General features: G+C 65.0%; 47 protein-coding genes and 1 pseudogene. 26 read left to right on the top strand and 22 right to left on the bottom strand.

All coding sequences use genetic code 11. The features are described from left to right. Positions 1-247, bottom strand: a 247-nt coding sequence (locus ACEWQ0_RS00530; protein WP_476484167.1) for a hypothetical protein, incomplete at its 3' end; no start/stop codon positions are given. Between the two features lie 180 nt (positions 248-427). On the opposite strand from ACEWQ0_RS00530, the gene ACEWQ0_RS00525 reads away from it, so the two are divergent. Continuing rightward, a complete protein-coding gene (locus tag ACEWQ0_RS00525; RefSeq protein ID WP_476482716.1) occupies positions 428-886 on the top strand; it encodes an RDD family protein in 459 nt (152 codons plus the stop codon). On the opposite strand, the gene lptG is transcribed toward ACEWQ0_RS00525, so the two are convergent. Genes lptG through ACEWQ0_RS00510 form a run of 3 tightly spaced genes read right to left on the bottom strand, consistent with a single transcriptional unit; the run spans position 873 to position 3,348 of the window. Further along, a complete protein-coding gene (lptG, locus tag ACEWQ0_RS00520) occupies positions 873-1,982 on the bottom strand; it encodes an LPS export ABC transporter permease LptG (RefSeq protein ID WP_476484166.1) in 1,110 nt (369 codons plus the stop codon). The two genes, ACEWQ0_RS00525 and lptG, sit on opposite strands and share 14 nt — an antisense overlap. Next, positions 1,946-3,013 carry an LPS export ABC transporter permease LptF gene (gene lptF, locus ACEWQ0_RS00515; protein ID WP_476484165.1) on the bottom strand — a complete coding sequence of 356 codons (1,068 nt, stop codon included), beginning with the start codon at positions 3,011-3,013 and terminating at the stop codon, positions 1,946-1,948. Before lptF ends, lptG begins: the two co-directional genes overlap by 37 nt. Further along, positions 3,007-3,348: a hypothetical protein gene (locus ACEWQ0_RS00510; protein ID WP_476484164.1), complete on the bottom strand. Its 342-nt coding sequence runs from the start codon at positions 3,346-3,348 to the stop codon at positions 3,007-3,009. The genes lptF and ACEWQ0_RS00510 overlap by 7 nt, the downstream gene beginning before the upstream one ends. A 39-nt stretch (positions 3,349-3,387) precedes the next feature. Between ACEWQ0_RS00510 and ACEWQ0_RS00505 the strand changes: the two genes are divergently transcribed. The 3 genes from ACEWQ0_RS00505 (at position 3,388) to ACEWQ0_RS00495 (ending at position 8,343) form a co-directional block, all read left to right on the top strand. Then, positions 3,388-4,881 carry a leucyl aminopeptidase gene (locus ACEWQ0_RS00505; protein ID WP_476482720.1) on the top strand — a complete coding sequence of 498 codons (1,494 nt, stop codon included), beginning with the start codon at positions 3,388-3,390 and terminating at the stop codon, positions 4,879-4,881. Between the two features lie 199 nt (positions 4,882-5,080). Then, a complete protein-coding gene (locus tag ACEWQ0_RS00500) occupies positions 5,081-5,485 on the top strand; it encodes a DNA polymerase III subunit chi (RefSeq protein ID WP_476482721.1) in 405 nt (134 codons plus the stop codon). A gap of 86 nt (positions 5,486-5,571) precedes the next feature. Further along, positions 5,572-8,343 carry a valine--tRNA ligase gene (locus ACEWQ0_RS00495; protein WP_476484163.1) on the top strand — a complete coding sequence of 924 codons (2,772 nt, stop codon included), beginning with the start codon at positions 5,572-5,574 and terminating at the stop codon, positions 8,341-8,343. A gap of 21 nt (positions 8,344-8,364) precedes the next feature. Here the strand turns inward: ACEWQ0_RS00495 and ACEWQ0_RS00490 are convergent, their stop codons facing one another. The 4 genes from ACEWQ0_RS00490 to pssA form a co-directional block, all read right to left on the bottom strand. Then, positions 8,365-9,666: an APC family permease gene (locus tag ACEWQ0_RS00490; protein WP_476484162.1), complete on the bottom strand. Its 1,302-nt coding sequence runs from the start codon at positions 9,664-9,666 to the stop codon at positions 8,365-8,367. Between the two features lie 217 nt (positions 9,667-9,883). Further along, positions 9,884-10,351 (bottom strand): ribosomal protein S18-alanine N-acetyltransferase, encoded by a 468-nt coding sequence (rimI, locus tag ACEWQ0_RS00485; RefSeq protein ID WP_476484161.1) that lies wholly within the window; start codon positions 10,349-10,351, stop codon positions 9,884-9,886. Between the two features lie 11 nt (positions 10,352-10,362). Further along, positions 10,363-10,845, bottom strand: coding sequence for a hypothetical protein (locus tag ACEWQ0_RS00480; RefSeq protein ID WP_476484160.1), 483 nt, complete (start codon positions 10,843-10,845; stop codon positions 10,363-10,365). Next, the gene (gene pssA, locus ACEWQ0_RS00475) at positions 10,845-11,624 is read right to left on the bottom strand and encodes a CDP-diacylglycerol--serine O-phosphatidyltransferase (RefSeq protein WP_476482736.1); all 780 of its coding nucleotides are present in this window, start codon (positions 11,622-11,624) and stop codon (positions 10,845-10,847) included. Before pssA ends, ACEWQ0_RS00480 begins: the two co-directional genes overlap by 1 nt. Positions 11,625-11,743: 119 nt before the next feature. Between pssA and ACEWQ0_RS00470 the strand changes: the two genes are divergently transcribed. Next, positions 11,744-12,205 carry a DUF4124 domain-containing protein gene (locus ACEWQ0_RS00470; RefSeq protein WP_476484159.1) on the top strand — a complete coding sequence of 154 codons (462 nt, stop codon included), beginning with the start codon at positions 11,744-11,746 and terminating at the stop codon, positions 12,203-12,205. 188 nt (positions 12,206-12,393) lie between these two features. Beyond that, complete coding sequence (locus ACEWQ0_RS00465) at positions 12,394-14,097, top strand: proline--tRNA ligase (RefSeq protein WP_476484158.1); 1,704 nt, start codon at positions 12,394-12,396, stop codon at positions 14,095-14,097. Positions 14,098-14,130: 33 nt separating this feature from the next. Here ACEWQ0_RS00465 and ACEWQ0_RS00460 read toward each other — a convergent pair whose 3' ends face one another. Then, positions 14,131-15,375: a mechanosensitive ion channel family protein gene (locus ACEWQ0_RS00460; protein WP_476484157.1), complete on the bottom strand. Its 1,245-nt coding sequence runs from the start codon at positions 15,373-15,375 to the stop codon at positions 14,131-14,133. Positions 15,376-15,743: 368 nt separating this feature from the next. Here ACEWQ0_RS00460 and rpsB point away from each other — a divergent pair. The 14 genes and pseudogenes from rpsB to rnhB form a co-directional block, all read left to right on the top strand. Further along, positions 15,744-16,475: pseudogene (gene rpsB / locus ACEWQ0_RS00455) on the top strand (30S ribosomal protein S2); the annotation flags it as partial. Between the two features lie 340 nt (positions 16,476-16,815). Next, positions 16,816-17,688 carry a translation elongation factor Ts gene (gene tsf / locus ACEWQ0_RS00450; protein WP_476482740.1) on the top strand — a complete coding sequence of 291 codons (873 nt, stop codon included), beginning with the start codon at positions 16,816-16,818 and terminating at the stop codon, positions 17,686-17,688. A gap of 62 nt (positions 17,689-17,750) precedes the next feature. Continuing rightward, complete coding sequence (gene pyrH / locus ACEWQ0_RS00445) at positions 17,751-18,467, top strand: UMP kinase (RefSeq protein WP_476484156.1); 717 nt, start codon at positions 17,751-17,753, stop codon at positions 18,465-18,467. A gap of 75 nt (positions 18,468-18,542) precedes the next feature. Beyond that, positions 18,543-19,100: a ribosome recycling factor gene (gene frr, locus ACEWQ0_RS00440; protein WP_476482742.1), complete on the top strand. Its 558-nt coding sequence runs from the start codon at positions 18,543-18,545 to the stop codon at positions 19,098-19,100. A gap of 7 nt (positions 19,101-19,107) precedes the next feature. Continuing rightward, complete coding sequence (uppS, locus tag ACEWQ0_RS00435) at positions 19,108-19,836, top strand: polyprenyl diphosphate synthase (RefSeq protein ID WP_476484155.1); 729 nt, start codon at positions 19,108-19,110, stop codon at positions 19,834-19,836. Then, positions 19,829-20,647, top strand: coding sequence for a phosphatidate cytidylyltransferase (locus tag ACEWQ0_RS00430; RefSeq protein WP_476484154.1), 819 nt, complete (start codon positions 19,829-19,831; stop codon positions 20,645-20,647). The genes uppS and ACEWQ0_RS00430 overlap by 8 nt, the downstream gene beginning before the upstream one ends. Before the next feature lie 147 nt (positions 20,648-20,794). Next, positions 20,795-22,183 (top strand): RIP metalloprotease RseP, encoded by a 1,389-nt coding sequence (rseP, locus tag ACEWQ0_RS00425; RefSeq protein WP_476484153.1) that lies wholly within the window; start codon positions 20,795-20,797, stop codon positions 22,181-22,183. Positions 22,184-22,242: 59 nt separating this feature from the next. Continuing rightward, complete coding sequence (gene bamA / locus ACEWQ0_RS00420; RefSeq protein WP_476482746.1) at positions 22,243-24,693, top strand: outer membrane protein assembly factor BamA; 2,451 nt, start codon at positions 22,243-22,245, stop codon at positions 24,691-24,693. Between the two features lie 12 nt (positions 24,694-24,705). Further along, entirely contained in the window at positions 24,706-25,269 is a 564-nt protein-coding gene (locus ACEWQ0_RS00415; protein ID WP_476484152.1) for an OmpH/Skp family outer membrane protein, read from the top strand. A gap of 19 nt (positions 25,270-25,288) precedes the next feature. Then, positions 25,289-26,305 (top strand): UDP-3-O-(3-hydroxymyristoyl)glucosamine N-acyltransferase, encoded by a 1,017-nt coding sequence (gene lpxD, locus ACEWQ0_RS00410; RefSeq protein ID WP_476482748.1) that lies wholly within the window; start codon positions 25,289-25,291, stop codon positions 26,303-26,305. Positions 26,306-26,338: 33 nt separating this feature from the next. Beyond that, positions 26,339-26,806, top strand: a complete 468-nt coding sequence (gene fabZ / locus ACEWQ0_RS00405; protein ID WP_476482749.1) for a 3-hydroxyacyl-ACP dehydratase FabZ — start codon at positions 26,339-26,341, stop codon at positions 26,804-26,806. After that, positions 26,803-27,573, top strand: coding sequence for an acyl-ACP--UDP-N-acetylglucosamine O-acyltransferase (lpxA, locus tag ACEWQ0_RS00400; RefSeq protein ID WP_476482750.1), 771 nt, complete (start codon positions 26,803-26,805; stop codon positions 27,571-27,573). The genes fabZ and lpxA overlap by 4 nt, the downstream gene beginning before the upstream one ends. A 10-nt stretch (positions 27,574-27,583) precedes the next feature. Then, on the top strand, positions 27,584-28,744 hold the full coding sequence (gene lpxB, locus ACEWQ0_RS00395) for a lipid-A-disaccharide synthase (protein ID WP_476482751.1): 1,161 nt from the start codon (positions 27,584-27,586) through the stop codon (positions 28,742-28,744). Further along, on the top strand, positions 28,731-29,318 hold the full coding sequence (gene rnhB / locus ACEWQ0_RS00390) for a ribonuclease HII (RefSeq protein WP_476482752.1): 588 nt from the start codon (positions 28,731-28,733) through the stop codon (positions 29,316-29,318). Before lpxB ends, rnhB begins: the two co-directional genes overlap by 14 nt. A gap of 20 nt (positions 29,319-29,338) precedes the next feature. Here the strand turns inward: rnhB and ACEWQ0_RS00385 are convergent, their stop codons facing one another. Further along, positions 29,339-29,608 carry an acylphosphatase gene (locus tag ACEWQ0_RS00385; protein WP_476482753.1) on the bottom strand — a complete coding sequence of 90 codons (270 nt, stop codon included), beginning with the start codon at positions 29,606-29,608 and terminating at the stop codon, positions 29,339-29,341. 99 nt (positions 29,609-29,707) lie between these two features. After that, positions 29,708-30,985 (bottom strand): virulence factor BrkB family protein, encoded by a 1,278-nt coding sequence (locus ACEWQ0_RS00380; RefSeq protein ID WP_476482754.1) that lies wholly within the window; start codon positions 30,983-30,985, stop codon positions 29,708-29,710. A 55-nt stretch (positions 30,986-31,040) separates the two neighbouring features. Here ACEWQ0_RS00380 and arsC point away from each other — a divergent pair, with 55 nt between their 5' ends. The 3 genes from arsC to ACEWQ0_RS00365 are packed head-to-tail and all read left to right on the top strand — an operon-like array spanning position 31,041 to position 32,328. Further along, entirely contained in the window at positions 31,041-31,391 is a 351-nt protein-coding gene (arsC, locus tag ACEWQ0_RS00375) for an arsenate reductase (glutaredoxin) (protein ID WP_476484151.1), read from the top strand. After that, entirely contained in the window at positions 31,388-31,984 is a 597-nt protein-coding gene (wrbA, locus tag ACEWQ0_RS00370; RefSeq protein WP_476482756.1) for an NAD(P)H:quinone oxidoreductase, read from the top strand. Before arsC ends, wrbA begins: the two co-directional genes overlap by 4 nt. Then, positions 31,981-32,328, top strand: coding sequence for a DUF2069 domain-containing protein (locus ACEWQ0_RS00365; RefSeq protein WP_476482757.1), 348 nt, complete (start codon positions 31,981-31,983; stop codon positions 32,326-32,328). Before wrbA ends, ACEWQ0_RS00365 begins: the two co-directional genes overlap by 4 nt. A 4-nt stretch (positions 32,329-32,332) precedes the next feature. On the opposite strand, the gene ACEWQ0_RS00360 is transcribed toward ACEWQ0_RS00365, so the two are convergent. Further along, entirely contained in the window at positions 32,333-34,933 is a 2,601-nt protein-coding gene (locus ACEWQ0_RS00360) for a hypothetical protein (protein ID WP_476484150.1), read from the bottom strand. Positions 34,934-35,009: 76 nt separating this feature from the next. Between ACEWQ0_RS00360 and ACEWQ0_RS00355 the strand changes: the two genes are divergently transcribed. Then, positions 35,010-35,498 (top strand): asparaginase domain-containing protein, encoded by a 489-nt coding sequence (locus ACEWQ0_RS00355; protein WP_476482759.1) that lies wholly within the window; start codon positions 35,010-35,012, stop codon positions 35,496-35,498. A 702-nt stretch (positions 35,499-36,200) separates the two neighbouring features. Here the strand turns inward: ACEWQ0_RS00355 and gcvT are convergent. From gcvT to rluD, 9 genes are all read right to left on the bottom strand, one after another. Further along, the gene (gene gcvT / locus ACEWQ0_RS00350) at positions 36,201-37,274 is read right to left on the bottom strand and encodes a glycine cleavage system aminomethyltransferase GcvT (RefSeq protein ID WP_476482760.1); all 1,074 of its coding nucleotides are present in this window, start codon (positions 37,272-37,274) and stop codon (positions 36,201-36,203) included. Between the two features lie 69 nt (positions 37,275-37,343). Then, on the bottom strand, positions 37,344-38,951 hold the full coding sequence (locus ACEWQ0_RS00345) for an ABC transporter permease (protein ID WP_476482761.1): 1,608 nt from the start codon (positions 38,949-38,951) through the stop codon (positions 37,344-37,346). Beyond that, positions 38,935-40,038: an extracellular solute-binding protein gene (locus ACEWQ0_RS00340; RefSeq protein ID WP_476484149.1), complete on the bottom strand. Its 1,104-nt coding sequence runs from the start codon at positions 40,036-40,038 to the stop codon at positions 38,935-38,937. Before ACEWQ0_RS00340 ends, ACEWQ0_RS00345 begins: the two co-directional genes overlap by 17 nt. A 126-nt stretch (positions 40,039-40,164) precedes the next feature. Further along, on the bottom strand, positions 40,165-41,964 hold the full coding sequence (locus ACEWQ0_RS00335) for a monovalent cation:proton antiporter-2 (CPA2) family protein (RefSeq protein ID WP_476484148.1): 1,800 nt from the start codon (positions 41,962-41,964) through the stop codon (positions 40,165-40,167). Between the two features lie 45 nt (positions 41,965-42,009). Beyond that, a complete protein-coding gene (eno, locus tag ACEWQ0_RS00330) occupies positions 42,010-43,296 on the bottom strand; it encodes a phosphopyruvate hydratase (protein WP_476482764.1) in 1,287 nt (428 codons plus the stop codon). 159 nt (positions 43,297-43,455) lie between these two features. Continuing rightward, on the bottom strand, positions 43,456-44,268 hold the full coding sequence (gene kdsA, locus ACEWQ0_RS00325) for a 3-deoxy-8-phosphooctulonate synthase (protein WP_476484147.1): 813 nt from the start codon (positions 44,266-44,268) through the stop codon (positions 43,456-43,458). Next, a complete protein-coding gene (locus ACEWQ0_RS00320) occupies positions 44,265-45,923 on the bottom strand; it encodes a CTP synthase (protein WP_476482766.1) in 1,659 nt (552 codons plus the stop codon). Before ACEWQ0_RS00320 ends, kdsA begins: the two co-directional genes overlap by 4 nt. Positions 45,924-46,053: 130 nt before the next feature. Next, the gene (pgeF, locus tag ACEWQ0_RS00315) at positions 46,054-46,743 is read right to left on the bottom strand and encodes a peptidoglycan editing factor PgeF (protein ID WP_476484146.1); all 690 of its coding nucleotides are present in this window, start codon (positions 46,741-46,743) and stop codon (positions 46,054-46,056) included. Beyond that, positions 46,736-47,686 (bottom strand): 23S rRNA pseudouridine(1911/1915/1917) synthase RluD, encoded by a 951-nt coding sequence (gene rluD, locus ACEWQ0_RS00310; protein ID WP_476484145.1) that lies wholly within the window; start codon positions 47,684-47,686, stop codon positions 46,736-46,738. Before rluD ends, pgeF begins: the two co-directional genes overlap by 8 nt. A gap of 89 nt (positions 47,687-47,775) precedes the next feature. Here rluD and ACEWQ0_RS00305 point away from each other — a divergent pair, with 89 nt between their 5' ends. Beyond that, positions 47,776-48,585, top strand: a complete 810-nt coding sequence (locus ACEWQ0_RS00305) for an outer membrane protein assembly factor BamD (protein ID WP_476484144.1) — start codon at positions 47,776-47,778, stop codon at positions 48,583-48,585. Positions 48,586-48,612: 27 nt separating this feature from the next. Next, the gene (locus ACEWQ0_RS00300) at positions 48,613-49,524 is read left to right on the top strand and encodes a polyprenyl synthetase family protein (RefSeq protein WP_476484143.1); all 912 of its coding nucleotides are present in this window, start codon (positions 48,613-48,615) and stop codon (positions 49,522-49,524) included. A gap of 16 nt (positions 49,525-49,540) precedes the next feature. Here ACEWQ0_RS00300 and trmB read toward each other — a convergent pair whose 3' ends face one another. Continuing rightward, on the bottom strand, positions 49,541-50,221 hold the full coding sequence (gene trmB, locus ACEWQ0_RS00295) for a tRNA (guanosine(46)-N7)-methyltransferase TrmB (RefSeq protein ID WP_476482771.1): 681 nt from the start codon (positions 50,219-50,221) through the stop codon (positions 49,541-49,543). Between the last annotated feature and the right edge of the window lie 237 nt (positions 50,222-50,458).

Genomic DNA, 50,458 nt, shown 5'->3' with positions numbered 1-50,458 from the left:
CCTTCTTCTTGGAAGCCTTCTTCTTGGAAGCCTTCTTCTTGGAGGCCTTCTTCTTGGAGGCCTTCTTCTTGGAGGCCTTCTTCTTGGAGGCCTTCTTCTTGGAGGCCTTCTTCTTGGAAGCCTTCTTCTTGGAAGCTCCCGTAGCTGACGTCGCCGAGGATGTACCGGACGCGGCCGGTGTCGATGCCGTCGCAGTCCCCTGGTCAGACACCTGTTGTTCGAGCTGAGATTCTTCGTTTGTTTGCATGATGCTGACCTCCCGGGGTCGTGATCAAGAAAATCCAACTTTTCGTCCGGCGAGACCGATCGCTCTGCGTTCAGGTCAGGCAACGTCTCGCAGCGCGCTCTACTCTGCCATACTCTGCAGTCTGGTTAAAGGTTTTCAGGCCAGATACTGATCGCATTGCACAGGCATGAAGCAAGGTCCGTGTCAGAACAACAAACAACCATTACAAGCGCAGTTCAACTACCGCCCTGCAGTCTGCTTCGCCGTCTGGCAGCCATGCTGTATGACGGCCTGCTGATCATCGCGCTGCTGATGGTGGCAGCAGCCATCGTCGTTATCCCCGCAGGCGCCGGAGTCAAGGCGGGCACCTTTGCCTTTCAGCTCTATCTGCTGGTCGTGTGGTGGGCCTACTTTGCCACTTGCTGGCGCATGGGCGGGCAGACCGTCGGCATGAAAGCCTGGCGCATAAAACTGATCACGGCCAACGGGCAGCGAATGAGCTGGTCCAGCACCGTGCTGCGGTTTGTGGTTGCAGCGCTTTCGGCGGCACCACTGGGCCTGGGTTATCTGTGGAGCCTGTTCGGTGCGCAACGTCGCAGCTGGCACGACATGGCCACATCGACACGGCTGGTGGTCATGCCCAGGGTCAAAGACGCCTGAGCAGCCACAACCCCAACAACCCGAAGAACAACGCCGGCAGAATCATCAGCAGCCACAGCGGCCCCGGCCACAGCATGGCAGCACCACGAATCAGGCGGCTGATCACGAAGAACATCAAACCAAGCGACAGGCCGACGAACACGCTCAGCCCGCGCCCGCCCTGCCGGCCACCGCGGAAAGAGAACGGCAGGCTGACAAGAATCATGGCCAGCACGTTGAGCGGGAAAAACACCCGATTCCAGAGCGCCTGCCGGTACTGACCGGTATCGAGTTCATTGGCGTCAAGCAGCCCGATCATGCCCAGCAGATCATTGATGGCCAGCAGGCGTGGCTTGCTCACGGCAGAAGAGAACAGGTCGTAACTGAGCGTCGATTCCAGCGACAGCCTTTCCGACCGGCTGGATTGATCCGCCGTGCCAAACACTTCGCGCTGAACAACATCACGAAGCTCCCAGGTCTGTCCGGTGTGGGTTGCTCCTTCGGCACGCAATACCGCCCGGGGCTGAACGCCACCATCGATTCGATAGATGGTGAGATTGCCGAACTTGGGCTGATCCTCGTCCGTCCAGGCCGAATAACCGATACGGATCATCATCTCTCCGTCGCGCAGCCACAGCGCGCCGAATCGACCGAGATGAACCTGCCCGCTTCTGAGCTGATCCCGCTGCGCGTTGGCGCGCGCCTCGAGGTCGGGAATCAGAAACTCCGCCATCAGGAACAGAACAACCAGGCAGGCGCCGACGGCCAGCACCACGCTGCCGAGAATGCGCTCACGGTCGTAACCGGCCGCGCGCATGGCCACCAGCTCATTGCTGCCGGCCAGGCCGCCCAACCCGAGCATGGTGCCGATCAATGCAGCAAACGGAAAAATGTCGTAGAGCCGGCTGGGCAACGTCTGCGCCAGGTAAGCCAGCATCTGCAGCGGGCCATAATCGCCGGTGATGTCCTGGGCCTCGCGCACCAGCTCGATCAGGGTATACAACCCCACCAGAAGCACGGCCACGATCAACACCCACACCAGTACGGTGCGGCTGACATAGCGCCCGAGTATGCCGGCGATCACCACGACCTCCAGTGGCGCCAGAAAAGCGCGCACAGCAGCAGCGTCAGCGCCGCATGAATCGGCCACAGGCCCACACCCTGCATGCTGTCGTGCCGCTCCATGAGAATCAGTCCGCCGTGTACGGCGTTGCTGTACACCAGATAGAGCACCAGCGCCATGACCACGCTGGCATGCCGGCCCTGCCGCGGCCCGCGGCTGGATAACGGCAGCGCAAGCAGCCCAAGCATCAAACCCGCCAGCGGCGAAGCCAGCCGCCAGTGCCACTCACGCCGCTGAGCCGGCGTTTCCGGGGGCCACAGCTGCGGCAGCCGATGGCGGGACTCGCTGTCAATGGAGATGTCTTTCGGCGCTGGCAGCCGCAGCTCGTTGCGCCCGAAACGGACCTCCTGAATGCTGCCGTCGAGCAGGTCAACGGCATGCTGAACCTGGCGACCATCGCGCAGAAGAAGATACCGTTCCTCGTCTTCGCCCGGCAGCCAGAGCTGGCCATGGCTGGCCGTCAGCAGCTGAACGCTGTCGTCTTCCGTGTGCTGGATGAAAACATCGCTGAGCTCGCCGCTGCGTCGCTCGACGCCGCCGACATAAACCGTGGTTCGGCCCTGGTTGAGCCGATCGAACTGCCCGGGGCGCAGCCCCGCCACCATGGCCGTGCGCGCAGCGTCCGCCAGCAGGCCGGCCGAGCGCTCCACTGCCATGGGCGAAAGCCAGCCGGTAACGATCAGCAGACCACCGGCCCAGAACACCGCCGCGGTCGCCACCGGTCGGAAAAGCCGCCGATAGGTCAGGCCGCCGCTGCGCATGATCACCAGCTCGCTGTCTTCCTGCAGCCGCCCCAGGGTCATCAGCATCCCGGTCAGCAAAGCCAGAGGCCCAACCAGAATGGTGGCCTCGGGCAGCCTGAGCACGAGCATCAGCAAAACGCTGCCGCCGGGCAGGTCACCCTGAGCGGCTTCGCCCAGGAGCTCAGCCAGGAACAGCGCGCTGATGACGCCGAGAAACACGGCCAGGCTCAAGAGGCTGGCGAGCAGGCCCTGGCGCAAAACATAGCGCTGAAGAATCAGCATTCAGACCACGCGCGCTGACGGGTACAATGACCCGGAAAACCCTGACCGGCAAAACGCGCGCCAGCTACGGCCCGCGGAAGAAAACCCGGCCCGACGTCGGCAAACACGACCCCGCCAGACAAACTGAAGCGAAACCGGTTGCCGACCAGCGCGCTATCTTTCGGGCCAATACCGGAAGCGCGGTGCCGGGCGCCCTTGATGCGCTGGCCGCGCCGCGCCCGTCGGTCCTGGCCAGGGCAACAGCCACCCGGTTGGCGCCATGTCATTTGCAGCGTGTTCCACTGACGCGCTCGGCGCGTATCATGGGCCAGGCTTTGCCAGTCTGCCATCAGCATTCACATTGATCCTTCAAATTCGAGCAGGAAACGCGACTCATGCAGTTTACAACCACCAAAGACTCCGCCACGAACGTGCGCACCGATTGTCTCATTGTTGGCCTGGGTGAAACCGGGCTGGCTGGCCCGCTGACCGAAATCGACCAGGCCAGCGACGGCCTGCTGTCGCGCCTGCACGCCAGCGGCGACCTGCCGGGCAAGGCCGGCAAGACCACGCTGCTGCACGCCGTTTCCGGCATCGAGGCGGCTCGCCTGCTCATCGTCGGCCTGGGCAAGAACGAGAAATTCGACGGCGTAGCTTACGACAAGGCGGTCAAGGCTGCCGGCAAGGCGCTGAGACAGTCGCGAGCAAAAACTGCTCACTGTCTGCTCGCCGACCTGGAAGTCACAGACCGCGGTCACGACTGGAAGGTTCGCCAGGCCGGCATCGCACTGCAGTATGCCGACTATGTCTACAGCGCCACCAAGCAGCCCGCCAGCGACGCGCCGCCGGCAACCGACAGCGTCAGCTTTCCTGACGGCGAAGGCGTCAGCCACCAGCTGACTCTGGCCACGGCCATCGGCGCCGGCGTTCAGCGCGCACGCGATCTGGCCGATCTGCCGCCCAACCTGTGCACCCCCGCCTATCTGGCTGAGACCGCCGAAAAACTGGCCGCTGCGCACGCCGACCTGGAAGTGGAAGTCCTGGAAGAAGAGGCCATGCAGAAGCTGGGCATGAACGCGCTGCTGGCCGTCGGTCAGGGTTCGGCCAACCGCCCGCGCCTGATCCGCCTGAGCTGGAAAGGCGGCAAAGCCGGCGAGGCGCCGCTGGCCATGGTCGGCAAGGGCGTCACTTTCGACACCGGCGGCATCTCGCTCAAGCCGCGCGATCTGATGGAACAGATGAAATTCGACATGGGTGGCGCGGCAGCGACCATCGGCACAATGGAAACCGTGGCCCGGCTGAAGCTGCCGATGAATATCGAGGGCGTGGTCGCCGCCGTCGAAAACATGCCCAGCAGCAATGCCTATCGACCGGGTGATGTGGTTACCGCCATGAACGGCAAGACCATCGAGGTGCACAACACCGATGCCGAAGGCCGCATGATCCTGGCCGACGCGCTGTCATGGACCGGCAAGAACCTCGAACCGCAGACCACCGTTGACCTGGCCACGCTGACCGGCGCCTGCGTGGTCGCGCTGGGCCATCATGCCAGCGGCGTCATGACCCAGAACGACGAGCTGGCCGAGGAGCTGCTCTCGGCCGGGCAGCGCTCGACCGATCGCAGCTGGCGCCTGCCGCTGTGGGACGACTACCAGGAGCAGATCGACTCGCCCTTTGCCGACATGAAGAACATCGGCGGCATGCCCGCAGGCAGCATCACCGCCGGCTGCTTCCTGTCGCGCTTTGCCGAAGGCCAGCGCTGGGCGCACATCGACATTGCCGGGTCGGCCTGGCAGTGGGGCAAGCCCGGATCCGGTACCGGCCGGCCGGTCGGCATGCTGGTCGACTGGCTGGTCAATCGCGCCGGTGGCTGGGACGCCCTCGGCTGACCTTCGACGCGTCCCGGATCGTTGTGACTTCGATGCGAGCGCTGCCAGGTGGCATCACGCAGAGTCGCAGAGGAAACAAAAGAAACTCAAGGATGACTTCGAGTGCTGAAAACGCCCGCCCGACGTATCATCAGGCCCGGGATTCTGTTTTTGACTCCGCTCCTCTGCGGCTCTGCGTGAGAACTGACAAGCTGCAATCATGCGCGTAGATTTCTACGAAATGGGCGGGCGCTTCACCGATCCGCTCTACGTTGCCGGAGTACTGGTCTCCAAGGCCTGGCCAGCGACGCGCGATATTGCCGTCGTCGGCCCGGCCGGCGACCTGGAAAAGCTTGACCGGCAGCTCTGGGAGTTGCCGGAAGGGCGCTTCCTGCCGCATGATCGCAATGGCGAATCCGGAGCCCCCATCCGTCTGCTTGAGCAAGCTCCGCAGGAGGCCGGCATCCTGATCAACCTGAATCCGAGCGCGCCCCTGCCGGGCGGGTACTTTCAGCGCGTGCTCGAAATCGTGCCGCCCGACGAGTCGCTCAAGCAGAAACTGCGCGAACGCTGGCTGGCCTGGAAGCAGCGCGGCGCCGAACTGCAGCACCATGTATTGAAATGACCGCGGGTCATTGCGGGCATGATCCGGCATTTTCCGGCGACCATCACCCAACCGAACAACGATAACGCAAGCAATCGACACACCCCATGGAAAAAACCTACAACCCTGATCAGATCGAGCAGCGCTGGTACCCCTTCTGGGACGAAGCGGGCTGCTTCAGGCCCTCCGGCGAAGGCAAGCCATTCACCATCCTGCTGCCGCCGCCCAACGTCACCGGCACGCTGCACATGGGGCACGCCTTTCAGCACACGCTGATGGACGCGCTGATTCGTTATCAACGGCTGAAAGGCCGCGACACGCTCTGGCAGGTGGGCGTCGACCATGCCGGCATTGCCACCGAAATGGTGGTTACCCGCCAGATCGAGGCCGAGGGCGGCAAGCGCGATGACTACAGCCGCGACGAGTTCATCGACAAGGTGTGGGACTGGAAAGAACACTCGGGTTCGACCATCACCGCGCAGATGCGGCGGCTGGGCGCCTCGTGCGACTGGTCGCGCGAGCGCTTCACCATGAACCCGGATCTGTCCGAAGCCGTCGTCGAGACCTTCGTTCGCCTGCATGAAGAAGGCAGGATCTACCGCGGCCCGCGCCTGGTCAACTGGGATCCGGTACTCCAGACAGCCATTTCCGATCTGGAAGTCGTCAACAGCGAAGAGCAGGGCAAGCTGTGGTCGATTCGCTACCCGCGTACCGACGGCAAAGGTGACGTCATCGTTGCCACCACCCGCCCCGAGACCCTGCTCGGCGACGTCTGCGTTGCCGTCCACCCCGACGACGAGCGCTATACCGACCTGGTCGGCAAGACCGTCGAATTGCCGCTGACCGGCCGCCAGATTCCGGTCGTGGCCGATGACTATGTCGATATGGAATTCGGCACCGGCTGCGTCAAGATCACGCCAGCGCATGACTTCAATGACTACGAAGTCGGCAAACGGCACAGCTTCGAACCGATCAACGTCTTCACCCCCACCGCGGAAATCAACGACAACGCCCCCCAGGCCTACCGGGGCCTGGATCGCGTCGAAGCCCGCAAACGCATCATTGAGGACCTGAAGTCAGAAAATCTGCTGGTCGAAGAAAAACCTCACACCCTGATGGTGCCGCGCGGCGACCGCTCCGGCCAGATCATCGAGCCCTACCTGACCGATCAGTGGTTCGTGAGGATGGACGAGCTGGGCCAGCTCGGGCTCCAAGCGGTCGAGTCCGGCGAGGTCGAATTCGTGCCCGGCAACTGGATCAACACCTACCGTCACTGGATGGAAAACCTCCAGGACTGGTGCATCTCGCGCCAGCTGTGGTGGGGCCATCGCATTCCGGCCTGGTACGACGGCAAGGGCAATGTCTTCGTCGGGCGCAGCGAATCCGAAGTGCGCGCCAAGCATGGCTTGTCCGATGACGTCCATCTCGAGCGCGACGAAGACGTTCTCGAAACCTGGTTCTCCTCGGCGCTGTGGGCATACTCCACCCTCGGCTGGCCCGATGAAGAGCGCATGCAGTCCGAAGGTTTCGAACGCTATCTGCCCAGCTCGGTGCTGATCACCGGCTTCGACATCATCTTCTTCTGGGTTGCCCGGATGATCATGATGACCAAACACTTCACCGGCAAGGCGCCCTTCGAGCAGGTCTACATCACCGGTCTGATCCGCGACCGCGACGGACACAAGATGTCGAAATCCCGCGGCAACGTGCTCGACCCGATCGATCTCATCGACGGCATCGAGCTCGAAGCGCTGGTGGCCAAGCGCACCGACGCCATGATGCAGCCGAAAAAAGCCGAAGCCGTGGCCCGGGCCACCCGCGAGGAATATCCCGACGGCATCCCGGCCTTCGGCGCCGATGCGCTGCGCTTCACCTTCGCCGCCCTTGCCGGTTACGGTCGCGACATCAAGTTCGACCTGGGCCGCTGCGAAGGCTACCGCAACTTTCTCAACAAGCTCTGGAACGCCGCGCGCTTCACCCTGATGAACACCGGCCAGGAAGAAAAGCTGCCGGTCCCGGCTGAACACGACCATGACGTGCTCTCGCGCTGGATTCGCTCGCGGCTGAGCCGCACCATCGAAACCGTCGACGCCGCCCTGGCCGACTATCGCTTCGACCTGGCCAGCCGCGCGCTCTACGACTTCGTCTGGCACGAATTCTGCGACTGGTATCTGGAGCTGGCCAAGCCGGCCCTGGCCGACGACGCCGATCAGGCGACCGCCCGCGCCACACGCTACACCCTGGCCACCGTACTCGAAGCGACGCTGAAGCTGCTGCATCCGTTCGTGCCCTTCGTCACCGAAGAAATCTGGCAGCGCGTACGCGTGCCGGCCGGCAGCAATGCCGACACCATCATGGCCACCCGTTGGCCCGAACCCGGCCAGATCGACGAAGCAGCGGAACACGACGCCGAGTGGCTCAAGACCGTGATTTCCGCCATCCGCTCGGCGCGCACCGAACTGGGCCTGGCGCCCGGCAAACCGATGCCGCTGATGGTGCAGCTCGGCAGCGACGACGACTTCGAGCGCCTCGAACGCTTCGGCTCGCTGATTCAGCGCCTGGCGCGCATCGAGTCCATAGAACGGGTTCCCGACGAACGCGACAGCGGCGACTGTGCGGTGGCCCTGGCCGGCAACCTGCGGCTGCTGATCCCCCTGGCCGGCCTGGTCGACATCGGCGAAGAACTCGCCCGGCTCAACAAGCAGCTCGAGCGCGAACGCAAGGGTCTGACGCAAACCGAAAGAAAGCTGGCCAACGAGCGCTTCGTCGACAACGCCCCGGCCGAAGTCGTTGACCGCGAGCGTCAGCGCCTGGACAAGCACAAGGCCCGAGTGGCCGAGCTCTCCCACCAGGTCAAAAAGCTCGAAGCACTGGCCTGAACAGGTGCCGGCATCAGGGGTTCAGCGCCGCCAGCGCATGCCCCAGAACACCGCGGTGCCCACCAACAGCACCGCCGCGGTGGCGAGAATGGAATCGAGGCTGATCTGCACCAGCAGCAGCCCGCAGGCGCAAAATGCAATCACCGGGATGGCCCAGCCGCCGGGCAATCGAAAACCGGACTCACCGGTCTGGCTGCCCGCCGCGCGCAGTCGCGGCATGGCACCGATGCAGGCCATGTAGATCAGCACCCGCACCAGCGCGCTCATCGCTGCCAGCCACAGAAAAGAACCCACTACCGACAACAGCAGTGTCAGCACGGAAAAGAAAATGATGGAGTTGGCCGGCGTGCGATAGCGGCCGTGCACCTGCCCGAGCCAGTCCGGCAGGTTGCCATCGCGCGCCAGAGCATAAGTCAGCCGCGGTGCTGAAATCATGGTGCCGGCAACGTTGCCGCCCACCGAAAGCACCACGCCGGCAGTCAACAGGACGGCGCCCGTGGGCCCCATGAGCACAGCAGCGACATCAACCAGCGCGCGGTCGGACGTGGCCAGATCGGGCAGGGCCGCCACGCTGATGGCCTGAATCAGCACGTACAACGCGGTGGCCACCGCCAGCGCTCCGAACAATGCCAGCGGCATGGCCCGTCCCGGCATGCGCACCTCGCCGGCCGGCACCAGCGCCGACTCCCAGCCAACAAAGGCATAAATGACCAGCAGGGTCGCCGCGCCAAGGTCACCGCCGACCGGCAGCGGTGCGGCCGTCACCGCCCGCACCGACGGCGCCAGCCACGACAGCCCGGCCACCACCAGGGCCAGCAGCGGAATCAGCTTGAATATCGTCAACACGCCCAGCGAGCCCACAGCGCGCCGAACGCCGGTGACATTGACCCAGCACAGCAGCCCGAGAATCACCGTCAGCAGGGCAACCCGAACCCAACCCTCGCCGGCGGGCGGCCACAGGTAGGCAACCGACACGATCAGCAGATTCAGGTTGGCCGCATAAGCGGTCAGGCGAGCAATATAGAAAGCCCAGCCGGTCTGAAAACCGGCAAAGCGACCAAAAGCGGTATCGATATAACGAATAGGACCGCCGGTGTGCTCGAAGCGCGAAGCAATCTCGGCAAAACACAGCATGATGAAGCCCAGCACCAGCGCACAGACCACAAACACCAGCGGGCTCCATACCCCGGTCAACGCCGCAGCACCGGCAGGCACTCCGAAAATACCCGCCCCGATCATGCCGTTGAGCGCCAGCAAACCAATACCGACCGCACCAAGCTGCCGATCGAGCCCCTCGTCACCTGATTGTTGCCTGTTTCTCATCACATGCTCACGGACCATTGACCGCCGCAGTATAGAGGGCAACAGCCGTGTGCAGCCAGCCCGCGGGTTCTGCCAGGCACAATCGCCTTTAAAACACCGCTCATCGCAGGCTACGCTGAACGAGCGTGACGGAAGCAAGAGTTTCCGGGGCCGGCCCGGGGGGTTCGGCCTTTACTATTGGCACCTCATCCGGCCTGGGGCACAGGTCCGCAGGTGGCTACCTTTCCGGCCCACAATCCATATGCAGCACCATCACCATCGCGTCTTCGCGGCCTTGATCGGCGGGGTAATAGCCGGGGCGGCGGCCGATGACGCGGAAGCCGCAGCTTTTGTAGAGGGTCACGGCGGGCTTGTTGCTGGGGCGCACTTCCAGAAACAGGCGGTCGGCGCAGCCGACCTGTGCTTCGCGGATGACGTGCTCGAGCAGCAGCCGGGCCAGGCCACCGCCGCGCTGGTCGGGGTGAATGCAGATGTTGAGCAGGTGCGCTTCATCCAGGGCATGGGAGACGATGGCGTAGCCGGCCAGCTCGCCCCGGTTGATCAATACGCGGCAGCGGTAGCCCACGCGCAGGCAGTCCTGAAAGATGCCGCGTGTCCAGGGATAGGGGTAGGAGGCCTTGTCGATCTGTGCGACCGCGCTCAGGTCGCCACGCTGCATGGCGCGAATATCCAAGCGCGGCGACATGACTGCCGACATCAGTCTTGCAGCGCTTTGGACAGCATTTGCCACAGGCGGCGCCGCGCCTGGCCGCTGGTGGCCAGCTGCGCAAGATCAGGGGCCAGATGCAGGCCTGATTCGACCGGGGCGCTGCCGAACACGAGCACGTGCCGCACGCCACGGGAATCCAGCTGGTCGATGGGCACGCCGGCCGACTCGGAGTCAGCCCACTGGCCGAAGCGGCAACGGGCCGAGCCAATGGTTGCCTGAATGTCACCAAGCAAGAGGTCGTGACGTCCGTCCCAGGGCGCATCCTGAACGAGTAGCCAGTCGCCGCTACCCGATGCCATGCGAACACGCGGGGCGGCTGCGGCTGGCGCTGCCGGCTGAGCGACCTGAACAGCAGCGGGGCCAGTGGCGGGTTGCTCTGGCTGGCGGTGGGCAACCCGGCGATCGCGGCGCAGCCATACGTCAATACCCAGGGCCGCGAGGCGCTCGCGCGAGGCTGGCGTGAGCGTCATCAGCGATCTCCTTCGCGCCGGCGGCGCAGGCGCTGGCGGTTGCGGCCGCGGATGGTGACCACCGGCCCGGAAAGCACGTAGAGAATGCCAACGGTCAGCAGTACGGCGGGCAGATCGATGGCCAGCAGCACCAGCAGCACCAGCAGCAAGAACAGCCAGGCGAAAGGCACGCGGTCGCCGCGCGGCCTGGCCTTGAAGCTGAAATAGCGCACCCGCGAGACCATCAGCGTGCCCAGCAGGATCGTGACCACGAGCAACGGCCAGGACATCAGCTCGGGGTTGATCTGACGGTCGTCGGAAAACCAGACGATGGCAACCAGCATGCCGGCGGCAGCCGGGCTCGCCAGCCCCTGGAAATACAGCTTGTCGGCAACCCCGGCCTGGGTGTTGAAGCGGGCCAGCCGCAATGCCGCGCAGGCGGCAAAGAAGAAAGCGCCCAGCCAGCCGGCCTTGGCGGCCACGGTGCCGGGATCGCCCAGCGCGTCTAGCGCCCAGGTAAACACCAGCACCGCCGGTGCAATACCGAACGAAACCATGTCGGAGAGGGAGTCGTACTGGACACCGAACTCCGACTGGGTGCCGGTCAGGCGCGCCACGCGGCCGTCCAGGCCGTCGAGCAGGCCGGCGATGAGGATGGCGATACAGGCCGATACCGGCTCGCCGCCGATCGCTGAAACGATAGCGAAGAACCCGGCCATCAGCGCGCCGGTGGTCAGCGCGTTGGGCAGCAGGAAAGCGCCGCGGGCGGGGGAGTGTTCGGATTGATCGTCGGCTGCCATGCCTCGGACATTCGCATCGGCTTGAACAAACCCAAGAATAGCATCTCCCCCGGAACTTGCGTTGGCCCGGATACTGCGGCAAAGTCGGGGCGCAAGCCCCTTGCTCGAGGAAAAGACGCATGCACAAGGCAATCATCAGCGCTCTGCTTGTGGCTGGATTGATCGGCCTCATGGCCGCGGCGGAGGCAGCAGCACAGGACCAGACGATCTACAAGTGGGTGGACGCGGAAGGGGTGGTCCACTATGACGCACGACCACCGGCCGACGGCAACTATGAAGAGATCGACATCAGAACCCGCGAGGCGGTGAATTCCGGCAGCGGCAATGGCGAGGCCCCGGCCGACGCGCAGCAGGCTGAACCCGAGCAGGCGCCGCCCGGGCAGGCAGCCACGGAGCCGGCGGGGCCGGACCCCGAGGTTGTCGCCGAGCGCTGCAAGCAGGCGCGCGACAATATGGAAAAGCTCAATCAGCGCAACAACCTTCTGGTGCGTGACGATGATGGCGAGCCGCATGTGATTAGCAGCGAGGAGCGCCAGCAGATGCTGGACGAAGCGCAGAAATTCGTCGACGAGTGGTGCTGAAAGCCATACCCCCGACTTTCGGAAGTCGGGCAGCGGCTGCAGCGTCAGTCAGGATGGCCGCGACGCCGGCTGGTACCCCGGGCCGGCAGGTCTCTTCCTGTTGCCGGCGCCAATCTCTGCCCGACGGCTGCTAGAATTCCGCGCTTACCCGATTGTTGCCGGATTACCGCCGGACAGGCCGAACTTCCATGAGAACCTCCCGTTTCCACCTCGTTACCCGACGCGAAGCGCCGGCCGACGCCGAGATCGTCAGCCATCAGTTGATGCTGCGTGCCGGCATGATCCGCAAGCTTACTTCAGGCATTTACAGCTGGACGCCGCTGGGTCTGAAAGTGCTGCGCAAGGTCGAGCAGGTGGTGCGCGAGGAGATGGACGCCGCCGGCGCGCTGGAAATGCTGATGCCCGCCATCCAACCGGCCGAGCTGTGGCAGGAAACCGGCCGCTGGGAAGACTTCGGCCCGCTGCTGCTCAAGATCACTGACCGGTCAGGCCGCGAATTTGCTTTCGGGCCGACGCACGAGGAGGTCATCACCGAACTTGCGCGCGCGGAGCTGCGCTCGTACAAGCAGCTGCCGATGTGCTTCTATCAGATCCAGTCAAAATTCCGCGACGAGATCCGCCCGCGCTTCGGAGTGATGCGCGCGCGCGAATTCTTGATGAAGGACGGCTACTCCTTCCACATGAGCGACGCCAGCCTGGCCGAGTACTATCAGGTGATGTTTGACGCCTATACGCGCATCTTCGAGCGCCTGGAACTGAAGTTCAAACCGGTTCTGGCCGACTCGGGCGCCATCGGCGGGGCCGTCAGCCACGAATTTCACGTCCTTGCCGACTCCGGCGAGGACGCCATCGCGCACGTGCCCGGCGGCACTTTCGCCGCCAACGTCGAGCTGGCCGAGGCCGTGGCCACCGGCGAGCGCGCCGAACCGGGCGAAGAGATGCGTCTGGTCGACACGCCCGAAGCCAAGACCATCGCCGAGCTGGTCGAGCAGTTCGACCTGCCCATCGAACAAACGGTCAAGACGCTCGTGGTCGAGGCCAGCGAGGAGTGTGAAGCCGGATTCGTGGCCCTGCTGGTGCGCGGCGACCACGAGCTCAACGATATCAAGGCAGAGAAGCATCCCTGGGTGGCCGCGCCGCTGCAGATGGCCACCGAGGCCGACATCCGCGCCGCAGTGGGCGCCGGCCCCGGCAGCCTGGGCCCGGTCGAGCTGCCGCTTCCCTGCGTGGTCGACCGTCAGGTAGCGCAGATGAGCGACTTTGCCGCCGGCGCCAACGTCGAGGACAAGCACTATTTCGGCATCAACTGGGAGCGCGACGTCGCCCTGCCCGAGGTGGCTGATCTGCGCAACGTCGTCGCCGGCGATGCCAGCCCCGAAGGCGACGGCACACTCGAGATCATCCGCGGCATCGAGGTGGGCCATATCTTCCAGCTGGGCCGCAAGTATTCCGAGGCCATGAACGCCGTGGTGATGGATGAAAACGGTCGCGGCGTGCATCCGACCATGGGCTGCTACGGCATCGGCGTGTCGCGCATCGTCGCCGCCGCCATCGAGCAGAACCATGACGAGGCCGGCATCATCTGGCCCGAGCCGATGGCGCCTTTTCAGGTGGCCATCCTGCCGGTCAACGGCCACAAATCCCACCGCGTGCGCGAGCAGGCCGAAAAGTTCTACACCGAGTTGAGTGCGGCCGGCCTGGACGTGCTGCTCGACGACCGCGCCCTGCGCCCCGGCGTGATGTTTGCCGACGCCGAGTTGATCGGCATTCCCCACCAGCTCGTCATCGGCGATCGCGGCCTGGACAAGGGCATTGTCGAATACCGCCGGCGCGGCGGCGACAACGAGGATGTTGCGCTCGACGAAATCGTGGGCCGGCTCACGCGCGACTGAACACGGCGAACCAGCCCAATGGGGTGGGTGACCTCAGCCGGCGTTGTCGGGGCGACCCGGCCGGCCCGGCGTGCCGGCATCCCGCACCCACACATCGCGCTGCGGAAACGGAATTCCGATTTCAGCGGCGTTGAGCGCGTCATAGACCGCCATATTGAGCTCATGGGTGATCCGGCCACGCTCGACTGGCCGGCGCACCCAGCACAGCAGCTCGAAATTCAGGCTGGAATCACCAAAGCCACGCATGCGCACCCGCGGCTCGGGATCCTTGCAGACGGTCTCATGGTCGCCGGCAACGGCCTTGAGCACCTCGACAACTTCATGAACGTCACTGCCGTAGGCCACGCCAATCTTGATGCGAATTCGGAAGCGCTCCCACTTGCCGCCCGACTCGTTGTAGATCTGCGAGTTGGCCATCATCGAGTTGGGCACGGTAATCTCGACATCGTCGCGGGTGAGGATGCGCGTCGAGCGGATGCCGACCTTGGTGATTTCGCCGCGCTCACCGCTGCCCAGTACCACGTAGTCACCCAGCTTGTAGGGGCCATCGGCGATGATGAAAAAACCGGCAAACAGGTTGGCCAGGCTATCTCGTGCGGCAAAACCCACGGCGAGACCGATCACCCCGGCTGACGCCAGCCAGGCGGTCGGATTGATATTCCACACCAGCAACAGCGCGTAAGCGCCGGCGCCGATGACCAGCACCGTCATGATCAGATCGAACAGCGGCATGGTGCGTGCTTCGACGATGGCGAAACGCCGGCCCAGCCCGCCGAGAATCTCCAGGCCGACATGCCCGGCCTTGAGCGCGGATACGATCAGGCGCAGCACCAGCAGGGTCAAGGCAATGCGGGTCAGGACCATTTCGGCCGTCTTGCCCAGACCCAGCACCTGAATGGCGAGCACGATGGCCAGATAGGAAAGAATCAGCGCGGCAGCGTTGGCGCTGATCCTGAGCAACTGCTCGTCGAGCGCGGTACGCGTGCGGGAGGTCAGCTTGCGGCCCCAGAACAGAACAAACCAGCGGCCCAGGACGGCCAGCGTCACGCCGGTCAGGGCTATCGCCAGAGCCAGCACCGGCGGGTAATTGGCCAGAAACTCCCAGGCGCCCTCAAGCTGCGGCGGCAGCCAGACCGGCGTATCGACGGCCGCGGCAGCGGCGTCTTGCGCAACTTCAACGCCGCCGGCACCATCGGGTTCGACGGTAATGGTGACCGGTGCCCCGGAAGCGGCGTCGCCACCCTGCCCGGCGGCGTCTGGATGAATCGGATCCTGCATGCTTCTCTCTCCCTCTTCGACCGCGACCCGGGGCCGGACAACCGATCTGGTGCTCTTCCGAAGCATGGTACACCGCCGCCGGCGAATGCCAACATCACGGCGGCGCAGCAACAACTGTTGACAACAACTTGCGCGGCACGGGCCGGCTCCAGTATAATTGGCTGGATTTGCCTTGCCCCCAGGGCGGGTGAAGAAACCAAAACACACGCTGATCGACACATGCGTCGGGGTTGTCCCCGGTCCCACGGGCCGAGGATCGCCGCATGGGGTCAGCGGAGGCCCAAACCCCGGACAAATCGCGTTCCGCCGAGCCGACCCGAAACCATACTGCGGGCGGGCGTCTTGTCCATGAAAAATGGAGTACTACCATGCCTGATGTCACCATGCGCCAGATGCTCGAAGCCGGCGTTCATTTCGGTCACCAGACGCGTTACTGGAACCCGAAGATGGCCCCCTACATCTTCGGTGCTCGCGGCAAGATTCATATCATCAACCTCGAAGAGTCGCTGCCGCTGCTCAAGGAATCCCTGAATTACCTCAGCGGACTGGCCGCCCGACGCGGCAATATCCTGTTCGTTGGCACCAAGCGCGCGGCCAGCACGGCCATTGCCGAAGAAGCGCAGCGCTGCGGCATGCCCTATGTCTCACACCGCTGGCTTGGCGGCATGCTGACCAACTTCCGGACCGTGCGTGGCTCGGTCAACCGCCTCAAGGAGCTTGAGGCGATGGAGACCGACGGCACGTTCGAAAAGCTGGTCAAGAAGGAAGTGCTCGACCTCACCCGCGAACGCGACCGCCTGGAGCGCAGCCTGGGAGGCATCAAGGACATGAACGGCCTGCCCGATGCCATGTTCGTGATTGACATCGGACACGAATCAATCGCCGTGGCCGAGGCCCGCAAACTGGGCATCCCCGTCGTTGCCGTGGTCGACACCAACCACAGCCCGGACAACGTCGACTACGTGATTCCGGGCAACGACGACGCCATTCGCGCCATTCGTCTCTACACCCAGCTGGCCGCCGACTCCGTTCTGGAAGGCCGGGCTTCGGTGCCGCAGCCGGGTGAAGGCGACGCCGACGAGTTCGTCGAGCTCGACGCCGAAGGCAACCCCATCCAGGCGGCCAGCCCCGGCAAGAAGGCGGTAACCAAAAAGACCGCCAAGAAAAAGACGACCGCGCGGGCCGAGCCCGAAGAAAGCGCGGCCGCAGCGCCGACGGCCGAGGCACCGACCGAAGCCGCTGAGCCCGCTGACGAGGCAGCCGCCGCAGCCGACGCCCCGGCCGCTGAAGCCAGCGACGAAGGCGAAGCCAAGGCTGCCAAAACGGCAAGCAAGAAGAAGGCCGCCAAGAAAAAAGTGGTCAAGAAGACTGCGGTCAAGGCTGACGACGAAGACAGCGAGTCCTGATCGAATCCGATTTGCAAGGAGCTTTGAAAGAGCAATGAGTATTTCCGCATCACAAGTCAAGGAACTGCGCGAGCGCACCGGCGCCGGCATGATGGAGTGCAAGAAAGCACTGGTCGCCACCGAGGGCGACATGGACGCCGCCGTAGAGCAGCTGCGCAAGAGCGGCCTGGCCAAGGCCGAGAAGAAGTCCGATCGGGTGGCCGCCGAAGGCGCGGTGGTCATGGCCGAGTCCGGCGATCAGGCGGCCCTGGTCGAGATCAACTGTGAAACCGACTTTGTGGCCAAGGACGACAACTTCCGCGGCTTTGCCGAAGAAGTGGCCGGCCTGGCCCTGACGGTCGACGACGACGAGGCCCTCAACAAGGCCACCATGGCGGGCGGCTCGACGGTCGCCGAATCAGCCAAGCAGCTCGTCGCCAAGCTGGGCGAAAACATTCAGGTACGCCGCATGGCCAAGCTTTCAGCCGCGGGCGGCACTCTGGGTGGCTACATTCACGGTGGCCGGATCGGCGTACTGGTCGCCCTGGAAGGTGGTGATGAGGCGCTGGCCCGCGACCTGGCCATGCACATCGCGGCGCTCAATCCGGCCTATCGTGACATCGAGGACGTGCCTGCCGAGGTCATGGAAAAGGAAAAGCAGATCCTGGTGTCCCAGGCCGAGGACAGCGGCAAACCGCCCGAAATCGTCGAAAAGATGGTCAGCGGACGCCTCAACAAGCACCTCGCCGAGATCACCCTGACCGGCCAGCCCTTCGTCAAGGACGGCGACCAGACGGTAGGCAAGCTGCTCAAGAGCAAGGATGCCTCGATCAAGGACTTCGTCCGCCTCGAGGTGGGCGAAGGCATCGAGAAGCAGGAAGACGACTTTGCCGCCGAGGTCATGGAACAAGCCAAAGGCAGCCAGTAGAAATGCCTGCAGGCGCCAGCCGGCGCTCGACCAACCGACACTACAGGGAGTAACCGCTGACCATGAACGAGACCACCCACTACAAAAGGGTTCTACTCAAGCTCAGCGGTGAAGCCCTGCTTGGCGAACTCGATTACGGCATCGATCCCAAGATTTCTTCGCGCATTGCCAGCGAGGTAGCCGATGTTGTCGCCGCCGGCGTCCAGATCGGCATCGTGATCGGTGGCGGCAACATCTTTCGCGGCAAGGGCCTGGCAGCCTCGGGCATCGATCGCATTACCGGCGATCACATGGGCATGCTGGCCACGGTCATGAACGCCCTGGCCCTGCAGGATGCGCTCGACAAAGCCGATGTGACCACTCGCGTCATGTCGGCTGTTTCGGTGCGCGATGTCTGCGAGGACTACATCCGCCGGCGCGCCGTGCGTCACCTTGAAAAGAATCGCGTGGTGATCTTCGCCGCCGGCACCGGCAACCCCTTCTTTACCACCGATACGGCAGCGAGCCTGCGCGCCGTCGAGGTCGGTGCCGAACTGATGATCAAGGCCACCAAGGTGGACGGCATCTATTCGGCCGACCCGATCACCAACGCCGAAGCCACCCGCTACAGCCGTATCAGCTACGATGAGGTCATCGAGCGCAAGCTCGAGGCCATGGATGCCAACGCCATCGTGCTGTGTCGCGAGCAGTCCATGCCGATCCGGATTGTCAACACTCATCGTCCGGGTGAGCTGGGCCGGATCATTCGCGGCGAAGACGTGGGCACGCTGGTGAGCTGACCCTGCACCGGAAGATGCAGACTGCGCCGCCACTGCCAGGCTCAATCACAGGTTCTCACTATTCAAGGTAAGGCCATGCTCAACGAGATCAGAAAGGATGCCGACGCGCGCATGCAGAAAAGCGTTGCCGCGCTGGTGAATGAACTCACCAAGATTCGCACCGGCCGGGCCCACCCCAGCCTGCTCGATCACATCACGGTCGACTATTACGGCGTTCAGGCGCCGCTCAATCAGGCCGCCAACGTCAGCATCGAGGATGCGCGCACGCTCAGCGTGGTGCCGTTCGACAAGTCCATGGTGCCGACGATCGAAAAGGCCATCATGACCTCCGATCTGGGCCTCAACCCAACGACAGCAGGCAGCAATATCCGCGTGCCGCTGCCGGCCCTCAACGAGGAGCGCCGCGCTGAGCTGGCCAAGGTTGTCCAGGGCGAGGGTGAGCACGCCAAGATTGCCATTCGCAACATCCGCCGTGACGCCAACCATCAGCTCAAGGAGTATGAAAAGGAAAAGGAGCTGTCAGAGGATGACGTCCGGCGCGGCGAAACGCAGGTTCAGGAATTGACCGATAAATATGTCGGTCAGGTCGATGACCTCGTCGCGGAGAAAGAACGGGAGCTGATGGAAATCTGAGGTCCCCTTGTCCGATTCCGCCTCCGTTCCGGCCCACGTTGCCATCATCATGGATGGCAACGGTCGCTGGGCGTCTCGCCAGGGGCAACCGCGCTCGGTCGGCCACGAGGCCGGGTCGGACGCGCTCAAGCGCACCATTCAGGCGGCGCTCAGTCACCGCATTCCGGCGCTGACCGTCTACGCCTTTTCAAGCGAAAACTGGAGCCGACCGAAATCCGAGGTGCGCACACTGCTGGATCTGTTCCTGCGTGCGCTCAACCGTGAAATTCGCGAGCTCGACGACCACGGCGTGGCGCTGCACTTCATCGGCGATCGCTCGGCCTTCAGCCGCACCCTGCGCGAGGGCATGCTGCGGGCCGAAAAGCGCACTGCCGGCAACGCGGCGCTGCGGCTCAACGTGGCGGTCAACTATGGCGGCCGCGCCGACATCGTGCAGGCGGCCCGCGCACTGGCCCGACAGGCAGCCGAAGGCGACTGCCAACCCGAATCGATCGACGAACAGCGCTTCGCCGCCATGCTCACGTCGACGTCCAACTCGCCCCCGGATCTGTTCATCCGCACCGGTGGTGAACGCCGGTTATCCAATTTCCTGCTCTGGCAGCTGGCCTATACCGAACTCTACTTCACCGATGTTCTGTGGCCCGATTTTGGCGCAGAACACTTTCGCGCCGCCCTGTCGGATTACGCCCGCCGCGACCGCCGCTTTGGCGGCCTCAGCCAGGTAAAAAGTGCTTAGACTGCGCGTTGTCACCGCCGTGGCCATGGCCATCGTCGGCCTGTTGAGCGTCTTCTTTCTGCCGCCGGCGGCATTCGCCGTGCTGGCGGGTGCGGTGCTGCCGCTGCTGGGCGGCTGGGAGGCCGCTCGGCTGGCAGGCATCGACCAGGCGGCGGGGCGCTGGCTCTACGCCGTTGGCCTGGGTGCTCTGGCGTTCATGGTGCATGCCCTTGCCCTGGAGCCTGGCTGGCTGCTGCTGGCCGTTGGTCTGCTGTGGCTGCTCAATCTGGCCTGGCTTTCGCGGCCGGGGCTTGGCCGGTCACAGGCACCCGCGATAATCGTTTTCAAGCTGATCGTGCTCGGCGCCATTCTGCTCGCCGCCTGGCTGGGTCTGAGTCTGCTGCAGGCGATTTCGCCCTGGTGGGTATGCCTGCTTCTGACCACCATCGCCGCGGCCGACACCGGCGCCTACTTCAGCGGCCGCCATTTCGGCGGCGCCAGGCTCGCGCCTACCATCAGCCCCGGTAAAACGCGATCGGGCGCGCTGGGCGGGCTGCTCGCCGCCGCCATCCTGACGCCAGTCGCGGGTGCGCTCTTCCCTCTCGGGCCTTTCAATCTCTTCGGCCTTGCCGTGCTGGCCTGCGGCATTGCCATCATTTCGATGGGCGGCGACCTGTTCATCAGCCTGCTCAAGCGCCAGCGCGGCCTCAAGGACACCTCGGCACTGCTGCCCGGCCATGGCGGCATTCTCGATCGCTTCGACAGCATGTCGGCGGCGGTGCCCTTCTTTACCCTGGCGGTGCTGCATGCCGCCAACACTGGGCTGCTCTGAGCCTGCGGCACAGCAAGCGGACACGGCCATTCACGGGCGCGCCTTGCAGGCCGCCCGCTCTGCTTGGCGACAGAGCCCGCCCACAGCCGGTACAATGTCGCGCTTGACTGAACGAACACTGCTACAGTCGGCAACCTGCCGGCTCGGATGAGCGCCCCGATCATGCTCGATATTCTCGGTCCCCTGCTCTGGCTGGCCGTCGCACTCGGCCTGCTGGTGACCTTTCACGAATTTGGCCACTTCTGGGTGGCCAGGCGCGCGGGCGTGCGTGTGCTCCAGTTCTCGGTCGGGTTCGGCCCGGCATTATGGTCGCGCACCGCTCGTGACGGGACCGAATACCGCATCGCCGCCATCCCGCTGGGCGGCTTCGTGCGCATGCTCGACGAGCGCGAAGCGCCCGTCGCCGCCGGAGAAATCGACCAGGCCTTCAATCGCAAGCCCCTGGGCCAGCGGATGGCCATTGTCGCCGCCGGCCCGGCCTTCAACTTCATCTTTGCCCTCGCCGCTTTCTGGCTGATGTTCGTGGTTGGCATACCTGAAACGCGGCCGGTGGTCGGCGAGGCCACGGGCATTGCCGCCGAAGCCGGGCTGGAGCGCAAGGATCTGATCGTTCAGGTGGGCGACAAGACCACCGAAACCTGGACCCATGTGTTGCTGGCGCTGATGCCGCGCGCGCTCGATGGCGACAGCGTCAAGCTGGTCGCCGAACGCCCAGGCGGCAGTCGTCGCCCGCTCGTTCTGCCGCTTGATCAGCTGCCGACCGACTTTGACGAGGCACGCACGCTCGAGGCCATCGGGCTGGTGCCCTGGCAGCCGGATCTGCCATCGGTAATCGGCGAAGTCAGCGCCGATACACCCGCCGACCGCGCCGGACTCAAGGCGGGTGACCGGATTGTCAGCGTCGCCGGCGAGGCCGTGAGCGGCTGGCGTGATGTCGCCCGGCTGATCCCGGCCCACGGCCTGGATGACAAGAATCGGGCGCGCGAGTTGAGCCTGAAGATCGAGCGCGACGGCAGCCGCCGCGAGCTGAGCCTGACCCCGGAACTGCGCCAGGGCCGAGCGGTGATCGGCGTGCAGTCACCGCCACCCGATGCGGCCGTGCGCAAGGACATGGAGCGCGCCTTCACGGTGCTGCGCCACGGCCCGGTCGAGGCCGCAGGCCAGGCCTTTGCGGAAACCGGTCGGCTCACGGCGGCCACTTTCGGCATGCTCGGCCGGATGATCACCGGCAGCGCCAGCCTGCGCAACCTCTCTGGCCCGATCACGATCGCGCAGATGGCGCAATCTTCGGCACAGCTGGGATTTTCCCGATTTCTGTTCTTTCTGGGCCTGATCAGCCTTTCGCTTGCCATCATCAACCTGCTGCCGATTCCGATCCTGGATGGTGGCCACCTGATGTATTACCTTGTGGAGCTGGTCAAGGGGTCTCCCGTGTCCGAAAGAACGCAGGTTGTGGGCCAGTATCTCGGCATGCTCATGGTCGTGGGACTCATGGGCCTGGCGATATTTAACGATCTGTTACGCGTTTTCTCATAAACTGCAGCACGCCCTGAGCACAGGATCATGCTGAAACACCCAACCGGAACGCACCCGACATGAAACGAATCTGCCTGCTGCTGATGCTGCTCGCCGTCACCGGCCTCGCGTCAGCCGAGACATTCCGCATCAGCGACATCCGGGTCGACGGGCTGCTTCGGCTTTCCGAAGGCAACGTCTTCAGCTACGTGCCGATCGAAGTCGACGACACGATGACGCCCACCCTGGCGCGCAGCACCATCCGCGATCTGTGGGAAACCGGATTCTTCAACGACGTCAGCCTCTCACGCGAGGGCAACGTGCTGGTCATCACGGTCGAGGAGCGCCCGGCCATCTCGTCTGTCAGCATCACCGGCAACAAGCAGATCAAGAACGAGGATCTGATGCCGGCCCTGGCCAATATCGGCATTGCCGAAGGCGAGATCTTCAACAAGCTCGAGCTCAGCCGCGTGCGCCAGGAAATGATCCGGCAATACTACAGCCGCGGCTACTACGCCGTGGAGGTCGAGGCCAACGTCGATGAGCTCTCGCGCAACCGGGTCGATCTGAGCATCGAGGTCGAAGAAGGCTCGCAGGCGCGTATCCGCCATATCAATATCGTCGGCAACGAAACCTATACCGAAAAGGAGCTCCGCGACGACTTCGAGTCCGACAGCAAACTCGGCCTGTTCTTCTGGCGCGGCGCCAACAAGTACACGCGGGAAAAGCTCTCCGGCGACCTCGAGACCTTGCGCTCGTATTACCTCGACCGCGGCTATCTCGACTTTTCGATCGAATCCACCCAGGTCTCGATCAGCCCGGACAAGGAGGACATTTTCGTCACCGCCAATATCCGTGAAGGCGAGGTCTACACGATCAGTGACGTTGTTCTGACCGGCGAGATGATCCTGCCCGAGCCGACCATGCGCAGACTGGTCGTGATCGAATCCGGCGACATGTTTTCGCGCAAGCGCGTCGAGCAGAGCATCGAAAACATCACCAGCGTACTGTCCAACATCGGCTACGCCTTCGCCAACGTCAACCCGGTGCCGAGGGTCAACCGCGACACCCTGGAAACCGAGCTCAACTTCTTTGTCGACCCGGGCAAGCGGGTTTACGTGCGCCGCATCGAGTTTCAGGGCAACACCCAGACCAAGGACGAGGTGCTGCGCCGCGAAATGCGTCAGTTCGAAGGCGCCTGGTTCTCCCAGGCGGCCATCGACCGATCCAAGCTCCGCCTGCAACGGCTGGGCTATATCGACAATGTCAACGTCGAAACACCGGCCGTCGAAGGCACCGACGACCAGGTCGACGTCATCATCAGCGTCGAGGAGCAGCCTTCGGGCAGTTTCCAGATCGGCTTCGGGTACTCACAGATTCAGGGCCTGATCACCTCGATCTCGGTGCAGCAGAACAACTTCCTCGGCTCGGGCCGGCGGTTGGGCTTTTCGGTCAGCCGCAGCAGCATCTACACCCAGGCCGCCGTCAACTACACCAACCCCTACTACACCGACGACGGGGTCTCGCGCGGATTTTATGCCCAGTACACCGAGTTTGATCAGGGTCGGGCCAACATCTCGTCATTCTCCACCAGTCAGGCGGCCGCCGGGGTCAACCTGGGCTACCCGATCTCGGAAGTCGACTACCTTCGCTTCGGCATGGGCGTGCAGCAGGTCGACATCAACATGCGCGGCGGAGCCTGCCTGATCGATCCTGACGCCGATCCGGATGACCCGGACAATTTCCGCTACTGCATTCCGGCCGAGCGGCCACTGGCAATCACGCTGGACAAGAACCTCGACGGTGAGCTGTCCTCCAGCGAGCGCCGCGTGACCACCTACCGCATGAGCGGCACCTGGTCCAGAGACAGCCGCAACCACTACCTCAACCCGACCCACGGTTCGCTGCACCGCCTGGGCGGTGAAGTGGCCCTGCCCGGAAGCACGCGGGAGTTCTACCGCGCCAACTATCGCTTCCGCAAGTACTGGCCCATCGGCAGCAGCGGCATGGCATTCAGCGTCAAGGGCGACCTGGCCTATGGTGATTCCTACGACAACTACGACCGCGACCTGGGCATCGAACCGGTCGAGCCGGAGCTGAAGGAAAACCTGCGCCGCAGCTGCCAGCTCGACGAGGTGGTCACCTACGACGCCGGCCTGCCCTTCTACGAGCACTTCTACGGCGGCGGCGTGTCCGACATTCGCGGCTTTGACGACAACTCGCTGGGCCCCAAGGATTCGTTCTGTCGCTCAGTCGGCGGTGACTTCAAGGTCATCGGCGGTGTCGAGCTGGCCTTCCCCCTGCCCAACATCCAGGCCAGCGGCACTCGCCTGGCCTGGTTTGTCGACGTCGGCAACGTCTACCGCGACTTCGACAGCTTCGAAACCGACCTGCTGCGGGCCTCCACTGGCCTGTCCCTGACCTGGCAAGCGCCGGTCGGGCCGATTATCATCAACGTAGCCACACCTCTGAAGAAGCGCGATGGAGACCGAACCCAGGTCATACAGTTCTCCTTTGGCAACACCTTCTAGCCTTGAGCGGGCATGAAACGGGCGGGAGTATTCAAGGCCATCACCGGACCGCGCGTTCGGCTGTTCGTGCTCGCGGCAGCGGTACTGGTATCTGCCGCTGCCCTCGGGCAGGATTTGCGCATCGGCTACGTCGACATGAAAAGGCTGTTTGAATTTGCGCCCCAGGTCGTCGACGCGCGCGAAGGTCTCGACCGCGAGTTCAGCCCCCGCAACGAGTCGCTGCTGGCCGATGAGGCCCGCCTCGAACGGCTGGAAGCCGAGCTCGCCGAAGCCGTGGATCTGCGCTCGGAAGAGCGTTTTGAAAAAGAGCGTGAAATCCGCAACCTGCAGCGCTCCATCGAGCGGCGACGCGAGGACCTGGCAGAGGAGCTGCGCTTTCGCACCAACGCCGAAAAAAAGGCGCTCGAGGAAACCATCGAGGTTGCCGTGCGGCAAGTGGCAGAAGCGGGCGATTTCGACCTGATCCTGACCAGCCCGGTGGCCTACGCCTCCAACCGCATCGACGTGACCGAGCGCATCCTGCGCTGGCTCGAAGAGGACTTCCAGAGCCAGCAGCCACAACAACACAGCCAGTAACACTCATCCGGAAGCGCGTATGCACACCACCACGCTCAAGGCCCTGGCCGACCGCTTTGACCTGCGGCTTCGCGGCGACCCCGACCATCGCGTGAGCTCGCTCGCCACGCTGGCGCACGCCGGGCCGGAAAACGTCAGCTTTCTGGCCAACCCGGCCTATACCGCGCAGCTGGCCGACTGTCGCGCCGGTGCGGTCATCATCGCCGAGCCGCTGGCCGGGCGGTGGCAGGGCAATGCCTTGATCAGCGACAACGTCTACGCCAGCTGGGCGCGCGTCGGCAGCTTTCTGCATCCACAGAAAGCCGCCCGCGCCGGCATCGACGCCATGGCCGCGGTTGACCCCGGGGCTCAGGTCGACGCAACGGCCAGCATCGGACCCCATGCCAGCATCGCTGCCGGCGCCCGAATCGAGCGCGATGCCGTGATCGGGCCGGGCTGCGTCGTCGGCGAAGGCGCCGTCGTCGGCGAGAGTACTCGCCTTGTCGCGCGCGTTTATCTGGGGCCCGACTGCCGCCTGGGCCGGCGCGTGCTGGTGCACCCGGGCGCGGTGATCGGCGCCGACGGCTTTGGCCTGGCCATGGAGGCCGGCGAGTGGATCAAGGTGCCGCAGCTGGGCGCGGTCGTGGTCGGCGACGACTGTGAGATCGGCGCCAATACCACCATCGATCGGGGCGCGATCGAAAACACCGAGCTGGCCGAAGACGTGCGTCTGGATAACCAGGTCCAGATCGCCCACAATGTGCGCATTGGCGCGCATACCGCCATTGCCGGCTGCGTGGGCATTGCCGGATCGACCACGATCGGACGCTATTGCATGGTTGCCGGCGCCTGCGGCATCGGCGGGCATCTGAGCATCTGTGATCAGGTGGTGGTGACCGCAATGAGCACGGTGCTCGAATCGATCACCGAGCCCGGAGAATACGGCTCCGGCATCCCGGCCCGGCCCCACGCGCGCTGGAAACGAACCCTGGTCCGGCTGGGGCAGCTTGACGACTGGGTGCGTCGCCTGCGCCGGCTGGAGCGTAATTCATCCTGAACAATCATTTCCGAACGACAAAGCCATCAAACAATGAATGACTCCCCGCAGGTAGACATCGAGAAAATTCTTGAACTGTTGCCCCACCGCTACCCTTTCTTGCTGGTCGATCGGGTGCTGGAATACACGCTCGACAAACCGCCGCGCATCCGGGCACTGAAGAATGTCAGCATCAACGAACCCTTCTTTCAGGGTCACTTTCCGGGGCACCCGGTCATGCCCGGCGTGCTGCTGCTCGAGGCCATGGCTCAGGCCGCCGGCTGCCTGGCGCATCTGGCGCGCGCGGCGACCGGCGGTGACAACCGGCTCTACTATCTGGTCAAGATCGACAAGGCCCGATTCACCCGGGTTGTCGTGCCCGGCGATCAGCTGATCTTCGAGGTTACCGAAAAACGGCTGATGCGCAATATGGGCATCTATGAAGCCACCACGCTGGTGGACGACAAGCCGGTCGCCAGCGCCGAGCTCCTGTGCGCCGCACGTCCCGACCCGACGCCATGATCCACCGCACCGCCATCATCGAAGAAGGCGCGCAGATCGGCAGCGATGTCGCCATTGGCGCCTACAGCGTCATCGGGCCACAGGCCGTCATCGGCGACGGCTGCTGGATCGGGCCGCATGTTGTCATCGGCGGGCGCACCAGCATCGGCAGCAACTGCCGCATCTACCAGTTTGCGTCCATCGGTGAAGCTCCACAGGACAAGAAATACGACGGCGAAGACACCGCCGTGGAGATCGGCCGTGACAACACCATACGCGAGTATGTGACCATCAACCGCGGCACCTCCGACGACGTTGGCGTGACCCGCATCGGCGACGACAACTGGCTGATGGCCTACTGCCACATCGCCCACGACTGCCAGGTGGGCTCGCACACCACCTTTGCCAATGGCGCCACCCTGGCCGGCCACGTGATCGTTGGTGACTGGGTGATCTTCGCCGGCTACTCCGGCGCCCATCAGTTCTGCCGTATCGGCGCGCACGCTTTTCTGGGCATGTACGGCGGCGTCAACCTGGACGTTCCTGCCTACGTGATGGTTTCCGGGCAGCCGCCGCGACCGCGGGGCATCAACGCCGAAGGGCTCAAGCGCCGCGGCTACAACAGCGCGCAGATTCGCAACATTCGCGAGGCCTACCGCCTGATCTACCGCAAGGGCCTGCCGCGCGAAGAGGCCGTCAACGAACTGCGCGCACGCGCGGGCGAGCAGCCCGAGCTGGAGCTGATGATCGCGTCGATCGAAAGCAGCCAGCGCGGCTTGCTGCGCTGAAACTGCCAGCATGAACGACCGCCCTCCGCGGATCGTGCTGGTCGCCGGCGAAGCCTCCGGAGACACTCTGGGAACCAGCCTCGCCCGACACCTGCGCGAGCAGCGGCCCGATATCGAGCTGGCCGGCGTGACCGGCGAGGGCATGCGCGCCGCAGGCGTCGACACCTGGTTCGATCTCGACGAGCTCAACGTCATGGGCCTGACCGAGGTGCTGCGCCACCTGCCGCGGCTGTTCCGCTTCCGCCGCACGCTCAGACACCGGATCCTGGCCTGGCAGCCGGACGCGTTCGTCGGCATCGATGCTCCGGACTTCAACCAGGGCCTCGCGCGCCAGCTCAAGCGCCGCGGGCAGCGCACGGTGCATTACGTGGCCCCGACCGTCTGGGCCTGGCGCCCCGGCCGAGCCGCCTCGGTGGCGCGCGCCACCGATCTGCTGCTGACACTGTTTCCCTTCGAGCCCGCGCTGTTTCGTGCCCACGGCCTCAATAGCTGTTTCGTCGGCCACCCGCTGGCCGACGACATTGCAGCCTCGCCGCTGCTGTTGCAGCGCCAGCAGCGCGCCGACCGGCAACGCGGCGCTCACATTGCCCTGCTTCCCGGCAGCCGGCGCGGCGAGATCGAAAACCATGCCCGCCTGCTGGCGGAGACCGCCCTGTGGCTGCGACAACAGCGCCCGGACCTGAAGCTGACCATGCTGCTGGCGCGCGCGGCTCAGCGCGATCAGGTGCAGGCGCTCGCCGGGCCGGAGCTGGCCAGGGCCGGGGTGCAGCTGGTCTGCGAGCGCACGCGTGCCGGCCTGGCCGCGGCCGACGCCGCGATATCGGCTTCGGGCACGGCCACGCTTGAAGCCTTTCTGCTCGAATGTCCGCTGGTGGCTTATTACCGCCTGGCAGCGCCCACCTACTGGCTGCTGCGCGGTCTGCGCCTGGTACGCTCGCAGTTCATCGCCCTGCCCAATATTCTCCAGGGATGCGCCCTGGTGCCGGAGTTCGTGCAGGCACAGGCACGCCCCGAGGCGCTGGGTCGCGAAGCGCTGGCCTGGATCGACGATCCGGCCCGCCTCGATGCCTATCGACAGGCCGCCGCCGGCTGCCGCAACGAACTTGCCGCCGGTGCCGGTGAGAACGCCGCTCGTGCCCTGCTGGAGTTGATTGACCATGATCGGCGCTGATATCTGCAGCGGACCGATTGCCGGCGTCGACGAAGCCGGCCGCGGCCCCCTGGCCGGCCCGGTTGTGGCCGCCGCGGTGGTTCTGGAGCGCCGACGGCCCATCAATGGCCTGGCCGACTCCAAGCAACTCAGCCCCCGGCGGCGCGAGGCGCTGGCCGAGATCATCCGCGAGCGGGCGCTGAGCTGGGGGCTGGGCGTGGTCGAGCCGGCTGAAATCGATCGGGTGAATATCCTCCAGGCCACTTTTCTGGCCATGCGCCAGGCGCTCGACGCGCTCGCGCTTGAGCCCGTGCTGGTGCGAGTCGACGGCAACCGCGCCCCGCCGCTGCCCTGGCCTGCCCAGGCCGTGATCGGCGGCGACCGCATCGATCGCGCCATTTCTGCGGCCAGCATCCTGGCCAAGGTGCACCGGGATGAACTGATGCTCGCCGTGCATGCGCGCTGGCCCCAGTATGGTTTCGACCGCCACAAGGGCTACCCCACGGCGGCGCATCTGGCCGCGCTGGAACAACACGGCCCCTGCCCCATCCACCGAACCAGCTTTCGCCCGGTGCGCCAGACCAGCCTGTTCTGAACCCGGCGCGGCAACACGCTTCAGCCGGTGGTGAAACCCGCAGGCACGTTCGCGGGCGCTGCGGTCCGCACCAGTTCGTCGACGCGCGCCGCCGGTGGGCCATGGGCAAGCCAGGCCTCGAGCTCTTCGAGCGCCGAAACCGGACCGGCAGCAACAACTTCCACGCGGCCGTCGGGCAGATTCACGGCATGTCCGGACAGACCCAGCGGTTCGGCCTGCCGGCGCGTCGATGCGCGAAATGAGACGCCCTGAACGCGTCCGCTCACCAGCCACTTTCGTGTTTCAGTCATGAATACCCATCCTCTGCGTTATCATTTTGTCGTGCACCCGCTGGCCGCCCCGGCCACCGTCAGCACCCGCAAGTGCCGCTGCCGAAAGCCTGGAAGGCTTCATGAAGCATCTTCCGGCTGGAACTTGAGCAGCGCCTTGATCGACCGATTCAGGGCCGGAGCACCGACCACGTCGATCGACTCCAGGCAGTTGACCAGCGCGCGATCCCAGTGACTGTCGATCGGAATCGACTGCAGCTCGCCAATCGGCAGTATGAACGGCCCGGCGCGGTAGAGCTGTGCCAGGGTGACATCTTCCAGATCGGTCGACAGCAGCCAGTCGCCACTGTCGTCGGGATGGATGAAGCCAGCGCGGTGGAACCAGTCGAGGATGCGCCCGATCTGCGCGTCTCCGGCGGCACGCTCGCGCGCCAGCAAATCGGCCTGCGACAGAACACGCCCCTGTCGTTGCGCATGCCAGAAGTGACCCAGCAGCCGCAGCGCCAGCACCAGCTCGTGGCGGCTCGACCAGTGCCATTCGCTGCTGCGGTAGTTGAAGGTGGTCAGCGCGGCAGCCACGCTGGCGCCCAGAAGCACCACCACCCAGGAGACGTAGATCCAGACCAGAAAGATCGGCACCGCAGCGAGCGCACCGTAAAGCTTTTCATAGGTTGGAAAGTGCGTCAAATAGAGCACGAAGCCGTGCTTGGCCAGCTCGAACAACAGCGCCGACAAAAAGGCGCCGGCCAGCGCGTGGCGCAGCAACACCCGACGGTGGGGCACCACCATGAAGACGAGCGTAAAGCCGATCAGCGCGACCAGAAACGGCGCGAGGTTGAGAAACAGCGCCTGCATGGCGCTGCGGACCGCTTCAGGTGCAAGCGCGGGCACGGCGGCCAGATAGGAGGTCAGCACCAGCGAAGCCCCCATCAGCAGCGGGCCGAGGGTCAGCACCGACCAGTAGGTGAGCAGCCTGCCGATGATGCCGCGCGGCCTGGGCACCCGCCAGATGCGGTTGAGGCTGCGCTCGATGGTGGACATCAGCAGCAGGGCGGTCACGATGAGAAACAGGGTGCCGGCGCCGGTCAGCTCGGCTGTGCGCTCCACGAACTGATTGAGATGTTCCTGTACCGCGTCACCGGCCGCCGGCACAAAGTTGGTGAAGACATAGCTCTCGACCTCATTGGCCCACTGGTCAAACACCGGGAAAGCAGAAATCACGCCCAGCATGACCGCCATCAGCGGCACCACAGCCAGCAAGCTGGTGTAACTCAGGGCGGCGGCCGCCTCGAGCGAGCGATCGTCGCGAAAATGTCGCCACAAGTGAGCGCCGAACGCGCGCAGCCAGCCGCTGTCGATCAGGCTGGCAGGCCAGCCGCGGGATGTCTGCGTTGACACCCCGGACTGAACGGGTACGCTACCCTTCCCTTCGTGTCGAGACTTGGATGAATTCATGTCCACCAGGATCTATCACAATCCACGTTGTTCCAAGAGCCGCCAGGCACTGGCGCTGATTCGCGATCACGGCATCGAGCCCCGGATCATCGAGTATCTTGAGCAGACGCCCTCGCCGGATGAGCTCAAGCGTATCACTCAACAGCTGGGCGTCCCGATCCGCGAGATCATGCGCAGCGGCGAGCCGGAATACAAGCAGCTGGGGCTGGACGACGAGGCACTCGACGATGCCGCGCTGATCGCAGCGATCTGCTCGCACCCGCGGCTGTTGCAGCGACCGATCGTGGTGCATGGCGAGCAAGCGCGCCTGGGCCGTCCACCCGAAGCCATCGAAGAGATTCTGCCGTGACCGAGATTCTGGTGCTTTTTCATTCCGTACACGGCAACACGCACAACATGGCGCGCGAGATCGCGCGCGGTGTGGAGTCGGTCGACGGCTGCCAGGCCCGCCTGCGTACCGTGCCGCCAGTGGCAACCGCCGACGCGCCGGCACGCGAAATCCACGCCAGCGGGCCGGCGTTCGTCAGCCGTGAAGACCTGGCCGAATGCCATGGCCTGGCGCTGGGCAGCCCGACGCGCTTTGGCAACATGGCCGCAGCCCTGAAGTACTTTCTCGACGGCACCGCCGGCGAATGGTTCTCGGGCACGCTGGTCGGCAAGCCCGCCGGCGTGTTCACCTCGACGGCCACCATGCACGGCGGCCAGGAGGCCACGCTGCTGAGCATGATGGTGCCGCTGCTGCACCACGGCATGATGGTTCTGGGCCTGCCCTACACGCTGCCGGAGCTCACGCATACCCGAAGCGGCGGTACGCCCTACGGACCCAGCCACGTGGCCGGTGTTGATTCCGACCTTGATCTGGACGACGACGAGCGCCGCCTGTGCCGGGCGCTGGGCCGCCGGCTGGCCGAAGTGGCCACCCGGCTAGGAGCGCACAGTTGATCGGGCCGGGCACCTGTCGCTGGAGCCTGGTCGGGCTGATCGTGCTGCAGCCAATCTGGTTCGGCTGGCTGGCGCCACCGCAGCTGCTGCCACCCTGGGTCGCCATCGTGGCGCTGGGGTTGCCGCTACTGCTGGCGCTGCCGTTTGTATGGCGCGCAAACAAGACCGGGCTGGTGGTCACTGGCTGTCTGCTGCTGGTGCATTTCTGCCTGGCCGTGGCCGAAGCCTGGGCCAGCCCGGCAGCAAGAATTCCGGCCGTTGCCCAGGTGCTGCTGGTCGGGGTCTACTTCACGGCGATGTCGGCGCTGCGCTTCGGGCGCAAGCGAAACACGTCGAAGCCCTGAGGGCTCATGGCGCCATCCGGCGCTGAAGCTCGGCCAGCCGCTCCAGGCTGTAGTCAATCTCCGGCGCGCGCTGCCCGCGTTCACGCAGGGCTTCGGGCAGCGCCATCCAGGCATCGCGCAGGGCCTGAGCACGTTCTTGCCCCAGCTGCGGCATGTCGCTGGCCACCACGCCGGCGTCGCGCATCAGGCGTACCCGGTCACGGGTCATCAGACCGGACTCGCCGGCCAGCATGGCGCGAACCGGCGCATGCTGTCGGATGACTCGGGGATAGTGCAGCTCCAGCACGCGCCGCAGCAGCGCCGCTGAATCGGCAGCCCGCGCCATCGCCTGAACCAGCGGGTTCTCGTCGCCGCTGCGCGGCGGGTTGATCAGCGGTGCCAACAGTTGGCGCTCACGCTGCGCGACCAGGTGAGCCAGGTGCGCTCGGACTGCGACCTGCATCTCGGCCGGATCAACCTTCTCGATGTGCTCCACACCGCGCCCGGTGACAAACCAGTCACGCCACTCGGCGCCACGGTCCCAGTTGGCCTGCATCTGCGCCTCCGGCGTGGTCGGCGCGCTCACGAAATAGGTCAGGCGATTGGGCACCAGGCCGGTATGCCCCTGCGCCAGGCTGCTGGCCACCGAGCGGCCGATCTGATCAATGGGGCAATTCTGCGCCAGCGTGGCCTCGTCGCTGGCGGCAAACAGGTAGTGCCGCGTTTCACTGTCGGTCAGACGATAACGAAACACCGTGCTGACCTCGTTGTTGCCGCGAAAGGTACCGACCAGATCGAAGCCGAGCTTGCCGTGGTAGTTGGCAATGCCGCTGGCTTGCCCGGGCGCCGGCGCCATGCTGCGCTCCACCCAGCGTACCCGATCGTAGCAAAGGCCCAGCTCGCCCATGCCAACCTGATCAGCCAGCAGGTAGCTGTTGGGAAACTGCCCGAGCAGCGCGCGGGAAACGGGCAGCTGTATGCGGGCCCCACAGGTGTTGGCTCCGGGGCAGGGGCCGATGAAAAGATCCTGCGGCTGATAGGCGGTCACCTGATCGGCCAGGCCATCGAGTTCAATATCGGCACCCGGCCGGGTATGGCTTTCGTAAAATGCCGCGCGCGCCTGCTCCAGCAGCCCGGCGACCTCATCCAGCGCCGTGGCGTGGCGTGCCAGCAGGCGCTCGACCGGATCACGCCGGCTGTCGCCGCGACCGGTCAGGCAGTCAAGCCACTCGATCCGCTCGGCTGTCTGCGACTGCATCTGCCCCATCAGCCGGTCGATCGTGTCGCGCCAGCCACTACCGCTGAAAAACACCGGGCGCTGCGACACCCAGCGCACCAGATGATCGGCCAGAAGCGACCACTCCAGAGCGTTGGCCCAGCGCGGTGTCGGGCACTGCGCCGACAAAAGCCAGTTGAGGTGACCGTCCAGATAGGCTGCCCGCTGCCAGCTCATCAGGCCCAGCTCACGACGCAGGAACTCCGTTGCAAAGGGGCCCTGGCCACCGCCGACGAGCTCCTCGCTGTCGAGCTGAGCGGTCATCACTGCGGCGAGATTGCGAACACAGCGCGCAAAACGGTCACGCGGCAGGGGGCCGACAAGAAGAGGGTCGGGACGGCAATCGGCCAGCGTGCGCCGGACCGGCTCACGCACCGGCTGATCGAGATAAAAAGCAAGGTCCGGAACGAACAGGGCCAGCCGGGCATAGGCATCGCCAAGCTCGTCCAGGGCGGGCGCGGCGGCGCGCTCGTCAACGGCCACGAGATGGTTGGCCGCATCCGTCAGCAGCGCCAGCACGACCGGCAGGTCGATATCGACCCGCCGGAGCGCAGCATTCTGCTCCTCGGCGATCTGCCCCAGCCACTGCAACCAGGCGTCGCTGCGGTCTTCCAGTGCTACCTGAAACTGGGTCAAGCGCGCCAGCGCCTCGAAGGTCAGCCAGACCGCATCCAGCGGCTGACCCGTCTCCCAGGCCCGGCGGGCCTGCCCAAGCAGCATGGCATCGCGAAGCCGGGCGCGCGCCGGAGCCGAGTCAGCCAGCGACAGGCGGCGCGACAGCCCGGCCTGCTCGCGGGCGTAGGCGACCATGCCCTCGTCTTGTTGGCGCGTCAGGCCCGCGTCCAGATCCGACCAGAATGCGGCAACCGATGCCTGCCCCTGTTCGCCCAGGCTGGCGGCTACCGCGCGCCAGATGCGCGGCGACTGATAGGCTGCCGCCACCTGCATGCGCGCCAGCTCGCCGACCGCCTGCTCTCTGTCCAGCAGCTCGCCGGCAGCCGCAGGATCGGGCTCCGGGAACTCGCGTTCCGGCTCGGCAGGGCTGCTCTCGCGTTCCTGGGCCAGCCAGGCCAGCAGGCCGTCCGCCAGCGAAACCCGAACCGGCCCGGCCGGGGTCAGCGCCCGCTCGAACCGCAGTGCGAGTGCCTCCACGGTCTGCTGCCAGTCGTCCGCCTCGCCGCCGCGTGCCAGCCAGACGGCCGCTGCCATGGTTCGATTGCGAGCGCGATCAGCCGTGGCCGGATGCCAGTGCAGGGCAAGCACCTCGTCGGCCACAGTCTGCGCCTGCAGCGGCTGGGTCAGGGCCGCCAGCATCCACAGCAGGCAAGCGCTCCTCAGGGCGGTTCTCATGGCCGCTATACTACTCGAATGCCCGTGCATTCCGGGCTTGTCTGCACTCACCCGAAAGACCATTCAGGAACCCGCTTTGAACAAGCTCAACATCCTCACCACCGGCGGCACGATCGACAAGATCTATTACGACGACAAGTCCGACTATCAGATCGGCGAGCCGGAGATCGGACGCATTCTGGAAGCCATGAACGTGGCCTTCGACTGGGAAATTCGCGCCCTGATGCGCAAGGACTCCCTGAACATGGGTGAGCCGGAACGCAGCCTCGTTCGCCAGGCCGTGATGACCAGCGACGACCGCCACTTTCTGATCACCCACGGCACCGACACCATGGTCGAGACCGCAGCCGCGCTGGAAGACACGGGCGAGCGCGTGATCGTGATGACCGGCGCACTCAACCCGGCGCGTTTCATCGACTCCGACGCCATGTTCAACATCGGCTGCGCCGTCGGCGCTGTACAGGCGCTGCCGCCGGGCGTCTGGATTGCCATGAACGGCCGCATCTGGGACCCGAAGAAAGTGCGCAAGAATCGCTCGGAAAACCGTTTCGAAGCAGTGGAGTGAAGACGCCGGCGCCGGCCTTTGTAGGAGCGATCTCCGGATCGCGATACGGCGTTGACAGGAACCGCCGGGCCCGGCAGCCTTCTCACGGTTTCATACCCGCTGTTCACCCTCGCAGCCGAGTTTTCCCATGCGGGCTTCGACACGTCAAAGGCGTTCCGCCCGGCTTGCGTCGCAAGCTCTTTGGGCGGGTCGCGTGGTGCCCAGGATCGTTTCCGAAAGTGGCCATGGGATAGATCGTGGGCTTGTGCTCGGGAGGCTACACCGCGCGCGTTGCGCGCGCTTGCTGTGGGGAACGGGGGCGATAGAGATGGAAGTCTGCCCCAGATCGTCGGGAGGCCAATTCCGAAGCCCGGAATCCAGACGCCATCCCAGCGCTACCCGAAGCCAATGATCGAAGCCGAGCCGCCCGGGTGCCGGCTCCGCCCCATTGCGGCAAGGCCACCGGATCCTTCGACGGAATGCTCGCGAAGGCACCGCCGCGAAGGGGCCAGCCCGCACAGTACGCGAGTCCTGAAACAATCAAGCGTGGGACTTTGAAGTTGAGGAGCAATTTTTGGTTACTTTTTTTGCTCTGGAAAAAAGTGACCCGCCATCAGCCTGCGCAGCAGGCGGGCGGAACGCCTTTGACTTTGACTTTGATTTAAACGTGCCGAAGCCGGGCCGGCATCGCGACCGGCCGGTCGCGATGCCTGGATCAAGACCTCAGATGCGCACCTTGCCCTGCCGAACGAACGGCGGCTTGACGACCCGGGCGGAGAGCTTGCGGCCGCGCAGCTCGATATCGACTTCGTCGAATTCGCCGGCAGGGATGCGCGCAAGCGCGATCGGGCACTGGGTCGACGGCCCGAACACGCCGCTGGTTACTTCCCCCTCGCCGGCCGGGGTGTGCACCACCGCGCCGTTGCGCGGAATGCCACCGCGACCGAGCACCAGGCCGACCAGCTGCCGCAGCTCGCCCGCTTTCTTCTGTTCTTCAAGTGCCTGGCGACCGATGAAGTCGCGATCCTGGGGTTCGAAAGCCACGGTCCAGGCCAGGTTCGACTCCAGCGGAGTCGTGTGGATGTCCATGTCCTGTCCGTAAAGGTTGAGGCCGGCCTCCAGACGCAGGCTGTCGCGTGCGCCGAGGCCGCAGGGTCGGATTCCGGCCTTTGCCAGGGCCTGCCAGAAGCCCGGCGCTTCTCCGGCCGGCAGCAGAACTTCGAATCCGTCCTCGCCGGTGTAGCCGGTGCGGGAGATGAAGTAATCGCCGTGGCTGGTGGCGCGGAAAGGCTTGATCTGTCCGGCGTCGGGGGCGCTCAGCAGCTCGATGACCTGATCGCGGGCCTCGGGCCCCTGTACGGCGATGATCGCCAGGTCATCGCGCTCGACGATCTCGACGTCAAAGTCGGCGGCCACGCGGTGCATCCAGGCGAGATCATCTTCGCGTCTGGCCGCGTTGAGCACGCTGCGGAAAAGCTCATCATCGAGCCAGTAGGTCAGAAGGTCGTCAATCACGCCGCCGTCTTCATTGAGCATGCACGCATACAGCGCCTGGCCCTTTTCTCCCAGGCGGGCCAGATCATTGGCCAGCAGACGTCGCAGAAAATCACGCGCTCCGCGGCCCTGAATGTCAACGACGGTCATGTGGGACACATCGAACATGCCGGCCGACTCGCGCACGGCCTTGTGTTCTTCCATCTGTGAACCGTAGTGAATGGGCAGTTCCCATCCGGCGAAATCGACCATCTTGCCGCCGGCTTCCAGATGCTCGGCGTGAAGCGGAGTTTTCAAGCTCATGTTCTCAATCGTGCCTCTTGTCGTGTCAATCCGTGTCAATCCCCTTTACCCCGCAGGGTGGGCGGATCATTATATCGCGCGCGTTCGGCCCGACCGGATCAGCACCGCGACCGGAATGGCGCCGAGCACCACCAGCAGCAGCGCCGGCAGGGCGGCCAGCTGCCACTGGCCCTCAGCGGTCAGCTCGTAGATGCGCACCGCCAGGGTTTCCCAGCCGAAGGGCCGCAGCATCAGGGTAGCCGGCATTTCCTTGGCCACCTCAACCAGGGCGAGCAGAAAGGCGGTCACCAGACCCGGCCACAGCAAGGGCATGTTGACCCGCCAGATGCGATACCAGCGCGGTACGCCCAGGCTGCGCGCCACCTCGACATAGCGCGGTCGAATACGCCCGGCGACGCTGTCGAGCGGCCCCCAGGCCACCCGCAGAAAGCGGATCAGATAGGCCAGAACCAGTGCGGTCATGCCGCCGGCCAAAGCGGTACCGGCCAGGCGGTCGAACTTCAGGAAAGCCAGCATGATGGCTACCGCCAGCACGGTACCCGGAATGGCGTAGCCGAGGGCAGCGACCTCGCCGAGCAGCTGCTGTCGACGCGAAGCGCGATAGGTTGCCGCCAGCAGCACCAATCCGCCGGAGACCACGGCCAGGGCCCCGGCCAGGCCCAGCACCATGGTGTTGGCTACCGCCTGTACCAGCCGGCCATCGAACAGCTCGCCAAGCTGCGGCCAGGCCCAGACCAGCAGCTGAATCAACGGCAGCACCACGGCAACCAGCAGGACCGCCAGCTGCAGCGCGGTTGCCAGCCAGGCACGAGCGCCGTGCAGGCGAATGCGGTGCCCGGTCGGGCGGCGCTCGGCCTGGCTGACGCGGCTGCTGCGACTGAGTCGCTCCACCCCGAGCAGCAGCAGAACAAACAGCATCAGAATGGAGGCCAGTTGAACCGCGGCCGTGAGATTGAACATGCCCAGCCAGGTTCGGTAGATCGCGGTGGTAAAGGTGTCGAATCCATAGATCGAGACCGCACCGAAGTCCGCCAGGGCCTCCATCAGCGCCAGCGCCAGGCCAGCAACGATGGCCGGGCGGGCCATCGGCAGGCTGATGCGCAAGAACGTGCGCAGCGGCCCCTGCCCCAGACTGCGCGAAGCCTCGAAGGCGCTCAACCCGCCACCGACAAAGGCCGCACGCGCGAGCAGGTAGACATAGGGGTAGAAGGCGAGAACCAGGATGAACAGCACGCCGACCGGCCGGCTGAGCAACTCCATCGGTGCCGGGGCGGCGCCGAACCCGTGGCGCCAAAGCGTCTGCACGGGGCCGGCGTAGTCAAGCATGCCCAGATAGATGAAGGCGAGCACGTAAGTGGGAAATGCCAGCGGCAGGACCAGCATCGGGTCGAGCACGCGCCGCAGCGGATACTCGCAGCAGGCCGAAAGCCACGCCAGGCTGACGCCAAGCACCAGAACGCCCAGCCCGACGACCACCATCATCAGTGCCGTGTGGCCAATCAGGCGCGGCAGCAGATATTCGGAAAGGTGCTCCCAGGTTTCGGGCTGCGGCTGAGCCCAACTGATCAGCAGCACCACCAGCGGGATGCCGACCAGCAACAGCAGCGGGCCGATCAGCCAGTGCCGATCGGCCCGCGGCCAGAGCCGTGACTGTTCAGCTTCAGCGGTAGCCGGCACGATCCATCAGGCGCACGGCCTGGGCCTGGCGTTTGCCGGCAATCTGCAGCGGGGTGTCGTCGGCGCGGAAGTCGCCCCACTCGCGGACAATGCCGCGCGGAGCCACCTCGGGGTTGACCGGAAATTCCAGATTGTTCTGCGCGAACTCGTTCTGGGCTTCGCTGGAGGCGAGCCACTCCAGCAGAGCCTGCGCCGCTTCCGGATGCGGCGCATGCCGGGTCACGCCAGCGCCGGAGATATTGACATGCGTGCCGGTGGTTGCCTGGTTGGCCCAGAACAGTTTGACCGGGTAGTCGGGGTTCTCGGCCAGCTTGCGGCCCAGGTAATAGCTGTTGACGATGCCGACATCACACTGGCCGGCCTCCATGGCCTCGATCAGGCGGGTGTCGGAGGAAAAAGGGCCGGTCGCCAGGTTGTCGACCCAGCCGCGCACGATGTCCTCGGTGCGCTCCTCGCCGTGGTGCTCGATGAGCATCGCCACCAGGGACTGGTTATACACCTTCTTGGAGGTGCGCAGGCACAGCCGGTCCGACCACTTTTCCGAGGCCAGCGCTTCGTAGGTCGACAGCTCGCTTTCAGCCACGCGGTCAGGATGATAGACAATGGTACGCGCACGCACCGACAGCCCGTACCAGCGGCCCTGATCGTCGCGCAGGGCGGCAGGCACGGCGCGGTTCAGCGCCTCGGATTGTACCGGCTGCAGCAGATCGCGCTCAGCGGCGTGCCACAGATTGCCCGCATCCACGGTCATGAACAGGTCGGCTACGGTCTTGTCTTCTTCGGCGTCCAGCCGTTCGATCAGAGCCGCTTCGCTGTCGTTGATGTACTCGATGTCGATGCCGGTTTCAGCGGCATAACGATCGAACAGCGGTTCGATCAGGTGCGGCTGGCGCGAGGTATAGACCACCAGCCGAGTCGGCTTGTCGGCTGCCGATTCGGTTGCCGCCTGCGATGGGGCGCGGTCGCTCGTCGGGGCGGTCGCATCAGCCGACGTCGCGTCCGTGGCGGCGGGATTTTCGGTCGGCGCGGAATCCGGGCTGCAGGCCGTCAGCAGGGCCAGCGCAATGGCAATCATCAAAAGACGCATGAGGTTTTCCAGTCACTGCAAAACAGGCAGATAATTCTACTGATAACGATTTGCATTTACAACGGACATCAGCTGCACAAGTCTACCGCCTTGCCTGCCGACATTGCTTGACGTGCATCAAATACGTCAGTCCGTGTCCCTGCCTTCCTGCAGCAGGCGCCGATCTTCACTGAACAGTTCCTCGAGTTGCTCACGGCTTCTGCGCTCGATGCGCGCCAGGCGCTCGTGGTCGCCGCGGTGCTCGATCTGCTCGCGCAGCGTGGCCTCGTCGTGCTCGGCGAAACGGTCCACATAGTGATCGGCGCGGCGCACGCCCATGGAACGCAGCGCCGTGCGCGCCATCGCCAGGCTCGACAGCCAGGTTTCACGAATCACCTCATCGACCCCCAGCGCCAGCAGCTCCATGGCGTGGTCGCGATTGCGCGCCCGCGCCAGAATCCTGAGCTCAGGAAAGTAGCGGCGCACCATGGCGGCGGTGCGAATCGAGCGTTCGGGATCGGAAATGGTCAGGATGAACAGGCGGGCCCGCCCGACGCCGGCAGCGCGCAATACCTCGAGGCGATTGGCGTCACCGTAGAAGATCTGATGGCCAAACTTGCGCACGAACTCCACGTGCGCCGGGTCGCTGTCGAGCGCGGTGAAGTGAATGCCCAGCATCGACAGGTTCCGCCCGACGATCTGACCCACGCGCCCGAAGCCGGCGATGATCACGCGCGGGCTGCCGTGATCATCAGGAATCGGGTCGGGCTCCGGTTCGGGCTCGGCGCGCGCCAGGCGCGGCTGCAGAAACCGCTCATTGGCCATGTAGAGCAACGGCGTAAGCGCCATCGAAATGCTGGCGACCACGATCAGCTGAGCGACCAGTTCCGGCGCCATCACGCCCTCGTCGACGGCCACGGCAAACAGGATGAAGGCGAACTCTCCGGCCTGCGGCAAGGCCATCGCCAAAGCCACGGTCGACGAGCGCTTCAGATGCGCCAGGCGGCCGACCAGCAGCAGCGCGACAAGCTTGATGGTCATGATCGCCACCACCAGCGCAAGGATCGTCAGCGGTGCAGCCATGACGCGGCCGAAGTCGATCGACATGCCCACGGCGATGAAGAACAACCCCAGCAGCAGGCCCTTGAAGGGATCGAGCGCGGCCTGAATTTCATGGCGGTACTCCGAATCAGCCAGCAGAACGCCGGCCAGGAAGGCACCCAGCGCCATGCTCAATCCCGCGTAGTCGGCCAGCACGGCGGTGCCAAGCACCACCAGCAGATCCATGGCTACGAACACCTCCGGCACCCCGGTGGCGGCAATGGCGCGCAGCAGCGGGCGCAGCAGAAAGCGACCGGCGAGAATCAGCGCTGCAATCAGCGCCGCAGCGCGCACGATGCCGACGGCAATTGACCAGCCCGAATGCAGATCATCACTGCCGCCGGCAAGCAGCGGCAGAATGGCCAGCAAGGGGATGACGGCAATGTCCTGCAGCAGCAGAATGCCGAACGCCTGGCGACCATGCGCGGCGCCGAGCTGCTTGCGTTCGGCCAGAATCTGCACGCCCATGGCCGTCGATGACAGCGACAGCACAATGGCAATCAGCAGCCCGACACCAGCGCTGGCGGCCCACCAGGCGGCCAGCGGCCACAGCAGCAGCGTAGTAATCAGCATCTGCATCGAGCCGACGTAGAAAACCACGCGTCGGAGCACCCACAGACGCGAGGGCTTCAGCTCCAGGCCGATGAGAAACAGCAGCAGAATGATGCCGAATTCGGAAAAGTGCAGGATGGTGTCGACATCATCGATCAAGGCCAGTCCCCACGGCCCGATGATCACTCCGGCGACGAGAAAGCCGAGCACGGCCCCCAGACCGGCAAAGCGCGCCAGCGGCACCATGACCACCGCGGCGATCAGAAAGATGATGATTTCGGCCAGCAGGCTCATGCCGGCCGTCTCTGTGTCAACCGATTACGAGTCGGAAGGTCGCGATCAGGCCAGGTAGCGCGAGAACACATGCTCGCCATCATAGCGCGCACCATCGCCCAGCGCCGCATGAATGCGCAGCAGCTGGTTGTACTTGGCAACCCGGTCGGAGCGGCACAGCGAGCCGGTCTTGATCTGGCCGGCATCGGTGGCCACCGCCAGGTCGGCGATGGTGACATCCTCGGTTTCGCCCGAGCGATGCGAGATGACGGTGCCGAAGCCGGCATTGCGCGCCATGGTGATGGCGTCGAGCGTTTCCGACAGCGTGCCGATCTGGTTGGGCTTGATCAGGATCGCGTTGCCGATATGCTCATCGATGCCGCGCTGCAGAATGCGCGTATTGGTCACGAACAGGTCATCACCCACCAGCTGTACCTTGCCGCCGATTCGCTGCGTCAGTTCGGCCCAGCCGCCCCAGTCTTCCTCGTCCATGCCGTCTTCGATGGAAAGCACCGGGTAGCGATCGGCCAGGCCGCCCAGATATTCCGCAAAACCCGCGCTGTCGAAAGCGCGGCCTTCAGCGTCGAGCACATACTGACCATCGCGATAGAACTCGCTGGAGGCCACGTCCAGGGCCAGATGAACGTCGTTGCCGGGCTCGTATCCGGCCTCGGCAATCGCCGTCATCAACAGCTCGAGCGCGGCCTCGTTGGAAGACAGGTCCGGCGCAAAGCCGCCTTCGTCGCCCACCGCGGTGTTGAGGCCGCGCTGGCGCAGGATGCTCTTGAGCGCGTGGAAAATTTCAGTGCCGGCCTGCAGCGCAGCGGGAAAATCCGGCAGGCCGGTGGGCATGATCATGAATTCCTGAATATCGACCCGGTTGTCGGCGTGCGCGCCACCGTTGAGAATGTTCATCATCGGCACCGGCAGGCTGGCCTGCTGACCGGAGGCAGCGAGCAGGTACTGCCACAGGGCAATGTCCTGCGCAGCTGCGGCGGCGTGCGCGGCCGCCAGCGAAACCCCCAGCAGGGCGTTGGCGCCCAGGCGCGATTTGTTGTCGGTGCCGTCGAGCTCGATGAGCCTGTTGTCGATACCGATCTGGTCGGTGACATCCATGCCCTTGACGGCCTCGGCGATCTCGCCGTTGACGCTGGCCACCGCTTGGCGCACGCCCTTGCCGCCGTAGCGCTCGCCGCCATCGCGCAGCTCCACGGCCTCGCGTGCCCCGGTCGAGGCGCCTGACGGCACCGCCGCGCGGCCCACATGGCCGCCCGCGGCGACCACCTCGGCCTCCAGCGTCGGATTGCCGCGCGAATCCAGAATTTCCAGTGCTCGAACTTGAGTGATTTTCATGGTGTATTGATTGGGTTTGTCAGATCAAAAAGCTTTCAGCACGAAGAACACGACGAGGGGCACGAAGCACCCGACGACAGGAAAGAAGTGCTGATCGGACTGCTTCCAGCCCCGCGTGCCCTTCGTGCCTTCCCTCGCGGGCTGGATGCTATCTTTTTCTCACCCCGGCCTGACCGCCCGATCAATCGCGACCAGTTGTTCGAGCAGGGCTTCCATATCCGCCAGGTGCATCGAATTGGGGCCGTCGCACAGGGCCTTTTCGGGCTCGGGATGGGTTTCGCAGAACACGCCGGCCACGCCGGCGCCCACGGCAGCGCGGGCGAGCACGGGAATGAACTCGCGCATGCCGCCCGATGACTCGCCCTGCCCACCCGGCAGCTGCACCGAGTGAGTGGCATCGAAAACCACCGGGCAGCCGGTCTCGCGCATGATCGCCAGCGAGCGCATGTCGACCACCAGGTTGTTGTAGCCGAACATGTAGCCGCGCTCGCAAACCATGAGTTCGTCGTTGCCGGCCGCGCGCGCTTTCTCGACGACCTTGCTCATCTCCCAGGGCGAGAGAAACTGCCCCTTCTTGATGTTGACCGGCCTGCCGGCGCGCGCCACGTTCTGGATGAAATTGGTCTGGCGGCACAGAAACGCCGGGGTCTGCAGCACGTCGGCCACGGCGGCCACTTCATCGAGCGGGGTGTCTTCGTGCACGTCGGTGAGCACCGGCACACCGACCTGCGAGCGCACCGCCTCGAGGATGCGCATACCCTCTTCCAGCCCCGGCCCGCGGTAGCTCTTGACCGAGGTACGGTTGGCCTTGTCGAACGAGCCCTTGAACACATAGGGAATGCCCAGGCGCTGGGTGACTTCCGCGAGATGGCCAGCGACATCCAGGCACATCTGTTCGGACTCGAGCGTGTCGGGCCCGGCGATCAGAAACAGGGGCTGGTCGAGCCCGATATCGGATCCGGCCAGCCTCATGATGCTTCCAACGGCTGGCGCGGCTTGCCGTCGATCCTTTCCTGCCGCGCCAGCGCCGCGCGGATAAAGCCGGCAAACAGCGGATGCCCGTCGCGCGGCGTGGAAGTGAACTCGGGGTGAAACTGGCAGGCCACGAACCAGGGATGGTCGGGCAGCTCGACCACCTCGACCAGCATGTCGTCAACCGAAAAGCCGACCAGATTCATGCCGTTGGCCTCGAGTGTCTCGCGGTAGGCGTTGTTGAATTCGTAGCGGTGGCGGTGGCGCTCGACCACCTCGTCGGCGCCGTAGAGCTTGCGCGCCAGCGAGCCCGACGTCAGCCTGCAGCGCTGGGCCCCAAGGCGCATGGTGCCGCCCAGGTCGGCGCTTTCGTCCCGCAGTTCGCGCTGGCCGTTTTCGTCCAGCCATTCGGCAATCAGACCGATCACCGGGTCTTCCGCCTCGGGATCGACTTCGGTGGAGTTGGCGCCGGCCAGGCCGCAGACATTACGCGCAAACTCGACCACCGCCGCCTGCATGCCCAGACAGATGCCGAGATAGGGAATGCCGTTCTCGCGGGCGTATCGAATGGCGGCAATCTTGCCCTCGAAGCCGCGCTCGCCGAAACCGCCGGGCACCAGAATGGCGTCAGCGTCGGTCAGAACGCCCGTGCCGTTGGCTTCGATCTCCTCGGATTCGACGCCCTTGATCTTCACCCTGACCCAGTCACCAAAGCCGCCGGCCATCAGGGCCTCGTTGAGCGACTTGTAGGCATCGGCATATTCAACGTACTTGCCGACCATGGCCACCGTGACCTCGTGCTCGGGCCGGGTCTGGCGCTCGACCACCTCTTCCCAGTCCGACAGGTCGGGGGAGGACGCCTTGATACCGAGCCGCTCGAGCACGATACGATCCAGCCCCTGGCGATGGTAGAACAGCGGAATCTTGTAGATGGAGTCGACATCCACCGCTGAAATCACCGCGTCGTGGGGCACGTTGGTAAACAGCGCGATCTTCTTGCGCTCCTCATCGGAAAGCATGCGCTCGCAGCGGCACAGGAGCACGTCGGGCTGAATGCCGATCGAGCGCAACTCCTTGACCGAATGCTGGGTCGGCTTGGTCTTGATCTCGTTGGCCGCCTTCAGATAGGGCACCAGCGTCAGGTGCATGAACAGCGCCTGGCGGCCATACTCGCTGCCGAGCTGGCGGATGGCCTCGAGGAAGGGCAGCGACTCGATATCGCCGACGGTACCGCCGATCTCGATCAGGGCAACGTCATAGCCCTCGATGGCACGGCTGACCGAGTCCTTGATTTCGTCGGTGATGTGCGGAATGACCTGCACGGTCTTGCCCAGGTAGTCGCCGCGGCGCTCCTTGGCGATCACGTTGGCGTAGATGCGTCCGGTGGTGAAATTGTTGCGCCGGGTCATGCGCGTGCGCACGAAGCGCTCGTAGTGACCCAGATCGAGATCGGTTTCGGCCCCGTCCTCGGTAACGAACACTTCGCCGTGCTGAAACGGGCTCATCGTGCCCGGATCGACGTTGACGTAGGGGTCGAGTTTCAACAGGGTCACGCGCAGGCCCCGGGCCTCCAGAATGGAGCCCAGCGAAGCGGCTGAAATACCTTTGCCCAGCGATGAAACGACACCGCCAGTAACGAATATGAGAGAGGTCATGCCCGGGCAACCGTGCTGCAGTGGGTCCGGGAGAGAATTGTAACCGATATCGGACGGGAACCTTCCGCGGGGGAACGACCAAAACCTGCGCGGGCCCACGCCGCTGGCAACCATGTCTTGCGCCACTCGCTCATCGAGAACTGGCTCTTGTTTGAAAACTGGCGCTTGTGAATTGCTCATTGCGGTCGAGCCAGATCACCGACGCCATGCGCCCGGTGCTGCCCTCGCGCCGAAAGGAATGGAACGTGTCGGACTCCTCGAAGGTGCAGCGATCGCAGTCATACACCTCGGCGCCGGCCGCGCGCAGCTGCTGCGCCGCGATCCACTTCAGGTCCGCCCGCCAGCGCTCGCCGTCGGGCGCGAAGGCTGTCTTCAGTGCCGCATCGTCGCGCAGGAAGGCTTCACGCACCTCGCCGCCGACCTGATAGCAGCGCCCGCAGATGGCCGGACCAATCCATGCGCACAGATCCCGGCCGGCGACCGGCAGCGCCGCCAGCGTCTTTCCGATGATGCCCGCGGCCAGCGAACGCCAGCCGCCGTGGATCCCGGCCACCAACGTGGCATTGCGATCGGCCATCAGAATGGGCAGGCAGTCGGCGGTCTGAATGACCACCACTTCTCCGGGCCGATCACTCCAGGCGGCATCGGCCTCGACGCCCGGACGCCAGTCGGCAAGGTCAATGACCCGGCTGCCGTGCACCTGCCGCAGCCAGCACGGCTGGGCCGGAAGCACATCCAAGGCCGCATCCGTCCGGTCGCCGCGAGTGGTCGTGAACGCCGCGATCCTCTGGGCGGCAAGCGGCCAGCCTGGTTCAATCATCGTCATCACCAGCCAGCAGCTCGATGAACTCGCGCATGTCGTTGGGAACGGGCGCCGTTGCCTGCACCGGCTCTGCGGTTTCAGGGTGCTCGAAGTGCAACTGGTGTGCGTGCAGCGCCTGTCGGGGGAAATTCTGCCAGGCCACGCGCTGGGCCTCGGTCAGCCCGGCTGGTGCACCCCGGCGACCGTAAAGCGGATCACCAATGATCGGATGGCGCTGGTGCGCCATGTGGACGCGAATCTGATGCGTCCGCCCGGTTTCGAGCGCCACGTTCAACAAGGTCGCAGCCTTGAGCCGCCGCGCCACCCGATAGTGCGTCACCGCGCGCCGGCCGTCATGGCGAACGACCTGACGCCGCCGGTCGACCGGGTGCCGGCCCAGCGGCTGGTCCACACAGCCACCGGCAATCAGCTCGCCCCAGACCAGAGCGCGATAGCGACGCTGGATTTCGCGCTGCTTCATGGCGGACACCAGGCGCCGATGGCTGGCCGTGGTACGCGCCACCAGAAGACAGCCGCTGGTGTCCTTGTCAAGACGGTGAACCAGGCCCGCGCGCGGCAGCGGCGCCAGCCCGGGGTCAAAGTGCAACAGCGCGTTGACCAGCGTGCCATCCGGGTTGCCCGAACCGGGATGCACCACCAGCCCGGCCGCCTTGTTCACGACCAGAAAATGCGGATCGTCGATCAGCACCTCGAGCTCGATGGCCTGCGGCTCGAGTTCGGCATGCGCTTCCAGGCAGGCCGCCAGCACCACGCGCTCGCCGCCGGCAACCCGCTGGCGGGGCTTGACGACCCGACCATCAACGGTAATCTCTCCGCCGCGGATCCAGGCAGCAATGCGGCTGCGGGAAAAGTCGGACCACAGCCCGGCCAGCAGAGCGTCCAGGCGCTGCCCGGCTTGCGCCGCGTCGATCACAAGGTCCTTGTTGATACGAATGTTCATGGTGTCCGGTAGCAGCCGACAAGCAGGCCGGCAGGATGGCATAATGACGCGCCGCAGCGTGCCTTTATTTTCGACTTCCAGAGAACATTATGCGCAATCCCGCCCCAGCCCGCCGCCCCTTATCCGTCACCGTGGTGCTTTTGACCGCACTGGTCCTGGCCCTGGCCGGCTGTGCGCGCGAAAAAATCAGCGATGACATACCGCCCGAAGAACTCTACCAGCGCGCGCACAAGGCGCTTCAGGCTCAGGCCTGGCCACAGGCCATTCAGCGCTACAAGCAGCTGACCACGCGCTACCCCTTCGGTCGCCACGCCGAACAGGCTCAGCTCGACATGGGTTTTGCCCAGTACAAGGCCGGCGCTTCAGAGCAGGCACTGACCACGCTCGACCGCTTCATTCGCACCTACCCGACCCATCCCAACGTCGACTACGCCTGGTACCTGAAGGGGCTGGTCAACTACGATCAGGCCATGGGTTTTCTGCGCCGGATGTTTCCCGGCCAGGTGGTCGATCGTGACCAGACCAAGGCGCGCCAGGCCTTCATGGAGTTTCAGGAGCTAGTGCGTCGCTTTCCCGAAAGCCGCTACGTGGCTGACGCCCGCCAGCGCATGGTGTTTCTGCGCAACATCATGGCCGAGCAGGACGTGGTGGTCGGCGAGTACTACTTCCGGCGCGGCGCCTACATCGCCGCGCTTGGCCGGGCCGAACACGTGATCAAGACCTATCCGCAGGCGCCGGCCAACGTTTCGGCGCTGGACCTGATGGCGCGCGCCTACAGCCAGCTGGACCTGCCCGAGCTGGCGGCCGACGCGCGCCGGGTGATCGAGCACAACTACGGCGATCTCACCCTGGAAGAAGAAGATCCCGGTTTTTTCCGCCGGCTGTGGCCGTTTGACTGAAGCGCGATACGACTCCGGATCTACAGCATGTCTGCCGCGGCCTTTTCCGAGCGCACCGACCTATTGACCGGGCGCCTCGAAGCCTGCCTGGAGCGCCGCCTCCAGGCACTTCCGGGCAGCGACGTGCCGCTTGCCGAAGCCATGACCTACGCCGCCATGGGCGGCGGCAAGCGCCTGCGACCGCTGCTCGTCTACGCCAGCGGGCAGGCGCTCGGCCTGGACCTGCCCGGACCGGATGACACCGACGGCCACTTGCTCGACGCGCCCGCCATGGCGGTGGAACTGATTCACTGCTACTCCCTGGTACACGACGATCTGCCGGTGATGGACGACGACGACCTCCGTCGCGGCCGGCCAACCCTGCACCTGGCTTTCGACGAGGCGACGGCGATTCTCGCCGGTGACGCCCTGCAGGCACTGGCCTTCGAAGTCCTGGCAGGATTGCCGGACGCCGCCGCATCGCAGCGAATGATTGCGCAGCTGGCGCACGCCTGCGGTGTCGTCGGCATGGCCGGCGGTCAGGCGCTGGATCTGCACTTTGAAGGCAAACAGCCCGACCGCGAGGCCGTCGAAGACATGTTCCGTCGCAAGACCGGGGCCCTGATCCATGCGGCGGTCATGATGCCCGCCGCCCTCGTGCCAGAGCTGCCGTGCGCCCGGCGCCAAGCCCTTTCGGACTTCGCCGGCGCCATCGGCCTGGCGTTCCAGATTCGCGACGACCTGCTCGAGGTCGAATGCGACACCCAGGTCATCGGCAAGTCCAGCGCCAGCGACGCCAGTCGCCAGAAAGCCAGCTGGCCGATGCGTTTCGGCATCGAGGCCGCGCATGCACGCATCGACGAGCTGGCGGCAGAAGCTCGCCGGGCGCTGGGCGCAGTCCACGGCGATACCGACGGCCTGGCGTGGCTGGCAGGCCGCCTGCTCAATCGCGGTTATTGATTCAGCGGTTATTGCCTCAGCGGCTCTCGACCCGGCAGAGGATATCGACGATTTCGTGACCCTTGCTGTGGCCGCGACGCTCGAAATGCGTTTGCGGCCGCCAGCCGGGCCGGGCCACGAAGGGGTTGCCTTCCAGCTTCAGCTGCGGCACCGCGCCGATGGCCGCCAGCATCCACTCGGCGTAGGGCTGCCAATCGGTTGCCAGATGCAGCCACCCCCCGGGCCGAATTGATTCCACCAGGGTGGTCAGAAACCCGGGCTGGATCAGGCGCCGCTTGTGGTGGCGTTTTTTTGGCCAGGGGTCGGGAAAATAGACGCGAACCTCATCCAGGCTGGCCGGCCTGACCTGCGCGGCCAACACCTCCACGGCATCGCGCATGGCCACTCGGACGTTCGCCAGGCCGGCCTCGTCGATGCTGTTGAGCAGGCGACCCACGCCCGGCTCGTGCACCTCGATGCCGACAAAGTTCTTTTCGGGTTCGCGGGTGGCCATCCAGGCCAGTGCCTGGCCGTTGCCGCAGCCGATCTCCACCACCAGCGGCGCGGGGCGCTCGAATGCCGTGCGCAAGTCGGTGATGTCTTCATCAATGCCGTAGCGCGGCAACAGTTCCTCAAGCGCGCGCCGCTGACCCGCAGTCAGGCGGCCGGGGCGGCGAACGAAGCTGCGAACACGGCGAAGGTGGGTGTGGTCGTTCATTCGGACGTGGTTGGCTGGTTGGCTGGTTGGCTGGTTGGCTGGTTGGCTGGTTGGCTGGTTGGCTGGTTGGCTGGTTGGCTGGTTGGCTGGTTGGCTGGTTGGCTGGTTAGCTGGTTAGCTGGTTAGCTGGTTAGCTGGTTAGCTGGTTAGCTGGTTAGCTGGTTAGCTGGTTAGCTGGTTAGCTGGTTAGCTGGTTAGCTGGTTAGCTGGTTAGCTGGTTAGCTGGTTAGCTGGTTA

Source organism: Wenzhouxiangella sp. YN9 (assembly GCF_056324165.1).
Note: the sequence above shows the minus strand (reverse complement) of the source record. Positions and strands in the feature narration are given on the sequence as shown.

Coding starts and splice junctions, on each gene's coding strand:
- lptF (WP_476484165.1), bottom strand. CDS start 3,013: ATGCTGATTCTTCAGCGCTATGTTTTGCGCCAGGGCCTGCTCGCCAGC.
- ACEWQ0_RS00510 (WP_476484164.1), bottom strand. CDS start 3,348: ATGCTGATGGCAGACTGGCAAAGCCTGGCCCATGATACGCGCCGAGCG.
- ACEWQ0_RS00505 (WP_476482720.1), top strand. CDS start 3,388: ATGCAGTTTACAACCACCAAAGACTCCGCCACGAACGTGCGCACCGAT.
- ACEWQ0_RS00500 (WP_476482721.1), top strand. CDS start 5,081: ATGCGCGTAGATTTCTACGAAATGGGCGGGCGCTTCACCGATCCGCTC.
- ACEWQ0_RS00495 (WP_476484163.1), top strand. CDS start 5,572: ATGGAAAAAACCTACAACCCTGATCAGATCGAGCAGCGCTGGTACCCC.
- ACEWQ0_RS00490 (WP_476484162.1), bottom strand. CDS start 9,666: ATGAGAAACAGGCAACAATCAGGTGACGAGGGGCTCGATCGGCAGCTT.
- rimI (WP_476484161.1), bottom strand. CDS start 10,351: ATGTCGCCGCGCTTGGATATTCGCGCCATGCAGCGTGGCGACCTGAGC.
- ACEWQ0_RS00480 (WP_476484160.1), bottom strand. CDS start 10,845: ATGACGCTCACGCCAGCCTCGCGCGAGCGCCTCGCGGCCCTGGGTATT.
- pssA (WP_476482736.1), bottom strand. CDS start 11,624: ATGGCAGCCGACGATCAATCCGAACACTCCCCCGCCCGCGGCGCTTTC.
- ACEWQ0_RS00470 (WP_476484159.1), top strand. CDS start 11,744: ATGCACAAGGCAATCATCAGCGCTCTGCTTGTGGCTGGATTGATCGGC.
- ACEWQ0_RS00465 (WP_476484158.1), top strand. CDS start 12,394: ATGAGAACCTCCCGTTTCCACCTCGTTACCCGACGCGAAGCGCCGGCC.
- ACEWQ0_RS00460 (WP_476484157.1), bottom strand. CDS start 15,375: ATGCAGGATCCGATTCATCCAGACGCCGCCGGGCAGGGTGGCGACGCC.
- tsf (WP_476482740.1), top strand. CDS start 16,816: ATGAGTATTTCCGCATCACAAGTCAAGGAACTGCGCGAGCGCACCGGC.
- pyrH (WP_476484156.1), top strand. CDS start 17,751: ATGAACGAGACCACCCACTACAAAAGGGTTCTACTCAAGCTCAGCGGT.
- frr (WP_476482742.1), top strand. CDS start 18,543: ATGCTCAACGAGATCAGAAAGGATGCCGACGCGCGCATGCAGAAAAGC.
- rseP (WP_476484153.1), top strand. CDS start 20,795: ATGAGCGCCCCGATCATGCTCGATATTCTCGGTCCCCTGCTCTGGCTG.
- bamA (WP_476482746.1), top strand. CDS start 22,243: ATGAAACGAATCTGCCTGCTGCTGATGCTGCTCGCCGTCACCGGCCTC.
- ACEWQ0_RS00415 (WP_476484152.1), top strand. CDS start 24,706: ATGAAACGGGCGGGAGTATTCAAGGCCATCACCGGACCGCGCGTTCGG.
- lpxD (WP_476482748.1), top strand. CDS start 25,289: ATGCACACCACCACGCTCAAGGCCCTGGCCGACCGCTTTGACCTGCGG.
- fabZ (WP_476482749.1), top strand. CDS start 26,339: ATGAATGACTCCCCGCAGGTAGACATCGAGAAAATTCTTGAACTGTTG.
- lpxA (WP_476482750.1), top strand. CDS start 26,803: ATGATCCACCGCACCGCCATCATCGAAGAAGGCGCGCAGATCGGCAGC.
- lpxB (WP_476482751.1), top strand. CDS start 27,584: ATGAACGACCGCCCTCCGCGGATCGTGCTGGTCGCCGGCGAAGCCTCC.
- rnhB (WP_476482752.1), top strand. CDS start 28,731: ATGATCGGCGCTGATATCTGCAGCGGACCGATTGCCGGCGTCGACGAA.
- ACEWQ0_RS00385 (WP_476482753.1), bottom strand. CDS start 29,608: ATGACTGAAACACGAAAGTGGCTGGTGAGCGGACGCGTTCAGGGCGTC.
- arsC (WP_476484151.1), top strand. CDS start 31,041: ATGTCCACCAGGATCTATCACAATCCACGTTGTTCCAAGAGCCGCCAG.
- ACEWQ0_RS00360 (WP_476484150.1), bottom strand. CDS start 34,933: ATGAGAACCGCCCTGAGGAGCGCTTGCCTGCTGTGGATGCTGGCGGCC.
- gcvT (WP_476482760.1), bottom strand. CDS start 37,274: ATGAGCTTGAAAACTCCGCTTCACGCCGAGCATCTGGAAGCCGGCGGC.
- ACEWQ0_RS00340 (WP_476484149.1), bottom strand. CDS start 40,038: ATGCGTCTTTTGATGATTGCCATTGCGCTGGCCCTGCTGACGGCCTGC.
- ACEWQ0_RS00335 (WP_476484148.1), bottom strand. CDS start 41,964: ATGAGCCTGCTGGCCGAAATCATCATCTTTCTGATCGCCGCGGTGGTC.
- eno (WP_476482764.1), bottom strand. CDS start 43,296: ATGAAAATCACTCAAGTTCGAGCACTGGAAATTCTGGATTCGCGCGGC.
- kdsA (WP_476484147.1), bottom strand. CDS start 44,268: ATGAGGCTGGCCGGATCCGATATCGGGCTCGACCAGCCCCTGTTTCTG.
- ACEWQ0_RS00320 (WP_476482766.1), bottom strand. CDS start 45,923: ATGACCTCTCTCATATTCGTTACTGGCGGTGTCGTTTCATCGCTGGGC.
- pgeF (WP_476484146.1), bottom strand. CDS start 46,743: ATGATTGAACCAGGCTGGCCGCTTGCCGCCCAGAGGATCGCGGCGTTC.
- rluD (WP_476484145.1), bottom strand. CDS start 47,686: ATGAACATTCGTATCAACAAGGACCTTGTGATCGACGCGGCGCAAGCC.
- ACEWQ0_RS00305 (WP_476484144.1), top strand. CDS start 47,776: ATGCGCAATCCCGCCCCAGCCCGCCGCCCCTTATCCGTCACCGTGGTG.
- ACEWQ0_RS00300 (WP_476484143.1), top strand. CDS start 48,613: ATGTCTGCCGCGGCCTTTTCCGAGCGCACCGACCTATTGACCGGGCGC.
- trmB (WP_476482771.1), bottom strand. CDS start 50,221: ATGAACGACCACACCCACCTTCGCCGTGTTCGCAGCTTCGTTCGCCGC.